Consider the following 57,671-nt stretch of genomic DNA (forward strand, 5'->3'; position numbering starts at 1 on the left):
CTGGGTATCGCGCACTTCGGTGCTTTCCTGCTCGCCTGCCTGGCGCTCAACCTCACGCCGGGGCTGGACACCTTCTACATCCTTGCCCGCAGCGGGCGCGAAGGACGCGCGGTGGGCTTTGCCGCGGCGCTGGGGATCAACGCCGGCTGCGTGGTGCACACGGCGGCGGCCGTGCTGGGCGTGTCGGCGATCCTGATGACTTCCGCGCTGGCTTTCAGCGTGCTGAAGTACCTGGGCGCGGCCTACCTGGTGTGGATCGGCCTGCGCATGCTCCTCGCGCGCACCACCGCGCGCGCACCCACCACGACCCGTGGCCAGGGCATGGGCGCGGCCTTCCGCCAAGGCATGCTGACCAACGTGCTCAACCCCAAGGTCGCGTTGTTCTACCTGGCGTTCCTGCCCCAGTTCGTCGCGCCGCAGGGCGGCCATCCGCAGCTGGCGCTACTGGTGTTGGGCGTGAGCTTCATCGGCACGGGCCTGAGTTGGTCGTTGGTGCTGGCGCTGCTTGGCGGGCGCATCCACCGGCTGTTGCTGGCCCGCCCGCGCCTGGGCGGTTGGATGGACCGCTTCTGTGGCGCGGTGCTGCTTGGCTTCGGCCTGCGGCTGGCGTTCCAGCGGCAGGCCTGACCATCTAGCGACCCGAGTGACCCGGCTCGTCGTGCTCGCGATGGGTCAGCAGGCCGGGCTTGACCATGTCGACGAACGCGCGCGCCTCCGGGCTCAGGAACTTGCCCTTGCGCATCACCACGCCGTAGCTGCGCTGTGGAAAGAAACGCTTCATGTTGCGCACGGCCAGCCGGGTGCGGTCGGCCTCGGTGATGCAAATGCCGGTGACGATCGAAATTCCCAGGCCTGAGGCGACGTATTCCTTGATCACCTCCCAGCCGCCGACCTCGATCGCCACCTGGTAAGGCACCTGGCGCTGCTGGAACACCAGGTCCACCAGCCGGTAGGTGGACAGCCGTTGCGGCGGCAGGATCAACCCGTAGGGCGATAGATCCTCCAGCGCGATATCCGCTTTGTGCGCCAGCGGATGGTCCAGGGGCGTGATCAGGATCGGGTCGAAATGGCGCAACGGCGCCCAGGCGATGTCGTTGGGCACGTCCAGCATCGAGCCGACCGCGAAGTCGGCCTCGTCCGCGCGCAGCAGCGCCAGCCCGTCGCGTCCGGTGACGTTGGCCAGCTGCAGGTGCACCGCCGGGAACGCCTGGCGGTAGCGGCGCACCAGTTCGGGCAGCAGATACTGGATGGTCGAGGCGCCGGCGGCGATGGTCAGCCGGCCCGCCGTAAGGCCCTTCACGCGCGCCTGGAAATCGCGGTCCAGGTTTTCCCAGCCCTCGATCAGCGGGCGAGCCAGTTCGTACAACGCCTCGCCTGCATCGGTGAGGTTGATGCGTCGGCGCCGCCGTTCCAGCAGCGGCACGCCGAGTTCACGCTCCAGGGCCTGCAATTGCAGGGTGACCGTCGGCTGGGAGAGGAACAGCGACTCGGCCGCGCGGGTGAGTGTCCCCAGCTTGACGATGCTGACAAAGGCGCGCAGCTGCTTGTGGCGATTGCCCTTGTAGTAGTAGCGCTCGGCAGCCTCCGCTGCCTTCTGGTCCGTCGCGGCCGCTTTGTGCGCTCTTGTCCGCTGCGCCTGGCCCGTTCGATTCATGGCAACTTCCCTCCAGAACGATCGCGATAGCGAAGTTTTGCCAGCTAGTTTGAATTTTTCAATACTGAAGATTGAAACATTCGCTTTGTCAAAGGCCTGCATGCAGGCCTAGCTTGGATGGACCCCTCCAAGGAGCTGCATCCATGGCCGTCCCGCAGGAACGACTCGACCCCGGCCCGCTGACCGTCCACGGCGAAACCACCGCCTACGCCAGCCTGCTCACTCCCGATGCGCTGGCCTTCCTGGCCGACCTGCATCGCCGCTTCGACGCCCGCCGGCAGGAACTGCTGGGCGCCCGAGACGAGCGGCAGGCCAAGTGGGACGCCGGTGCCCTGCCCGATTTCCGCGCCGACACCCGCGCCATCCGCGAGGGCAACTGGCAGGTCGCGCCGGTCCCCGCCGCGCTGCGCGATCGCCGTGTGGAAATCACCGGTCCGGTCGAGCGCAAGATGATCATCAACGCGCTCAATTCCGGCGCGAAGGTGTTCATGGCGGACTTCGAAGACTCCTCCACGCCGACCCTGGCCAACCAGCTCGACGGCCAGCAGAACCTGATCGACGCGGTGGCCGGCACCATCGCGTACCGCTCGCCCGACGGTCGCGACTACAAGCTCGGCGCCAACCCGGCGGTGCCGGTGGTTCGTCCGCGCGGCTGGCACCTGCCCGAGCGGCACTTCGAGGTGGATGGCGAGCCGATGGCGGGCGCGCTGGTGGACTTCGGCCTGTTCGCCTTCCACAACGCCCGCGCTCTTCAGGCACGCGACCGCGGCCCGTACTTCTACCTCCCCAAGCTCGAGGCGATGGAAGAAGCCGCGCTTTGGGACGAGGTGATGGCGCATGCCGAAAGCCAGCTCGCCCTGCCGCGCGGCTGCATGAAGGCGACGGTGTTGATCGAAACGCTGCCCGCCGCGTTCCAGATGGACGAAATCCTGCACGCGCTGCGCGAGCGCATCGTCGGCCTCAACTGCGGCCGCTGGGACTACATCTTCTCCTACCTCAAGACACTGCGCGGCCATCACGACCGCCTGCTGCCCGAGCGCGGCCAGGTGCAGATGACCGTACCCTTCCTCAAGGCGTATTCCGAACTGTTGATCAAGACCTGCCATCGGCGCGGCGCGTTCGCGATGGGCGGCATGGCCGCGCAGATCCCGATCAAGGGCGACGACGCGGCGAACGAAGCGGCCCTGGAAAAAGTACGCGCGGACAAGCTGCGCGAGGTGCACGCCGGTCACGATGGCACCTGGGTTGCGCACCCGGCGCTGGTACCGGTGGCGCAGGAAATCTTCGACCGCTACATGCCCGAGCCCAACCAGCTGCACGTCCTGCGCGAGGACGTCCAGGTCACCCGCGACCAACTGCTCGCCCCGGCTTGCGGCACGATCACCCGGGCCGGCTTCGACAACAACGTCGAAGTCGCGTTGCGCTACACCGCCGCCTGGCTCGATGGCCTCGGCTGCGTGCCGATTCACCATTTGATGGAGGACGCGGCCACCGCGGAGATCGCCCGTTCGCAGCTTTGGCAATGGCTGCACTACGCGGGCGACGTGATTTCGGACTGCGTGCCGCTGGAGTTCCCCGACGGCGCGCCGATCGACATGGCGCTGTTCGACCAGGCACTCGCCGCGCACGCGCACCGCCTGCGCGAAAGCACGCATCCGGGCGCCCGTCGCGCCGATGACGCCGCCCGCCTGCTCGGCGAGCTGACCCACGCCGACCAGCTCGGCGCCTTCCTCACCCTTCCCGCCTACGCACAACTGGCCTGACCGCCGCCTTTGTGGGAGCGCGCCTGGGAGCGACCGACGTGTCGGTCGCTCCCGGGTCGCTCCTGCAGGAATCCCTCACGGAGCCTGAGACGATGAAAAGCAATCTCCCGACCGCCGAACAGATCACCCTGGACTGGACCAACAACCCCCGCTGGGCCGGCGTGCGCCGCAACTACAGTGCCGAGGACGTCGTACGCCTGCGCGGCACCGTGCCTATCGAGCATTCGCTGGCCCGCCAAGGCGCCGAGAAGCTCTGGCATTCGCTGCACAAGGAAGACTTCGTCAATGCGCTGGGCGCGCTGACCGGCAACCAGGCGATGCAGCAGGTCAAGGCGGGCCTCAAGGCCATCTATCTCTCCGGTTGGCAGGTGGCCGCGGACGCCAACGTCGCCGGCGAGATGTACCCGGACCAGTCGCTCTACCCGGCCAACTCGGTGCCGCAGGTGGTCAAGCGCATCAACAACGCGCTGCTGCGCGCCGACCAACTGCACCACGCCGAGGGCAGCGACGATATCGACTGGCTTGCGCCGATCGTGGCCGACGCGGAAGCCGGCTTCGGCGGTGTGCTCAATGCCTTCGAGCTGATGAAGGCGATGATCGAAGCCGGTGCCGCCGGCGTGCACTTCGAGGACCAGCTCGCCGCCGTCAAGAAATGCGGACACATGGGCGGCAAGGTTCTGGTGCCCACCCGCGAGGCCATCGACAAGCTCACCGCCGCACGCCTGGCCGCCGACGTCTGCGGCGTGCCGACCCTGCTGGTGGCGCGCACCGACGCCGACGCGGCCGACCTGCTCACCTCCGATGTCGATGACAACGACAAGCCGTTCCTCACCGGCGAGCGCACCGTCGAGGGCTTCTTCCGCGTCAGGCCGGGCCTGGACCAGGCGATCAGCCGCGGGTTGGCCTACGCGCCCTACGCGGACCTGGTCTGGTGCGAGACCAGCAAGCCGAACCTGGACGATGCGCGCCGCTTCGCCGAGGCGATCCGTGGCAAGTATCCGGACAAGCTGCTGGCCTACAACTGCTCGCCCAGCTTCAACTGGCGCAAGAACCTGGACGACGCCACCATTGCGACATTCCAGCGCGAACTCGGCGCGATGGGCTACAAGTTCCAGTTTATCACGCTGGCCGGCTTCCACAGCCTCAACTACGGCATGTTCGAGCTCGCGCACGGCTATGCGCGCCGGCAGATGAGCGCGTTCGTGGACCTGCAGGAAAAGGAATTCGCCGCCGCCGAACGTGGCTTCACCGCAGTCAAGCACCAGCGCGAGGTCGGCACCGGCTACTTCGACCAGGTCACCCAGGCGATCCAGCAGGGGCAATCCTCGACCGTGGCGCTGAAAGGGTCGACCGAGGAAGCGCAGTTCCAGCGCGCGTCGGCGGCCTGAGGCAAGGCTGCCCCCATTGCCTTTCGGGCACCTTCCCCCCGCCAACGGGGGAAGGTGTCGACGGGCGGATGGGGGCGACTCGCCTCAGCCCACCGGTTCCGCCGGCGGCGTCAGCGCAATCGCCAGCCAGCCAGCTTTCGGTTCCAGCAGCCGCTTGGCCGACGCCACCCGCAGGTTGCCCTTTTCATCCACACCGAACAGCAACACCGGCGGGGTGCCGTTGCGCTCGGTGAAGTCACTCCAGCCAAAGGCCGGCGTCAGGCGCGTCGACTTGATCCGCCAACCCGTCGCCAGCAATTCACCAAAGCGCGCGTGCGTCATCTCCTCGCCGAACAGCGGCGGTGCCAGGAGGTTGCCTGCGATGGCCGCGCGATCGGTCGCCTCGTGCGGCGCGAGGTTGCGCAGTCGATACACCTTCTCGCGGCCGAACTCGCGCCGGTAGTGCACGCAGGCCAGCGAGTTGCGCTCGCGGTGGGTCGACAGGGCCAGCAGCCGGCCCAGGCCGGTGAGATCGAGGTTGCGCTCGGCATGCGGCGAGGCTGGATTGCCGAAGAAAGTCGTCAGTCCTTCCATACGCGCCCGTCGGATGCCGTCCCATGCATCGTCCGCCAGCACTACACGGAAACCGGCATCGGCCAACGCCTTGCCGACCGCGCGCGCCACCTCGTCGGCGCCGTAGATCAACACACCACGCGGTTCGGGCTCGGCCACGCCCAGCCAGCGCGCCAGCGGCCGCGCGGTCGCGCTCTGCAGCACTACGGTGCCGATGATCAGGATGAACACCAGCGGCACCATCGCATCGGCGCCGGCCACGCCCAGCTCCTGCAGGCGCAGCGCGAAGAGCGCTGAAACCGACGCGGCGACGATGCCACGCGGCGCCACCCAGGCGATCAGCGCGCGCTCGCGCCAGCTGAGCGAACTGCCCACGCTGGCGAAGACCACCGTGAGCGGTCGCACCAGGAATTGCGCAACCAGGAACACCGCGAGGCCTGCCCCAAGCATGCCCTCCGGCAGCGGCCACTGCAGCCGCGCGGCGAGCAGGATGAACAGGCTGGACACCAGCAGCGTGGTGAGGTTTTCCTTGAAATCGAGAATGTCGTCGATGTGGACGTTGCGGATGTTGCCGAGCGAAATGCCCATGATCGTCACGGCCAGCAGGCCCGATTCGTGCGCGATCGCGTTGGACAGGCTGAAAGCCAGCAGCACCGTCGCCAGCACGCCGAAGTTCTGCAGGTACTCGGGTATCAGTTGCCGCCGCAGCAACCAGGCCAGCGCCCAAGCTGCCAACGCGCCGATGCCGACGCCGCACGCGATGGTGCCCAGGAAGACGCCTACCGTATGTCCCTCCTGATGCGAGACGATGGCTTCGTAGATCAGCACCGCGAACAGTGCACCCAGCGGATCGATCACGATGCCTTCCCAGCGCAGCGTGTTTGCGATGCGCGCGTTGGGACGCAATGTGCGCAGCATGGGCGCGATGACCGTGGGCCCGGTCACGCAGGTCAGTGCGCCGAACAGCAGCGCCACGTCCCAACCCAGGCCCGCGATGAGATGCGCCGCCAGCGCCAGCAGCAACAGGGCCGCGATGGCGCCATAACTGACCAGGCCACGCACGGCGCGGCCGATCCCCGGCAGCTCGTGGAAGCGCAGCGTCATGCTGCCTTCGAACAGGATCAGCGCCACCGCCAGCGAGACCAGTGGGAACAGCAGGCCGCCCAGCATCGCGTCCGGCTGGAAGACGCCGGTCGCGGGGCCCAGCACGATGCCGGCCAGCAACAGGAACAGTATCGCCGGCAGCTTCACCCGCCAGGCGAGCCATTGCGCGAGAAAGCCGATGCCGAGCATGCATGCCAGCATCAGCCCGGGCTGTAGCGTCATCCGCCGTCCTTCGCTTCCGGGTCGCTCATTCTGCCTGAGGGCTCCGGATGATTCGAAAGCGTGGGTACAGCCTTTTCCGAAGAGGCACCGCCAGCGCACCGGCGGCCGCATGGCCTTGCACTCATGGGGGCCCACGTGTGGCGGTGTTCTACAAACCGTCACCGCCTTCGTTCAAACGCGTCTGGCGTACGGCGGGGGAAGTGAAGAGGCCAGCCCCGGTATCGGGCGGGGGGAGGGGGAACCGATACCGGGGCGGCAGGCCGGAGGCATTTAAGTACCGGCGAGTGCAGATATTAATCCGCGCAACCTGGAAGTCAATACCCGCCAGTTCAGAAAATCTAGAAACGCCGGTATTGCAGGGCCTCGGCGAGGTGTGAGCGATCGAGCAGAGCGGCGCCGCCGTCGAGGTCGGCGATCGACCGGGCCACGCGCAGGATGCGGTGATAGGCCCGCGCGGACAGCCCCAGTCGCTCCAGCGCCGCCTCGAACCAGCGCCGCTCGGGCGCGCCCAGCGCGCAATCACGCTCCAGCTCACGCGTATTGATCTCGGAATTGGCACGCCCTGCCCGGACCAGCGCCCGCTCGCGGGCCTGGACCACGCGCCCGCGCACGGTGGCCGAGTCTTCGTCGTACACACTGCGCGGAGCCCCCAACTCGGCGAGCGGCACGCGCGGTACTTCCACACACAGGTCGATGCGGTCCAGCAGCGGACCGGAGATACGCCCTCGGTAGCGCTGGATCTGGTCGGGCGTGCAACGGCAACGTTCGCGGGCGTCGCCCGCATAGCCGCAGGGGCACGGATTCATCGCCGCGACCAACTGGAACTGGGCCGGGAAGGTCGACTGCCGCGCGGCGCGCGATACCAGGATCTGGCCGGATTCCAGCGGCTCGCGCAGCACTTCGAGTACGTGCCGGGTGAACTCGGGCAGTTCGTCGAGAAACAGTACCCCGTTGTGCGCCAGCGATATCTCCCCCGGCCGCGGGTGCGAGCCGCCACCGACCAGCGCCACCGCCGAGGCGGTGTGGTGCGGCGCGCGGAATGGCCGCTGGCGCCAGCGCGTCGGGTCCATACGCTGCCCGGCGACCGACAGCACGGCGCAGGTTTCCAGCGCTTCGCTCTCGCTCAACGGCGGCAGGATGCCGGGCAGGCGCGCGGCCAGCATGGTCTTGCCGGTGCCCGGCGGACCCATCAGCAAAAGGTGGTGGCCGCCCGCAGCGGCAATTTCCAGCGCGCGGCGCGCCTGCAACTGGCCGCGCACGTCGACCAGGTCGGGCACGTCCGGATCGGCTGTCTGCCCATGGTCGGCCGGGCCCGGCAGGGCGAGTTCCTGCGCGTCGCGCAACCAGCCACAGACGTCCGCCAGCGTATCGGCCACCAATACGTCGGCCTCCGGCACCAGCGCGGCCTCGGCGGCATTGGCGCGCGGCACCACTACGCGGCGGCCGCGCGCCCGCGCGCGCAGCAGCGCCGGCAACACGCCGGAGACGCCACGCAGATCACCCGATAACGCCAATTCCCCCAGGAACTCGCACTCGTCCAGCTTTTCGCGTGGCACCTGGCCGCCTGCGGCCAGAATGCCCAGCGCAATGGCCAGGTCGAAGCGGCCGCCGTCCTTGGGCAACTCGGCAGGCGCCAGGTTCACGGTGACCTTGCGGTTGGGGTATTCGAACGCCGCGTTCTGGATCGCTACCCGCACGCGGTCGCGCGCCTCGCGCACCGCAGCTTCCGGGAGGCCGACGATATGTGTGCCCGGCAGACCGCCGGACAGGTGCACCTCGACCATCACCTGCGGTGCGGAAACGCCTTCCTGGGCACGAGTGAGGGTGACGGCCAGGCTCACGGCGCGACCAGCGCGGAGCAGGACGCGGTCGTCCCTGACCGCAACGGCTGGAGAAACACGAATGGCGGGCCCGGCAGACTGGAAACGCCGCGGGCGGGCGCTTGCACGGTCGCGCATGACGCGCACCGGCCGGGCCAGCCGTAAGCGATGGAGTCGCCAGAATGCATGGTGAAACGCGACCCCATCGACGTCAGGCGAAAAAATAACCGCCCCCGATCGCTCTCGGGGTGAGGTGACGGATCGGGGGCGGCTCCCGGGAGCTGGCAGCTAGGGTCCGCGGACGGCGTCCGCCTCCAGTTCGGCGACGCGCCTTTCCAGTTCGTCGACCTTGGCGCGGGTGCGCGCCAACAGTTGGCTCTGGACTTCGAACTCCTCGCGGGTGACCAGCTCGAGGCGACGCAATCCTTGCATCAGGACATCGTGGAAGTTGGTTCGCAAATCCTGCTGCGCCTGTGCCAACCCTGGCGGTACCAGCGACACAAGTCGCAGGGCAATTCGGTCGATTTCCTGCCGATCCATCATGGACGGCGCCTCAAGCGGGTCGGAAGGAAGTCTAGGTAACGTGAAAGGGGGTGCACCATCGGCCGGCTCCGCCAGAGAATGTAGGGATTGTCCTACACGGCCCGCTGGGGCGACAGGCCGGAGGCCGGCAGGCACAATGATGGCGATCTTGGGAAAGTTAGCGAGGGGCATCCATGAAGCTGGTCGTGGCGGTCATCAAGCCGTTCAAACTGGACGACGTACGCGAGGCGCTGGCCGAGGCGGGCGTCCAGGGCATCACGGTGACCGAGGTGAAAGGCTTCGGGCGGCAGAAAGGGCACACCGAACTCTACCGGGGCGCCGAATACGTGGTCGATTTCCTGCCCAAGATCAAGTTGGAAGTAGCCGTGGCCGACGATCAGCTGGAACGGGTGATCGAGGCGATCCAGCAATCGGCGCGCACCGGCAAGATCGGCGACGGCAAGATCTTCGTCAGCCCGCTGGAGCAGGTGATCCGCATCCGCACCGGCGAGCTGGATAACGACGCGCTTTAGCCGCTTCACCCGGGCTTGGGCCCCGCGATGGTCGCAGGCGGGTGGGCTGACCCACCTGCATCTGGCGTCAGGCGTGTGTCCGTTCGAACCGCCGATGGTGTACGAGCAGCCCGGCGTAATAGCTGACGTAGTACCCGATCATCAGGCCGACCACCAGCAACGTCAGCGGGCTGTTGCCCAGTTGCGGCGCGGCCGCAGCCATCGGGTCGGCGACACCGTCATGCGGCACCAGCACCAGGAAACGCCAGGCCAGCCGGCCGACCAGCACGGCGGTGATGGTGGCGCCGACCCACGGGTTGGGAAGATAGAGGTCGCGACCATCGGCGCCACGTTCGAAGCGGGTCAGGCGCAGGCCGAGCAGCCCCAGCGCAATGCCGCCAAGCAGGCCGCCCGCCAAGCCTTCAAGCAGACGCGGGTTATGCAGACCGGCAAGCGAAAGCAAGCCGGTTACCGCGAGGAGGATCGCCACGCGGGTGATCATGGCGCCGCGCCGCACCGGTTGGCGGCCAAACTGGCGACGCACGCGCCGCCACACCATGAAGGCGAGCAGTGGTGACATCAGCGCGGGCATGAGAAGGTTCGGCGCCATGGCGAGTTCCCTGGAGTGGCTGGGCGAAGACTAACCGTCCGTACAGCCTGATGCGATCTGGCCTATCCGGCGACACCTGTCGCCCACGAGCGGTCTCCTGAAACGAGCGCCCTACTTCGCCTTGCCCTGGTTCGCCACCGCGGCCATCTTCGCCGCGATCGCCTCCGCGTCGCCCAGGTAATAGCTGCGCAATGGCTTCATCTGATCGTCGAACTCATACACCAGCGGCACGCCGTTGGGCACGTTCATCTCGACGATCGCCTCGTCGGAGATGTCGTCCAGGTACTTGATCAGCGCACGCAGCGAGTTGCCGTGCGCGGCCACCAGCACGCGCTGGCCGGAGGCCACCGCCGGCGCCAGCACGTCGTGCCAGTACGGGAGCACACGAGCGACGGTGTCCTTCAGGCACTCGGTGTCGGGAATCATCGACGGATCGAGCAACGCGTAACGCGGATCGCGCAGCGACGGATTGTCGGCCCGCTCCAGCGGCGGCGGCGGGATGTCGTAGCTGCGGCGCCAGACCTTGACCTGATCCTCGCCGTACTTTGCCGCCGTTTCCGCCTTGTTGAGACCGGTCAGGCCGCCGTAGTGGCGTTCGTTCAAGCGCCAGTCGGTGACCACCGGAATCCACATCAGGTCCATTGCGTCAAGCACGCCCCACAGCGTGCGCACCGCGCGCTTGAGCACCGAGGTGTGCGCCACGTCGAAGGTGTAGCCAGCTTCCACCAGCAGCCGCCCGGCTTCCTTCGCCTCGGCCATGCCCTGCTCGGTCAGGTCGACGTCGGCCCAGCCGCTGAAGCGGTTGTCGAGGTTCCACTGGGACTGGCCGTGGCGGATCAGGACGAGCTTGTGCATGGCGACAACCTGGCGGCGGAAAACGCGAAATGGTGGGGCGCGCTTGCGACGGCGTCAAATCGCCCCCTGCCGAAGGTCACGCTAAACCACTAAGCGCGTTGACGCATCTGATGTCCTATTCCCACGAAGGAGCACCACCATGCGCCACCTGCTCATCGCCCTCGCCCTGGTCCTGCCGCTGGCGGCGGTCGCCTCGGACAACGACGTCGACAAGATCAATGGCGACATCCGCATCGACGCCGGGCAGACAGCCGGTGAACTGAGCACCGTCAACGGCGACATTTCGCTCGCCGACGGCGCCAGCGCGCGCAAGGCCGACACGGTCAACGGCGGCATCACGCTGGGCCAGCGCGCCACCATCGGATCGCTCAACACCGTCAACGGCGGCATCGAGTTGCGCGAGGGCGCCAAGGTCAACGGCGAGATCGAGGCGGTCAACGGGCACATCGAACTGGCCAGGGACGCCGACGTGAGTGGACAGGTGTCAAACGTCAACGGTCGCATCGAGCTGGATGCCGCGCACGTGGGCGGCGGCGTGGAAACCGTGGACGGGGACATCGACATCGGCGCCAATTCGCGCGTCGAGGGCGGCATCCTGGTCGACAAGCCCAACGGCGGCTGGTTCCACCACAACCGCACGCCGCACATCGTGATCGGCCCGCATGCCGTCGTGCAGGGCACGCTGGAGTTCCGCCACGAAGTGGTGCTCGAGGTCAGCGACAGCGCGCAGATCGGCCCGGTGAAGGGCGCCACGCCGGTGAAGTTCAGCGGCGCGCAGCCGTAAGGTTTCTTGTTGGAGCGCACTGCCTGCGCGACCGGGATCCGCGGTCGCGCGCAGTTGCCCTCCTACAGCCAATCACGCGGCTTGAGGTAAGCCTCCAGCTGCGCCTCGGGCGAGTCTGGCTCGGGCGCATAGGCGTACTCGTAACGCACCCGGGGTGGCAGGCTCATCAGGATCGACTCGGTGCGCCCGCCCGACTGAAGGCCGAACAGCGTGCCGCGGTCCCAGACCAGGTTGAACTCGACGTAGCGGCCACGTCGATAGAGCTGGAACTCGCGCTCACGCTCGCCCCAGGGCATCCCGCGACGCCGCTCGGCGATCGGCAGGTAGGCATCCAGGAATCCCTGCGCCACATCGCGGGTGAAGGCGAAACAGCGCTCGAAACCGCCCTCGTTGAGGTCGTCGTAGAACAGCCCGCCCACGCCGCGCGTCTCGTCGCGGTGCTTGAGATAGAAGTAGTCGTCGCACCAGCGCTTGTAGCGCGGGTAGACATCTTCGCCATAAGGCGCGCACAGGTCGCGCGCGACCGTGTGCCAGTGCACCACGTCTTCGTCGAACGGATAGAACGGCGTCAGATCGAAGCCACCGCCGAACCACCAGACCGGTTCGACGCCCGGCTTGCTGGCCTCGAAGTAGCGCACGTTGGCGTGCGTGGTGGGCACGTACGGATTCTTCGGATGCAGCACCAGCGACACTCCGGTGGCGATGAAGCTGCCGCCGGCCAGGTCCGGCCGGTGCGCGGTGGCGCTGGGCGGCAGGGTGTGGCCGAAGACTCGGGAGAAGTTCACGCCCGCCTGCTCGAACAGGGCGCCGTCGCGCAGCACGCGGGTGCGTCCGCCGCCGCCTGCCTCGCGGTCCCAGCGGTCCTCGACGAAGCGTGCACCGCCATCGAGGCGTTCGATCGCGCTGCAGATGCGGTCCTGTGTCTGGCGCAGGAAAGTTTCGGCCTGGTCGGCTTGCTGGCTCATCGTAAAGGATCGCGCGGGGTGACCGCCCAGAGCTTAGCAAGCGGGCCCGCGCCGGCGCTGTGGCGCGTCGACGCGGGCGCTTGAGCGATCAGCCCGCGGTGGCGGAGATCAGCTCGAGGTTGCGGCCGATGTCGCCGGAGAGGTACTGCATCCAGCCCATGTAGTTGGAGTGGATCAGGCGGGTGCCGTCGCGCTTGACCTCGTACTTGAGGTTCGTGCTGTCGACGTATCGGATCTGCACCTGCTTGGTATCGAAGTCGACGCGGATCTTGGCGACCCATTTGTCGCGGCTGAGCTGGGCGCTGGTGCTGCCGGCCTGCTCGTCGGTGACGGTCCAGCCACGCCCGAGCAGCGCGGCCTTGACCGCCTTGCCGACCTGGACGTCGTTCATGCCGGCCGGCACGGCGATCGGCGCCGGATCGATCAGCGGCGACTGGCGGAACGCCATCGTCAGCAGCAGCAGCGGGAGCAGCAGGACCAGCATGAAACGGGAACGAAACATCGGACTTCCCCTGTCTTGAGATAGGCCGCCGAGCGCGGCGCGGCGAGTCTGCCGCGCGCGATGGCGCCGCACAAGACGTTTCAGCTGATCCGCGCGGCCATGCGGCGGTGGCCTGTCAGCCGCGCCCAGCGCACGCCCAGGTCGATCCACATGAGATAGGTCGCCTCCATCAGAAGCAACGCCAGGTAGCGTGGCGTGCGGGGCAAGGCATCCTCGGCGGCGACGGCATGGCCGTCGAAGCCCAGTCGCCGCGCCAGCAACAGGCAGCGCGCGAGGTGGTAACGACTGGTCAGCAGCGCGACCGGCGGCAGCACCTCGGCCCGGTCGCCACCCTGCAGCAGGCCGCGCGCATGGCGCAGGTTCTCAAGCGAATCGACCGATTCCTGCTCCAGTTCGATGGGCACGTCCGCCGGCAAGCCCTGCCCTTGCAGCCACGCATGGCCGGCTTCTGCCTCGCTGCGCGAGCCGCTGCTGCGTCCGCCGAGAAGCAGCACGCGGCTCGCGATCCTTCCGCGCAACAGCGCCAGCGCCCGGGCCAGCCGACCGCGGTAGTCGTGTTCGGGTTCATCGGCGACCAGCTGGCGGCCGAACACCAGCACGACCCAACGTCCGGGCAGCGTCGTGGGCGCCCGCCGCGCGGTACGCCATACATGCACGACGTAACCGATCCATACGATGCCGCCGCTGAGCACGACGGCGAACAGCGTCACCACGGCGGCATGCAGCACGTCGGCATCGCGCAGGTAACGCCAGGGACTGCGTTGGGAGGATGGCGTCGGCACGGCGGATGGGCAGCAGATAAACCACCAGTGTGCGCAGCCGGGCGCATCGCCGCAAATCGCCTGTCGCATCCCTTGCCGAGCGACCCGTGTCCGGCCTGGACCTCGGGCCACGTCGCGGAAGGATGAACCGCGCCCTCGCCGCCGAAAAGCAAGGCTAGGCAAGCCCGCGGCACGCCGCTAGGCTGATTCGATGTTGCAACCCATTGCTCCCCTGGCAGTCAGCGCCTACACCGCCACCTCCGCTCTCGGCCGCGGCCGGGAGGCGCATCGCCGCGCCATCGAGGCCGCCCGCACGGGCCTGCGCCCCAACGATTTCAGCCTTGCTCCGCTGGAATGCTGGGTCGGGCGCGTCGATGGCGTCGAAGACGCGTCGTTACCCGCCCCGCTAGCGGTCTGGGAGTGCCGCAACAACCGGCTGGCATGGCTGGGCCTGAACCAGGACGGCTTCCTCGACGCCGTGCTCGCCGCGCGCGAACGCTACGGTGCCACGCGGGTGGCGCTCCTGATGGGCACGTCCACGGCGAGCATCGGCGCCACCGAGGAGGCCTACCGCCGGCTCGATCCCGACGGCGGGTTCCCGCAAGACATGCTGCGCCCGCCGATCCACGCGCCGCACTCGCTGGCCGGCTTCCTGGCCGAAGCACTGCAGCTCGAAGGGCCGTGCCTGACCATCTCCACCGCCTGCTCCTCCAGCGCGAAGGTTTTCGCCAGCGCCGAGCGCATGATTCGCCTGGGGCTGGTCGATGCCGCGCTGGTCGGCGGTGTCGACACGCTGTGCGAAAGCGTGCTGTTCGGCTTCAACGCGCTGGAGCTGGTTTCGCGCGCGCCGTGCCGCCCGTTCGACCGCGCGCGCAGCGGTATCTCGATCGGCGAGGCCGCCGGTTTCGCGCTGCTCGAACGCGTCGGGGCCGCGCCGGACGCGCCACGCCTGCTCGGTTACGGCGAGGCCAGCGACGCCCACCACATGTCCACGCCGCACCCCGAAGGCCTGGGTGCCGAACTGGCGCTGCGCGACGCGCTGGCGCGCGCGGGGCTCGCGCCGGCGCAGGTCGACTACATCAACCTGCACGGCACGGCGAGCCTGAAGAACGACGAGGTGGAAGCCGCGCTGATCGCCCGCGCCTTCCCACCGACCACGCGCGCCAGCAGCACCAAGGGTTTCACCGGCCACACGCTCGGCGCCGCCGGCATCCTGGAGGCGGTGGTCGCCCTGCTTTCGGTCGAGCATGGCCTGGTGCCCGGCAACTTCGGGGGCGAGGATCCCGACCCGGCCTGCGGTCCGCAGTTCGCCTGGTCCAACGAAGCGCGGCCGATAAACGTGGCGCTCAGCAACTCCTTCGGTTTCGGCGGCAACAATGCCTGCCTTGCTTTCGCCCGCGCGGAGCGCACGGCATGAGCACGCTCACTGTCTATGTCCACGGGGCCGGCCTGTGGTCGCCGCATCTGGCCGACTTCGCCGCCCTGCGGGGCGCGCTGCAGGGCGACACCGCAAGCCCGCCACCGGCCCGCCCGCCGGCCACCCTGCTGCCGGCCGCGGAACGACGCCGCGCGCCGGAAAGCGTGCTGCTGGCGGTCGAGGCGGCCGGTCAGGCCGTGACGATGAGCGGACACGAACCGGCGTCGCTGCCCTGCGTGTTCGCCTCCTCGCATGGCGACCAACCGATCATGGACTACATGTGCACCGTCCTGGCCAGTGCGCCGGCGGAGCTTTCGCCCACGCGTTTCCACAATTCGGTGCACAACGCCCCGGCCGGCTACTGGACCATCGCCACCGGCTGCCACGCGCCTTCCAACGCGGTATGCGCACAGCGCGCCAGCTTCGGCGCCGGGCTGCTCGAGGCGGTGAGTCTGGCGCTGGCGGACGCGCGGCCGGTGCTGCTGGTCTGCAGCGATACCGCCGGCGCCGGGCCGCTGACCGAGGTGACCGCCAGTGCCGCGCCGTTCGGCTGCGCCCTGGTGCTCAGCCCCCAGCCGGGCGCCTCCACGCTGGGCCGACTTGTTCTGCACCTTTGTCCCGGTAGCATCGCCGACGCACCGGACGATCCCCCGGTGCCGGCCGAATGGATCGCCAGCAGCCCGTCGGCCGTGGCGCTGCCGTTGCTGGCGTTGCTCGCGCGAGGCACGGGTCGCTGCCGACTGATGGCGGCCGATTCGCTTGGGATGGATGTCTACCTGGAGGAATGTGCGTGAAACCCAACCCGCCGCGCTGGTGCGTGCTGATCCCCTGCCTCAACGAGGAGGCGGCGATCCAGCAGGTGGTGGAATCGGCGCTGGCGCTGAACGTGCCGGTGATCGTGGTGGACGATGGCTCGGACGACCATACCCCCGACATCGTCGGCGCACTGCCGGTCACGCTGCTGCGCCACGCACAGCGGCGCGGCAAGGGCGAGGCCCTGCGGCACGGCTTCCGCGAGGCGCTGAAACAGGGCTTCGATGCGGTGGTCACGATGGACGGCGACGGCCAGCACCTGGCCAGCGATATCCCACGCATCGTCGCGGCAGCGCAACGCTATCCGGACCACATCGTGATCGGCGCGCGCCTGCTCGAGCGCGAACAGCAACCCAAGGGCCGCCGCCGCGCCAACGCGGTGGCCGACTGGGGCATTTCCTGGGGCTGCGGCCTGCCGGTCGCCGATACGCAGAGCGGCCAGCGCTGGTATCCGCGCGCGGCGCTGGAACTGGTCGACCTGCCGGCGGAAAACTTCGTGTTCGAGGCGGCGATCCTGATCGCCGCCTGCCGCGAGAAGGGCCTGGGCGTGGTCTCGGTGCCGATCGCCTCGCGCTACCACGGGGAGTTCCGGCTGAGCCACTTCAGCCCGGTGCGCGACGTGGTGCGCATCACCACTTATACCTTCGGCCGTGTCGTCCATTACGGTCGCGTCGTCGACAGTTATCGCCGCTCGCACGACACGCCGCCCATCGTCATCGACGATGAGGGCTTGCTCGCGATCGAAACGGGCGAGCCGGCGCGGGCGACCCGCTGAGCGGCCCGACGGAGCGTTGCGGCTCGACGGGGTGCAAGCGGGCCCCATCCGATGCACCATCGACCGATCAGTCGGGGGAGAGCGGCATGGCGGACGCCCACACAACGCATGATGCGGTGATTCTCGGCGGCGGCCTGGCCGGGTTGTGCCTGGCCCTGCAACTGCGCGGCGAGTTCCCCGACCTGGACATCGTGGTGCTCGAACGCCAGCGGCACCCGCTGCCGCTGGCCGCGCACAAGGTCGGCGAGTCGACCGTGGAGATTGCCGCCCACTACTTCGACCAGGTACTGGGCCTGCATGAGCACCTGCAGCAGGCGCAGTTGCGCAAGTTCGGGCTGCGCATGTTCTTCAGCGAAGGCCAGGACCGCCTGGACCAATGCACGGAGCTGGGCGTGAGCCGCGTGCTGCCCACGCCCAGTTACCAGATCGACCGGGGCCTGTTCGAGAACTTCCTTGGCGAGGAAGCGAGGCGGCGCGGGATCGACTTTCGCGATGGCGCGCGCGTGCGCGGTTTCGAACTCGGCCACGACGGCGACCTCCACGGCGTCCGCTACAGCGACGAGGGAGGCGAACACGCGCTCGCTTGCCGCTGGCTGCTCGACGCCTCCGGCCGTGCGGGCTTGCTGCGCCATCGCCTCGATCTGACGCGGGACAACGGCCACCACGTGAACGCCGCCTGGTTCCGGCTGGACGAGCGCCTGGTGCTGGACGAATGGTGCCGCGACAACGCCGCATGGCACGATCGCTGCGAACCGCCGGAACGCTGGCGCTCGACCAATCACCTGTGCGGCGACGGCTACTGGGTGTGGCTGATCCCGCTTTCCAGCGGTGCGCACTCGATCGGCATCGTGGCCGACGAGGCCATCCATCCGCTGGAGTCGTTCCAGGATTTCGCCCGCGCCCGAGCGTGGCTCGCGCGCCACCAGCCGGCGCTCTCGCGGGTGGTCGAGCGCTGCGCGGATACCTTGATGGATTTCCGCTTCCTGCGCGGCTGTTCCTACGGTTGCGCCCAGGTATTCAGCGCCGACCGCTGGGCGCTGACCGGCGAGGCCGGCCTGTTCCTCGACCCCTTCTACTCGCCCGGCGGCGACTTCATCGCGATCGCCAACACCTACATCTGCATGCTGGTCGCACAGGACCGCGCCGGCGGGCCACTGGCGCCGTACGTGCGGCTTTACCAGCGACTGTACTTCTCTTTCTACGAGAGCACCCTGGCGCTCTACCGCGGCCAGTATCCGCTCTTCGGCAATCCCGTGGTGATGCCCGCCAAGGTGGCCTGGGACTACAGCTATTACTGGGGTGTGCTGTGCCAGTTGTTCTTCCAGCAGCGGCTCGGCGACGCGACGCTCTTCGCCGAGCTGGCGCCGCAACTGACCGCCGCACAGCAATTGAACGAACGCATGCAGGCGTTCTTCGGCCGCTGGCACGCCTGCTCGGGCCAGGACAATCCGCCCGGGCTGCTCGACCAGTGCCAGGTTCCCTGGCTGTTGGAGATCAACCGCGGGCTGCGCGACACGCTGGACGATGCCGGCATAAGGTCGCGGCTGAACGCCAACCTGGCGCTACTGCATGAAGTGGCCGGCGCGATCGCCGCGATGGCCGCGCGCGACGGCATGTCCGTCGAGGACCTGCCCGCCTGCACCGGCCCGGTGCCGGCACTGTTCAACCTGGCGCCCGCACAGGTGACCACGGCCGCCTAGCACCCGCGAGGCAAAGCGGGAACCTGCGCTCCGGGCGCGACCGGAATCCGGCCGCGCCACGGATCGATCCCTCAGTCCTTCGGCACCGTGATCGCGTATCCCTTCGGCGGCGTGTTGCCGGCCAGGTTCGTGACGAAATAGTCCCAACGCCGGCGCATGGCGTAGGAGCCCTTCTCCTTGCCGTACCCGTGGTGCACGTTCGGGATCATCAGCAGGTCGAAGTCCTTGTTGGCCTTGATCAGCGCATCGGCGACCAGCAGCGTCTGCGACGGCGGCACATTGTCGTCCAGCGTACCGTGCACCAGCATCAGCTTGCCCTTGAGCTTGTCGGCATGATTCTGGTTGGCCTGGTCGTCGTAGTTCGTGGTGCCATCCTTGTTCTTGACCAGCGGGCCCTGGTACTTCTCGGCCCAGTCGTCCTCGTAGTTGCGGTTGTCGTGGTTGCCGCTCTCGGACCAGCCGACCTTGAAGAAGTCCGGATAGCGGAACATCGCATCCGCCGTGGCGTTACCGCCGCCGGAGTGACCCCAGATGCCGACGCGGTCGAGGTCGATCCAGCCGTAGCGCTTGCCCAGTTCCTTGATGCCGGCGACCTGGTCGGGCAGCGTGTTGTCGCCCATGTTGCCGTACCAGGCGTCATGGAAGGACTTCGAGCGCCACGGCGTGCCCATGCCATCGAGCGCCACCACGATGAAGCCCAGCTCGGCCAGCGCCTGGTTGTCCCCGCGCGCGGAGAGGAAGTTGCGTCCGCGCACCGACCCGGTCTGCGGACCCGGATAGATGTAATCGATGACCGGGTACTTCTTGTGCGGATCGAAGTTGCTCGGCTTGAACAGCATGCCGTACAGGTCAGTCTTCCCGTCGCGCGCCTTCACCGTGATCGGGGTCGGCGGCACCCAGCCGGCCGCCCGCAGGCGGCTGATGTCGGCCTTCGCGACCGTGGCCAGCGTGTGACCGTCGCCGCTGTCGCGCAGCACGGTCACCGGCGGCTCGGTGGGTGTCGAGTAGGTGTCGACAAAGGCGTGGCCGCCGGGCGAGAGGGTGATCTCGTGGTTGGCCGCTTCGGGCGTCAGCAGTACTGGCTTGCCGCCGTCCAGGCTGACCTTGAAGAACTGCTGGTAGTACGGGTTGACGCCCGGCGTGCGGCCGACGCCGCGGAACCACACGGTGCGCGTCTTCGGGTCGACCTTGAGCACCTCGGTGACGTTGCCTTCGCCGGTGGTGATGGCGTGCTTGAGCTTGCCGCTCTGGAGGTCGTACAGATACAGGTTGCCCCAGTCGTTGCGCTCGGAGAACCAGACTGCCTCGTTGCTTTCGGGCAGGTAGAACCAGTTGACCTGGCCGTTGCCGCTTTCGTAGTAGGTCGGCACGTGTTCCTCGAACACCGTGCGCACGTCGCCGGTCTTCGGATCGGCGATACGGAACCATTCGTCCTTGTGGTAGCGCGAGGTGGAGACGAAGGCGAGCGTCTTGCCATCGCTCGCCCACTTCACGTCGTCCCAGCCGCCCTCGGGACCGCAGCTGATGTCGTCGCACAGCGTCGAGCGGTGCTGGTCCGGCGCCATCTTCAGGCGCACGACCTTCTTCGATGGCACGTCGATAACGACGCGCTCGATCATCGTCACGTCCTTGTCGCCGGCCAGCGGGCCCTTCCATTGCTGCAGCTCGGAATGGCCGACCTGCGTCTTGAGAAGGTACATGTCGCCGGTCTTGCGCTCGTCCTGCTGGAAGGTGGCGATCTGCTTCGAATCGGGCGACCACACCAGGATGGCGTTGTCGGTGTGCTTCCAGCCGGCGTTGTCGGTGGCGTAGCCGAAGTTCTTCACGCCATCGGTGGTCAGCTGGGTCTCCTTGGCCGTCGCGACATCGCGCAGCCACAGGTTCCAGTCGCGGATGAAGGCCTCGGTCTTCTTATCCGGGGAGAGCACGCCAGGTTCCTTGCCGGCCTTCCTGGCCACGCACTCGCCCTGCGCGGACTTCAGGTCGCACAGGTAGTGCTTGCCGTCGACCTGGACGTCCAGGCGTCCATCGGCGGCGACGACATACTCGCGGATGCCGAGCTTGTCGGCCTTCATCGGCTTGGCCAATGCCTTGCCCAGCGCGGCGGCGAGCCGGGGCTGGTCGAAGGCATCGGAGGTCTTGCCGGAGGCCACGTCCATGACGCGGTAGTGGTCGCCCTTGGCATCGTGATCGACGTAGCGGAAATGGCCATCGTCCAGCCACGTCACGCCCTGCAGCGCGTGGTCGACCAGCGGTGCCGTGGTGGTGCCGAGAAAGCGCTCCGCGCGTGCGTAGTCGTCCCTGGTCAGCGTGTGGCCCTGCGCCAGTGCGCCGGTGGCCACCAGGGCCAATGCCAGCGCGCCTGCCAGGCGCGAGCTGCCGATCATCGATGCCATCGTGTCTTCCCCTCTTCAGGACTTGCGAATAGATCGATCGTAACGTGCCTAAAGTCATGGCACCCATGCCATTAGTGGGGGGCGTTGACGGGATGGACGGCGCGCCGGCACGCTCGCGCTTCCCCTTCCGGAGCGCGCCATGGCCTTCACCGTGATCGGCAACTACGTTTCGCCCTACGTGCGCAAGGTGCTGGTGTGCATGGAGCTGAAGTGGCTCCCCTACAAAATCGACCCGATCGCGCCATTCATCGGCGACGAGGCCTTCGAACGCATGAGTCCCTTGCGTCGCATCCCGGTGCTGATCGAGGACGGGCGCGTGTTCAACGACTCGACGGTGATCTGCCAGTACCTCGAAGACATCCGTCCCCATGCCGCGCTCTATCCGGCCGACCCGGTCGATCGCGCGCGGGCGCGCTGGCTGGAGGAGTACGCCGATACCGCGCTGGCCGATGCACTGATCTGGCGGCTGTTCTATCAGAAGGCGATCCGCCGCTACGTGTTCGGCGAGGCCACGGACGAGGCGGTGGTGCAGGAGACGCTGGAGCGCCACATTCCGCGCGCGCTGGATTACCTGGAGACGCAGTTGCCGGCCGAGGGCTTCCTGTTCGGCGCCTTGTCGATCGCCGACATCGCGATCGCCTGCATGTTCAGGACGGCGGCGTTCGTGCGCTTCGCGATCGATGCCGCGCGGTGGCCGCGCAGCGCCGCGTTCGTGGAGCGCGTGCTGGCGCTGGAGCCGTTCCGCAAGCTGGCGCAGCTGGAGGACGCGATGCTGCGCCAGCCGCTGGCCGAGCAGCGCTCGGCGCTGGCCGCGGCCGGCGCGCCGTTGACGGCGCACACATTCGGCACCGCGGTTCCGCGGCATGGCCTGCCGCGCATGTGACGCGCCCTCGCAGGGCGGGCATCAACCCACCCTACCGGCCGCGGTCGCCGAACTGCAGCGCCGCCCGCTCCACCAGCCAGTCGACGAACACCCGCAACCGCGCGGGCATCTGCCGTTGCGGCGGATAGAGCACCGTCATCGGCAACGCCGGCGGCCGGATGTCCGGCAACAGCTCGCACATGCGCCCGTCGGCCAGTTCGTTGGCGATGCGGTAACGCGAGAACTGCGCGATCCCCAGTCCCGCGCGGCAGCACGCCAGATACGCATCGGCGCCATTGACCGTGATGCGACCGGGAAGCTGGATCTCGCGCCGGCGCCGCCCCACGACGAACTCCAGCGGCTCGGGCCGGCGCGTGGTGGGCGAGGCCCAGTTCACGGCGTAATGCCCGTCCTGCAGATCCGCCAGCGCCTTCGGCTTGCCATGCCGTCGCACGTAGTCGGCGCTGGCCACGGTGATCTGCGGCAAGGTCGCGATCCGCCGGCCGACCAAGCCGGTGTCGCCCGGATCGCCTACGCGCAGCGCGCAGTCCACGCCTTCGCGCACCAGGTCGACGAAGCGGTCCCCGGTGCCCACGTCCAGCTCGATCTGCGGGAAGCGCGCGAGGAATTCCGGCAGGGCCGGGATCACCAGCAGCCGGGCCAGCGCTGCCGACAGGTCCACGCGCAGCCGCCCGCGCGGCACGATCGCCGCCTCGCGGAAGTTCGCTTCCACCTCGTCCACGTCGGCGAGCAGACGCACGCAATGCTGGTAGTAGGTCTTGCCCTCGCAGGTCACGCGCACGCGGCGGGTGGTCCGCTGCAGCAGCTGCGCACCCAGCCGTGTCTCCAGCGCCTTGATGGTGTGGGTGACGGTGGCGCGCGGCAGCGCCAGGTCGTCCGCCGCGGCGGTGAAGCTGCCCAGCTCGACGATGCGGGCATACAGCCGCATGGCATGCAGCCGATCCATTGTTGTTCCCGATGGAAATGTATTGTCGATTATTGAGCATTTATCACGGTGCCGCCGGCGCGCACGATGCGCACACCTTCCACGGCGTAGGTTCGCCATCCCACCAGGAGCAGTCTTATGGAAATGCGCACGCTCGGCCGCAACGGCCCCCAGGTTTCCGCCCTCGGCCTCGGCTGCATGGGCATGAGCGACTTCTACGGCGCGCACGACGACGCCGAGTCGATCGCCACCATCCAGCACGCGCTCGACCGCGGCGTCACGCTGCTGGACACCGCGGACATGTACGGCCCGCACACCAACGAGGAGCTGGTCGGCCGCGCGATCAAGGGTCGCCGCGAGCAGGCCTTCATCGCCACCAAGTTCGGCATCGTGCGCGACCCGGCCAATCCGTCGGCACGCGGCGTCGACGGCAGCCCGGAATACGTGCGCTCTTCCTGTGAGGGCAGCCTCAAGCGCTTAGGCGTAGAGACGATCGACCTCTACTACCAGCACCGCGTCGACCCCAGCGTCCCGATCGAGGAAACCGTGGGCGCCATGGCCGAGCTGGTGAAGGCGGGCAAGGTTCGCTACCTGGGCCTGTCCGAGGCCTCCGGCCAGACGCTCACGCGTGCCTGCACGGTGCACCCGATCGCCGCGCTGCAGAGCGAGTTCTCGCTGTGGACACGTGATCCGCAGGAGAACGGCATGCTCGCCGCCTGCCGCCGGCTCGGCGTGAGCCTGGTCGCGTACTCGCCACTGGGGCGCGGTTTCCTCACTGGCGCGATCCGTTCGCCGGACGATTTCGAAGCCGACGATTTCCGCCGCCACAACCCCCGCTTCCAGGGCGAGAACTTCGTCCGCAACCTGGCGTTGGTCGACAAGGTGAAGAAGCTGGCGGCCGACAAGGGCTGCTCGCCCGCGCAACTGGCGCTGGCCTGGGTGCTGGCGCAGGGCGAGGACGTGCTGGCCATCCCGGGCACCCGCCACCGCACGCGGCTGGACGAAAACCTGGGTGCGCTGGACGTGCGGCTTTCCACGAGCGAGCGGGCGGCAATCGATGCCGTGTTCCCGCCCAACGCGGCGGCAGGCGACCGCTATGCCGGCCCATCGATGCAGATGATCAACGCCTGAAGGCCACGCCACTTGAAGCGCCCTCTCCCTGGGGAGAGGGTTGGGTTGGGTGGCCGCTTGCGGGGAAGGCCGTTCGTGCGTCCGCTCGGCGGAGGGAGAGGGAGCAAAGCTCTACACTTGCCGCCATGAGCACTCCCGAACATTCCCCTCTGGGCAAAACCACCGTCTATCCCGACCGCTACGACCCTTCCCTGCTGTTCCCGATCCCGCGCGCACAGAAGCGCGTCGAAATCGGCGTGATCGAACCGCTGCCATTCAGCGGCGTGGACATCTGGAACGCCTACGAGCTTTCGTGGCTGGACGTACGCGGCAAGCCGCAGGTGGCGCTGGCCGAATTCCGCGTGCCGGCCGCCTCGCCCAGCATTATCGAGTCGAAGTCCTTCAAGCTGTATCTCAATGGCTTCTCCCAGGAGCGGATCGAAACGGCCGCCCTGCACGACACGCTGGTGCGCGATCTTTCCGCCGCCGCCGGCGCCCCGGTGGAAGTCACGTTGCGCGCGCCATCCGCACAGGATCACGCGATCACCGACCTGCCCGGCACGCTGCTCGACGACCAGCCGCTGGAGATCGACGACTACGGCCCGCCCAACGCCCGCTACCTGAGCGCCGATCACAACGCCGCGCCGGTGGAAGAAACCCTGCTCTCGCACCTGCTGCGTTCGAACTGCCCGGTCACCGGCCAGCCGGACTGGGGCAGCGTGCAGATCGCCTACCGCGGCGCGCCGATCGACCATGCCGGCTTGCTGCGCTACCTGGTGTCCTTTCGCACCCATAACGAATTCCACGAACAGTGCGTGGAGCGCATCTTCGTCGACTTGATGGCGCGCTGCGGGCCCGAGCGATTGACCGTCTACGCGCGCTACACCCGCCGCGGGGGGCTGGACATCAACCCCTTCCGCAGTACCGATCCGGCCGCCATGCCGGGCAACCCCCGCGCGGCGCGCCAGTAGCACGCAGGCGGGCGCCCGGTAATCGGCGCTTCAGATCGGGGGCGCTAGCCTTTTTTGCCTGGCCGTTTTCCGGCCCCTCGATACTTGCCACGGGTACCCGCCATGAAGATCCAGACTCGCTCGCTCGCCCTGCAAGGCATGGCCTTCGCCGGCCTGTTGCTGCTCGCCGCCTGCGGCAAGCACGAGAACGAAACCGCCGCCACGCCGCCGGCCGCCAGCACCGCTCCGGCTCCGGCCGTGGCGCGCACCGCCCCCGCGCCGGCCGCCTCCACGCTGGCGCCAACCGCCACGGGCACGGCTGCCGCACCCGCTACGGCCGGCACCAGCGCGGCCGCCGCGCCGGTTGCCCCGGACGTGTTCAAGGTCGACCAGGTGCAACTGGGCGAGGCGGTCACCGCCAGTTACAAGATCGCCAAGCCGACCACCAGCTTCGATGCTTCGCAGAACACCATCTACGCCAGCGTCGCCACGACCGGCACCACCACCGGCGCCACCCTGAGCGCGCACTTCAGCTACCTGGAGGGCAAGGGCCAGGACGTGACCACCATCAGCCAGACCATCGCCACCGACGGCCCGGCCACTACCACCTTCAAGCTGCGCAATCCGAACGACTGGCCGGCGGGGAAGTACAAGGTGGAAATCGCCATCGACGGCAAGCCGGTGACGAGCGAGACGTTCGAGGTAAAGGCGGCCTGAGGGCACCGGTGCGGTTTATTGCGTTCGCGTCCTCTCTCCCGCGGGGGGGGGGAGGATTGCGGTGAGGGGTCGGGGCTCGCGGGGAGACCCGCCAGAGCCATGCTCCGATCAAGCCACCGCTAGAGCGGTGCCACCCCGGCTCCCTACCCGACGGAGCGGGAGGCGATCCTGCTAGTGCATGTTGTGCCTGGCCCGCTTGAGCGCACGCATCTGATCGTGGCCCGAGCGTACCGAGCGGAACGTCTCGGCGATCAACGCATGCGTGGGCGGCGTGACGCCGTCGTCCTCCAGCGCGTCCTCGAACTTGTGCCTGATGTGGTCCTCGCCGCGCTCGACCTCGTCGATCACCGCGGTTTCGTCGTGCAGGCTCTTGCGCAGGTTGGTGAACATGCGATGCGCCGAGGCCAGCACGCTGCCATCGTCCTCGGGCGTGCCACCCAGCTCCTCCACCTTCTGCTGCAGGCGCGTCGCCACCAGGCGGCGTTCGCTGGCCCGCTCGCGGAAGGTCACGCTGAAGCGCGGGCTCTGCGTTTCCCGGGCGGCCTCGGCATAGCCTTCGGCGCTGTCGATGGTGGTTTCGATCAGGTCATTGAGTACGCGGATGTCGTGGTTCTGCATGGAAACAACTCTCTTGGAGTGGGCGATACGCGGGCGGTCGATGGACGACGGGGACGCCGCAACACCATCGTAAGAACTGGCGGCGACGACCTCGTGAAGTGACACGCCATCGCGCGGCAGCCACACACATGGGCGCATGCTCGGCCCATGCATGGGCATGCTCCTCTCCCGCCGGTGTTCGGCATCGGCCATTCCACGCACACGCTGGAGGCGTTCGTCGCGCTGTTGCAGGCGAACGCGATCGATTGCGTGGTCGACGTAAGGCGCCTCCCGGGCTCGCGGCGCTTCCCGCAATTCGACGGGCCGGCGCTGGCCGCATCGCTGCAGCCGCTCGGCATCGACTACCTCCACCTGGTCCCGCTCGGCGGACGGCGCGGGCGCAGTTTGCCGGCGGGTACCTCGCCCAACGGCTTCTGGCAGAACGCGAGCTTCCGCCGCTATGCCGATTACGCGATGGGCGAGGATTTCCACGTGGGGTTCGCGCAACTGCTGGAGCTGTCCTCGTCCCGGCGCTGCACCCTGATGTGTGCCGAGGTGCTTTGGTGGCGCTGCCATCGGCGGATCATCATCGACTACCTCCTCGCCGCTGGCCGCACCGCCTGCCACATCGACGGCAACGGCCGCGCGGAGCCTGCCAGGATGACGCCGGCAGCCATGCGCAAGGGCGATCACCTGGTCTATCCGCCGGATCCTAGCGCCGACCGTTGAGCCGCCGCGCCACCACCGGATCGAGCGTGGCGAGGAACGTCTCCACCTGCGCGGTGTAGTCGCCGGGCACGCCGAGCTGTTCGTTGATCTCCCGATGCGACAGATCCTCGCCCAGCGCCTGCGCGCGCATGTGCAGGCCATTTGCCTTCGTCGCGAAGTTGCGCGCCTGCGGGCAGGACTCCTGCCGCCGCGTCGAGCACACCACCAGAAAAGGTGCGCCGCGGGTCTTCAGCTGGTGCAGCGGCGAAGCCGCGCGCCAGTACGCCGGATCGTTGCCGAACGCGGCGTCGTAAAGCGGCAGGTGCGGGCCCTGCATGATCGCCACCACGTTGAGCGCGGCGCTGTCCAGCGACACCGTGCCCAGCCACGGCAGCGCGCCACGATCGAAGGCGAGTTCCGGCTCGGCCGCCAGCAACCCGACCAGGTGCGCACCGGCCGAGTGGCCCATCAGGATGAAGCGGTCGCGGTCGGCGCCCCAGCCGGCGGCGCGGCCCTGCGCCACCGCCAGCGCGCGCGCCACGTCCCGCGCCTGCTCGATCGGACGCGTGCCGGGCAACATGCGGTAGTTGGTCGAGATCAGCACGAAACCCCGCGGCACCCAGCGCGCGACCTTGTTCTGCACCACGCTGCGCATGGCCTTGTCGCCGCGCGACCAGCCACCACCGTGGACCATGAAGATCACCGGCGCGCGGGCAGTGCCCTGCGCCGGCAGATAGACGTCCATCCGCTGCGCCGGATCGCCGCCGTAGGGCACGTCGCGCAGCACGCGCACGCCAGGCGGGATGACCGCGGGCGTGGTGTCCACCGCATCCAGACCCGTCGCTGCGCGGCGCTGGGCCAGGCGCTCGCGCAGGCTACCGGCCGCCGCCGGCAGACACAGGGAGGCAAACAACACGGCCAGCAGGCCGGTGCGTAGATAGGTCTTGGCCGGTTTCATCGCATCCGCTCCCTGGGGTTACCTGCACTCGAAGGTCTGGCCCTGCGCATTGGTGCAGGTGCCACTGTGGCTCAGGCCCTCGCCGCGCGTGAAACGGGTCTGGCCTTCATAGGTGTTGCCGTTGGCGCCGCTGATCGTGGCGTCGTGGTCGAGCATGCCGTCGGCGCGGGTAGTGCTGCCCTCGTAGCTGCCGCGCGCGCCGCTGGCCTGGGTCTGGCGGCTGGCCATGCGTTCGCCGTCCGCACTGCGCGTGCGACTGCCGCTCTGGCTGAAGCTGCCGCCCGCGGCGCCCTGACCGCTCACCGCATGGTCGGCTTGCATCGAGCCATCCGGGTTGCGCTGTTCGTTGCGCCCGCCCCGCATCGTTCCCCCGTGGGCGCCCTGCGCCACGACGCCACCCTCGCGGGCGATCGTACCGTCGCCGTCCACCGTGATGCGATGGCCACCGGCGATGCGGCCATTGGGGCCGGCCGCGCCGCTGGCGCGCGCGTGGCCGAGATCGCCTTCGCCACCCCGCACGGTGCCGCCGGCGTGCCAGGCGCGGCGGCCGTCTGGCCCGTTGGCCAGGGTGCCGTGCACGCGCGCGGCGCCGCCATCGCCCGTGCGGTGGGCTGCCGCGCGGTGGTGCACGCTGGCCGGGGATGGCGGGGCAACGAGAAGGCAGGCAAGACCGAGCGGCAGGATCGACAGGCGCATGGCGGACTCCTTGGATGGAAGCGTCCGGGCTGGACGTGGGGCGATCCTCCGCTCTCCGCGCGCCGCAGGTGTGTCGTGTGCCCACGTCGATGTGAGCGGGTGTTGCCCCGGGCCACCGCGGACACATCCGCTTACAAATCGGGCATCCGCCCGCTTGCCGCCCGGGCAGCGCCACGCGATAGTCCGCGCCCATGGACCCGGCTCACATCCTGGTCGTCGACGACGACCTGCGCCTGCGCGACCTGCTGGAGCGCTACCTCGAGCAGCAGGGCCTGCGCGCGTTCGGCGCCGCCAACGCCGCCGGCATGCGGCGTGCGCTGGCCGCCCACCACGTCGACCTGATCGTGCTTGACCTGATGCTGCCCGACGCCGACGGCCTGGAGCTCTGCCGCAGCCTGCGTGCCGAGGGCGTGGACACACCGGTGATCATGCTTACCGCCAAGGGCGACGACGTCGACCGCATCGTCGGCCTGGAGCTGGGCGCGGACGATTACCTGCCCAAACCGTGCAACCCGCGCGAACTGGTCGCGCGCATCCGCGCCGTGCTGCGCCGCCGTCCACGCGAGGCGGTCGGTGCGCCACAGGCCGAACAGGCGCCGGTACCGTTCGGCCGCTTCGTGTTCGATCCGGCCACGCGCCAGCTGCTCGATGGCGAGGCGACGGTGAAGCTCACCAGCGGTGAATTCGCCGTGCTCGCCGCGCTGGTGGCCCATCCATTCCAGACACTCAGCCGCGAGCGCCTGATCGCGCTGGCGCGAGGGCGCGGCCACGAGGCCTTCGACCGCAGCATCGACGTGATGGTCTCGCGCCTGCGCCGCTGCCTGGAGGACGACCCGCGCCAGCCGCGCTGGCTGCAGACGGTGTGGGGCGAGGGCTACGTGTTCGTGCCCGACGGTGGTCGCGCATGAGGCGGGCGCCATCGACCTTCGCGCTGGTGTTGATGCTGGTGGCCGCGGCACTGCTGCTGGCGCTCGCGCTGTCGGGCGCGTTGCAGCGGCGCTTCGGGCGTCAGGTGGTGGGCGACAGCTACGGCCGCCTTGCCGTTGCCACGGCGCTGGCCACCGACGAACTCGCATCGCGCCCCCACGATCCGGCCGCGCGCCAGGTGCTCGGCTCGCTGCACCTGCTCGGCGTGCAGTTGAGCCACGCGCAACCGCCTGCGCCAAGCGTGCGCCGCCTCGCACCCGCGCTGGCCGCGGTGGCACGCACGGTCGGCACCGTGCTGGGCGACCCCACGCGGGTAGTGGCCACGCAGACGCCCGATTCGCAACTCTGGATCCGCAGTACGCACGATCCGGCCCGCTGGATCGTGCTGCGGACGCCGAGCTACCGCCCTCGCCTGCTCGATTCGGCACTGCTGCTCAGCGTGCTCGCCGGATTGATCGCCTTGTCCGCCGCCGGCCTCGCCGCACGCCTGCTGACCCGCCCGCTCGAACGGCTCGCCGTGCAGGCATCGGCGCTGCTCGCTGGCGCACCTACCGGTCCGGGCCTGGAGGGCAGCCCGCGCGAAGTGCGCCGCCTGGCCGACGCCATCGGCGACGCCGGCGAACGCCTGCGCGGGGCCGCCCGCGAGCGCGAACTCATGCTCGCCGGCATCTCGCACGACCTGCGTACGCCACTCGCGCGCCTGCGCGTGGCGCTCGAACTGGGCGACGCCGGCGACCCTGGCCGCCGCGCCGCCATGGTCGCCGACCTGGACGAGCTCGACCGCGCGCTCGAGCAATGCCTGGCGTTCGTGCGCGAAGGACGCGACGAAGCGCTCCAGTCCACCGATCTGCCGACCCTCGCAGGCCAGCTGCTGGCCTTGCGTGTGCAACCGGACGAGTGGCAGTTGGAAGGGCCGGCCGGACTTGTCGCGCCGGTTCGGCCGATCCTGCTGCGGCGCGCCTTGGGCAACCTGATGGACAACGCCGAACGCTACGGCGGACCGCCCTTCGCCGTGTCGCTCGCCCACGAGACCGGGGCCATCGAACTGCGCGTGACGGACCACGGCACCGGCGCCGCGCCCGAACTGTTGCCGCGGCTCGGCCAGCCGTTCCTGCGCGGCGCCGCCTCACGCGGCGGCTGCGGCAGTGGGCTGGGCCTGTCCATCGCGGCCCGCGCCGCCCGCCTGCACGGCGGCGAGCTGCTCCTGGCCAACCGCCCCGGCGGCGGCTTCGTCGCCACCGTGCGCCTGCCCCTTCCGCCCCGCTGAACCAAGCACCGCCAGGCGAACGAGGCCCGGCGAGCCCATCCCCGCCTAGGAATCATTCCGGGGCCCGCCAGGCCCGACTGCGCGTACAATGCGGCCCAGCGGCACCGGCTCGCCGGCGCCCGCCAAGGCAGGGGGAACAACCTATGAATCCTGGGACTGCGCAAGCGCCGCCCAGCTCGCTGCGCATCATCGCGCAGCGTTTGCGCGACGGTCGGCTTGCCCGGCTGGTCGCCAGCTACGGCGAATATCACGTCTCGGTGCGCCGTGCCCTGCTGCTGGCCCTGACCCTCTTGTGGTGCCTTTACTGGCAGTACCTGGCCGGCCCCTCGCATTCGAAGGTCGTGCTGGCGCGCGAGGCCCTGCTGCTGCGCCCGTGGGCGGAGCTTTTCTTCGCACTCAGCCTGGCGTGGATGGGCGCCGTGCGCCTGCGCGTGGTGCGCACCACCGAGCTGGTCGACGGCATTGGCGCGGCGATGAACGTGCTGGGCATCGGCGTGCTGCTCGGACTGGCCTGGAACCTGTGCATCTCCATGATCACGCTGCTGCCGCTGGCGACCATCATGGTCGGCACGCGTTTTGGCCGCCGCATGTTCTTCGTCTTCATGGCCGGTTCGGTGCTGGTGCTCGGCGGGGCCGCGCCGCCGCACTACTGGGTCGACCGGCCGGCCTTCGTGCCGTTCGCGCTGGTCCTGCTGGTCGGCCTGCCGCTGACCGTCTACCGGCTGCTCGGCACGATCTCGGCCATCTCGCAGTCGGCGCTGCACTCGCGCGATGCGCAGAGCCGCTTCATCGCCACGATGAGCCACGAGCTGCGCACGCCGCTCAACACCGTCGTGCACGCCGCCTCGCTGATCGATACCGCCACGCTGGAGGCCTCCGATCGCCAGCTGATGCACGCGCTGCGCGCCAACGCGACCGCGCTGCTGCAGCGGGTCAACGACGTGCTCGACGTGGCGGCGATCGATGCCGGTCGCCTGCACTTCGCCCACGAACCGTTCCTGGTCGCCAATGTGCTCGGCCAGGTGCGCGACGTGGTCGGTCCGCTCGCGCACCAGCGCGGCGTGCGCCTGCGCACCGTGCAGGGCCGCGGCCTGGACGACGCCATGCTGGGCGATTCGGGCCGCATCGCGCAGGTGCTGATCAACCTGGGCACCAACGCCGTCAAGTTCACGCCCGCCGGCGGCGACGTCGCCATCGAACTGCGCCTGGCCGACAACGGCCTGATCCAGCCTCGCCTGCTGTGCACCGTCACCGACACCGGCAACGGCGTGCCGGACGAAATGAAGACGCGGATCTTCGAGCCGTTCTACCAGACCAGCGACGGCCTGGTTCGCCGCCACGACGGCACCGGCCTGGGCCTGCACATCGTGCGCAGCATCTGCCAGCAGCTGGGCGGGCGCGTGGCGGTCGGCGACAACCCCGGCGGCGGCAGCATCTTCACCGCGGCCATGCCGCTGGAGCGCGCCGCGCCCGAGCAGGCGGTCACCGAACCGCTCGATACCGTCAGCGCACTGGACGCCCACCGCGCCCGCGTTCCCGCGATCACCTGCCTGGTGGTCGACGACAACCGTTCCAGCCGCGACACCCTAGGCCACCTGCTGCGCCGCGCCGGCCACCGCGTCATCTTCGCCGGCAGCGGCGCGGAGGGCCTGCAGGCGATGGAAGGTCCGCACCGCCCGCAACTGGTGCTGCTGGACATGCACATGCCCGACCTCTCCGGCCTGGACGTGCTCGCCCGCTACCGCCAGCGCCATCCCCACGACGGCATGGCCATCGTGGTGCTGAGCGCCGACTCCGATCCGGACGCGATCGAACAGGCCCTGGCCCAGGGCGCCAGCGCCTACCTCACCAAACCGGTCTCGATCGAACGCCTGCTGGGGCTGCTGCGCCAGGTCGGCACCAGCACGCCGAACGTCGTGGCCAGCGCACGGCCGCCGGCCGCCGCGGTCGCCGCGCCACTCGACCCGGGCACGCGCCCGGCCGAAAGCTCGCTCGCCCTGATCTGCCGCATCGCCACGCCCGAGCAACGCCGCACCTACCTGCAGAGCTGGCAGAGCGAGTTGCAGAACGACAACGACGAGTTCCTCGTGGCCCTGCGTGCGCACGATCAGGCCGCCACATCCGCCCGCCTGCATCGTTTGCAGAATGCCTTCCTGGTGATGGGGCGGAGCGAAGGCGTTCGCCTCTGTTCACAGCTTCGCGAAACGATCCGCGCGAACGGCGGCGTCGAACCGGCGCTGGGCGCGCTACAGGCCGAGTTGCTCGCGACGGCCGCGATGCTGCGCGAGCTGCTGGCGGAAACCCCGCCGGCCAGAAAAGTCGACAACCCTGCGAACCTGCGCCCCGCATCCCTCTAGGCCATACCCGCCGTTATCGTCTCAGGCTGCCAGGGACGCGACCATCCGTGCGAAAGCGATTCATTCGGGAGACATCCGCGCATCCCGTGTTTCGCCACCGTAAGCCCCTCGTCCGGAGTGGCGCGGCAAAGCAGCTTGCAGAATGCTGGAACGTGCGCTCTCCATGCAACGGAGCGCCGGCCGCGCCCGAACGCGCTGCCGCGGCTGAGGCTTGCGGACCTCGCCTGGCGAGTGGGAGTGACGTTCGTGGTTCGCGCCGCAGCGTTCAGACGGGCCGCACTGGAACGACTCGCCCCCTCTGCATCAACTGCGGGTGCATCACCCGTGGGCGATGCCTGCGGCTCTCAAGTGTCGCGGCGCGTCGCAGACGCGGTTGCGATCCGTCGAAATCGGACAGTGCGTGACGGCAGGAGATGGCGCGCCTGGAGGGATTCGAACCCCCGACCAATGGCTTCGGAAGCCACTACTCTATCCGGCTGAGCTACAGGCGCGTGGTGCTGCGAGGCCGCGCGGGGATCGGTGATCCGCGGCGGACGGGCAGTATAGCGGAGTTGGGTAGGAGGTTCATGCCGCTCGATCGAGCGTCGCGGGCATCCGGCGACTGGGTCAGGATGGGCGGAATCGGGACTGTGCCCGACCCCTCTCCCGCAAGGAGAGGGCTTTTGTTTTCCGGCACGGGTGGGGCTTCGGGCAAGCCTTGGCGCCTCACCCCGGCCCTCTCCCCGGAGGGAGAGGGCGCTACAAGGATTACAGCGGCTTGATGAGGTCGGACAGGGTGTCCGGCTTGCTGGTGTCGCGGATCAGATGCGGGTACTTGAGGCCGCCGTGGTAGTCGATGCGGACGGTCTTGTACGCGTCGAAGTTCTTCACCAGCAGTTCGACCGGCTGGCTCTTGTCCTTCGCCGCGGCGGTGACCGCGTCCTTGACGGCGTCGGCGGAATATTCCTTGCCGTTGACCGCGACGATCGTCATCGCGGGCGAGAGGCCGGCCTTGAACGCGGGGCTGTCCCACAGCACGTCGCCGATGGAGCCGTCCTTGCCGACCGACAGGCCGAGCGAGTAGGTCAGGTCGGCGGCGTGGCGGCGCGACTCCATCGCCTTGACCGCCTTGGAGGGCTTGTCGGTGTAGACCAGCTTCCAGCCGTGCGAGGCGATACCGCCGATCAGCGGCCCATGGCCGTCCAGGCGGGTGCGCAGGTAGCTGGTCCAGTCGTACGGCGCAATGTCGTTGAGCGTCTTGACCACGTCCTCGAAGACGTAGGTGTTGACGCTCCAGTCGCCGTTGTTCATGCCGAAGAAGGCGCGGGCGAAGTCGTCGATCTTCTTCTTGCCGCGGGTGAGCTCGCGCAGCTTGCCGTCGACGTCGAGCCAGATCATGGCGCCGGCCGAGTAGTAATCCTCGGACGCCTGGTAGTTGCGGTACGGCAGCGGGCGGCGCTGGGCGATGGTCGGGTCGTTGGTGGTGTCCTGCACGTTGCGCCAGCTGGCCAGGCCCGGACGGCCCTGGTCGTAGGTGGCGGCGACGAGGGCGAACATGTCCAGCGTCTCGTCCTTGTTCCACAGACCGGCGCGAGCGGCGATGACGTTGCCCCAAAACTGGGTCTGGCCCTCGTATACCCACAGCAACGTGTCGCTCATCGGCACGTTGAAGTTGGGCGTGGTCAGATCCGCGCCGCGGCGGTATTTGCCGTCCCAGGAGTGGTTGAATTCGTGCGAGAACAGGTCGCGCGCGTAGACGTTCTTGTCCCACTCGGTGAAGTAGTCGGCGCCCACGCCGTCCTCGCTGGAGCGGTGGTGCTCCAGGCCGTTGCCGCTCATCTTGTCGCTGAGCGAGACCAGGAAGTCGTAGTGGTCGTAGTGGTGCGCGCCGTAGAGCTTGTACATCTGCTGGACCAGCTCGCGGTGCGGCTTGATCTGCTCGGGCTTCATCTCCAGGTACTTCGGATCGTCGGCGACGAAGTTCATGAACACCGGGGTCTTCGCGCCCGGGTCCAGGTCCACGCGCTTGAAGTACTTGCCCGCGTAGATCGGCGAGTCGACCAGCGCGTTGTACGTCAGCGGCTTGTAGGTGACGGTGTCGCCACTGGTGGAGGCCACTTCCAGCGCGGTACCGGCCTTCCAGCCCGCCGGGTAGGTGACGCTGCCCTGCGCGTTGATCTTGCGGATGTTGTAGCCGGCCGGGTACAGGCTCATCGCATCCCACTGCAGGTTGAGCATTTCCGGCGTCATCACGACGCGGCCCTGGCGCGGGTCCTGCGGCGAGAGGAACTCGAAGTAGGCCTGCACTTCGCTGGCGCCCTGGGGCACGTCGACGTGGAAGGCGTAGACGTTGAGCGGATCGCGCGTCCACGGCAGCACCTTGCCGTTGGCCTTGATCACCAACCCCGCGAATTTATCGATGGGTCCGGTCGGCGAATGATGGCCGGGGATCCACTGCGGGAACAGCAGGGTCAGCGGGCCAGGCTGGGCCGGGATGGTTTCGTTGACCCGGAACACGCGATGCGCGAGGTCGGTGGCGTCCACGGCAATCTTGAGGGTGCCGTTGAACGGCGCGTCACCGATCGGCGGCACGTCGGCGAAGGCGGGCGCGGCGACCAGCGCGAAGCCGGCGAGCAACAGGGCGGATGCGAGGGGTTTGGTTTTCACGGAAGGGGCTCTCCGGTGGTGGCGCTCGAAACTCATCCGTTCGTCCGGGACGTAGCGCGGCGGAATGCGGCCGCGCGCCGGTCCTTCGACTTCGGCCTGCGGGCCTGCGCCCGGGACGAACGGTGAGGGTTGGATGGGTTACTTGCGCGGGGTGGTGATCACGGTCAGCAGGTCCTTGCCGTCGGCGCGGACCAGGTGCGGGTATTTCAGGCCGCCGTGGTAGTCCACCTTGACGGTGGTATAGACGTCCACGTTCTTGACCAGCAGTTCGACCGGCGCCTTGCTGGTCTTCGCTGCCTTGACGGCGTCCTTCAGCGCGTCGGGCGAATAGTCCTTGCCGTTGACCGCGACGATGTCCAGGCCCGGCACGAGGCCGGCCTTGAACGCCGGGCCGTCCCACTGCACGTCGTAGATGTTGCCGCTCTTGGATGCGGACAGGCCCAGCGAATAGGCCAGGTTGACGTTGTGGCGCAGCGACTCGGCCGCCTTGGTCTCGGCGTTGGGCGCGTCGGTGTAGACCAGCTTCCAGCCGCCGCGCTCGATGCCGTGTTCGGGCAACTGGTCGCCGGTGTAGTCCAGGCGTGTGCGCAGGAAGGTTTTCCAGTCGTATGGCTGCACCTGGTTGAGCGTGTCCACCACGTCGTCGAAGGTGTAGGTTTTCGTCACGTAGCTGCCGTTGTCCATGCCGAAGAACGCGCGGGCGAAATCATCCAGCGAGTGCTTGCCGCGGGAGAGCTCGCGGATCTGCGTGTCGACGTCCAGCCACAGGAGCTGGCCTTCCGGGTAGAAATCGGTGCCGCGGCGGTAGTTGCCCCAGCCGCCACCGCCGTAATAGGTCAGCGGTGCGGCATCGGCCGTGTCCTGCAGCGAGCGCCAGGCGCGGCCGGTACGCGCGGACATGGCGGCGGCGATGTCGGCCATCGAGTCGCGGTACTGCTCGGCCGTCCACATGCCCGAACGCGTGGTGAGCACGCCGGACCAGTAATCGGTCAGGCCTTCGTAGACCCACAGCAGGTCGTCTTCCTCGACGGTGTTGAAATCCGGCGCCCACAGCTTGGCCGGGCGGCGGAACTTGCCGCACCACGAATGCACGTACTCGTGCGGCATCAGGCTTGCCATCAGCGCATAGGACTTGTCGTCCGTGAGCATGTCCGCCGGCAGGCGGTCGTCGCTGGACTGGTGGTGCTCCAGGCCGAAGTGGCCGGTGTGGTCGGACAGCGTGAGCAGGAAGTCGTAGTGCTGGTAGTGGTGCGCGCCGAACAGCAGGTCCGCCTGGTCGACGAGCTCGCGGTGCTGCCTGAGCTGTTCGTCGGTGAGCTTGACCTGATCCGCTTCGTCGGCCACCACGTTCAAGTGCACCGGGACGTCGCCCTTGGGGTTCAGGTCCACGCGGTTGAAGTGCTCGCCGGCGATCAGCGGCGAGTCGACGAAATTGTTGAAGCTGACCGGCTTGAACGTGGTGCTCGCGCCGTTGCGCGCCTGCACGTCCATCGCGCTGGCGAACTGCCAGCCCGCGGGCAGCGTCACGGTCGGCTGGATCTGGATCTGCCGCGTGTAATAACCGGCCGGATAGAAGGCGACCTGGTTGAATTCCACGTCGACCAGGTTCGGCGTGGACGAGGCGCTGGCGCCGAACATGCCGCCTTCGCCCGGCGAAAGGAACTGGAACTGCAGTTCCAGCGCGCTGGCGCCCTCGGGTACGGTCATGTGCAGCGCGTACAAGTCGCGCAGGTCGCGGCGCCACGGCACGCGCTTGCCGTTGGCGGTGATGACCAAACCCGCGAGGTTGTCGATCGGGCCGGAGGGCGAGTGCTCCCCGGGAATCCACTGCGGGTAGTACAGCGTGAACGCACCCGGCTTGGCCGGGATCGTTTCCTGGACGCGGAAAATCTTCTTCGGCGCGTCGGTGAGGTCCACCTTCAGCGTGAGCGTGCCTGGATAGGGCACGTCCTTCGCCGGCGCGTGGCCTGCCTGCGCAGCCATCGAGAAGGCCGCACCCAGTGCGGCCACCAGCAACTTCGATCGAACGTCTTTCACTTTCGCTTCCCCTGGCGAGCATCGGCGGCGCGCACGCCGCGCCGTCACCAGCCACGCCACCGTCGAGACACCGCCCCGATAGCCGACATGACAGTCATCCGATGGTAGGACGAAGGTCACGCCCCTCCCCCTGCCAGAGGTCACGCCGGCCGGCTCCACTGTCGCGTGCAGCGGCTGGCCACGCGATCGACGACTCCGCAGGATTGGGGTCGGCCCACTTACCTGGCAGCGGGGTGGTGGGCTGAAGCACCGTCGCGGCGTCTCCGCTATCGCTCCTGCCCTTCGAGGTTGCTGTGCCGCGCGCCGTAGAAGAGGTAGATCGCCAGTCCAAGGACCATCCACGCCACGAAACGCCAAATGGTGATGGCGGGGAGGCCACCGAGGAAGTGCAGCCGGCCGTCGGTGATCCAGGGCCAGCCGACGATCAGGAACAGCGAGAACAGCATGCCGGCCGGGGCGATCAGCCACAGTGCCGGAGTGCGGAAGCTGCGCTCGAGGCCGGGCTTGCGCACGCGCAGGATCAGCACCGACGCGCAGATCACGATGAACGCCGAAAGCGTGCCGATGTTCACCAGCTCGGCCACTTCGCCGATCGGCAGGAAGCCGGCGACCAGCGCGGTAAACACGCCCAAGATCATTGTCGGGCGCGCCGGCGTGCCGTATTTGGGGTGGATCTGCGAAAACCACTTCGGCAGCAGTCCGTCGCGCGACAGCGCGAACCAGATGCGTGCGGCGCCGAGCATGAAGGCGAACATGACGCTGGTGATGCCGGCGATCGCCGCGACCGAAATGATGCCGCGCACCCAATCCAGCCCCAACGCCTTGAACGCCGCATCCACCGGCGCCGGCGAGTTGAGCTGCGCGTAAGGCACCATGCCGGTGAGGACCAGCGAAACCGCCAGGTACAGTGCCATCGATACGGCCAGCGACAGCAGCACGGCGCGCGGCAGGTCGCGCTGCGGGTTCTTTGCCTCTTCGGCCGCGGTGGTCAGGGTGTCGTAACCGAACACCGCGAAGAACACCACGCTGGAGGCGGCCAGCACGCCGCCCCAGCCAAAGTGGCTGCCGGCCGCGTCCGTCACCACCGGCGGGATGAACGGATGCCAATTGGCGGTATCGACGAAGAACGCACCGACGCCGATCACCAGCGCCACGCCGACCACCTTGATAACCACCACCGCGGTGTTGAAGCGTGCGCCCCATTCGGTCTTGACCGTGAGCATCACCGCGATCAGCAGCGAGATGGCCGCGGCAATCACGTTGAAGACGCGACCGTTGTCCGGGTGCAGCGGGTCGTAGGCGCCCTGCGCCCACACCGGCAACTGGACGTGGAAGACCTGCTCGATCAGCGCCTGCACGTAACCGGACCATCCGATCGCCACCACGCCCACGATCAGCGCGTACTCGATCAGCAGGTCCCAGCCGATGATCCAGGCGAACAACTCGCCCAGCACCGCGTAGCCGTAGGTGTACGCACTGCCGGTGACCGGGATCATGCCGGAGAATTCGGCATAGGCGAGCGCGGCGCAACAACTGCCCAGGCCCGCGACGATGAAGGAGAGGATCACCGCCGGGCCGGCGTTGACCGCGGCCTGCTGGCCGGCCAGCACGAACACGCCCACGCCGATGATGGCGCCGATGCCGATCGCGGTGAGCTGCCACAGCCCCAGTACGCGACGGAAATCCTTCGAGCCGCCTGCTTCGGACTGCAGCTGTTCGACTGACTTGTGACGCACCAGCTTGGCTAGAAAGCCCATCGGATATCCCCTCGAAAACAAGCGGGCATCATAGCTTGGGGGTTGCAAGTGGCCGCAAGCCGTGTTCGGCTGTTGGCATCCATCGTCCTGTCTGGAACATCTCTGCCGAGGGTTGGCGGTGTGCGGGCATCGGGTACAGCGACGCTTGGGCAGCTGCGGGAGCGCCGATGGGCGCAATCGTCCGCAGCCCGCCGCGACGGCCTGTCATGACGGTCGGTTTCCGGCCCGCGCGGTTGTGGCCAAGGACGCTCCTGCAAGGGATCGCTCGGTGCCGGGGTCAGTGAATTTGCGCCGAGGAACCTTTCGCGGCCGACGCTGGATGCGTTCCCGCGACGGACGGTGTACGCGCCGGAACGAGCCACGGCAATGCCAGGGCAGCCAGAGCGAAGACCCCCATCATCGCCATCGCGAACCGCGAGTCCAACTGGGCGACGCCGAACCAGCGACCGGTGGCCCAGGGCAGCAGCGCGGTGGCCAGCACGCGCACCGCTTCGATCCAGCGCGCGGCGCGCCGGCCTTCCATCAGTGCGCCCAGCACGGTGAGGCTGCCGACGAGATAGGCCGCATAGGTCAATAGCGTCGACAGGCTCGCGCGGGCGCTGAGATCGAGGAAGTGCGTGGCCATGCCCAGCAGCAATGCGAACTGCAACAGGCAGTAAAAGGTGAGTGCGCGCGGCATTGGCGGATCGAAGCGCTCGCGCCGGATGTCGAACGGGGGCTTGGGGAAGCGCGCAGCCACGTCGACCGGACGCCAGCCCGGCGGTTTGAGCCAGACCAGCGCCTTGTCGCGCCATCGTCGCGCGTGCCACATGTCCTTCGCCGCGGCCCAGTACACCTCGGCGTTCGCCCATAACGGATTGAAGCTGCGCAGCGGGGCGCGGGTGCCATACACCGGCGGGTCGGCGTCGTCTTCTTCGACGAAGGTGCCGAACAGGCGGTCCCAGACGATCAGGATGCCGCCGTAGTTGCGGTCCAGGTAGCGATCATTGACCGCGTGGTGCGCACGGTGGTTGGAGGGCGAACAGAACACGCGGTCGAACCAGCCCAGCCGCCCGACCTGCTCGGTGTGCACCCAGAACTGGTAGAGCAGGTCGATCAGCGCGACCACCACGAACACTTCTGTCGGAATGCCGGCCAGCGCCATCGGCAGGTAGAACAGCCAGCCCAGCAGCACGCCGCTGCCGGTCTGGCGCAGCGCGGTGGAGAGGTTGTAGTGCTCGCTCTGGTGGTGCACCACGTGGGCGGCCCAGAGGATGTTCACCTCGTGGCCGGCACGGTGCAGCCAGTAGTAAAGGAAGTCGTAGGCGAGCAGCGCGACCAGCCACACCGCGATGTTGTCGGCAGGCAGGCTCCAGGGCGCCACGTGCGCGGCGACCCAGGCGTAGATGCCGATCGAGAGCAGCTTGCCGAACACGCCAACCACCTGGGAGATCACGCCCAGGCCGATGCTGCTGATCGCGTCGCCGGTGCGGTAGGCCGCACGACCACGCCAGCGCGCCACCAGCAGTTCCAGGCCGATGAGTGCGAAGAACACTGGCGTGGCCCAGGTGATGATCAATTCCTGCACGTGCATGGCGCTGGCGGCGAACGCCGTCCCCGAATGGCGGTCCAGGCATCCATCCTACCGCGCGCCTGGGGGACCCGGCGGCGGAGCGCGACCGGAGGCGCGCAAAAAAAGGGCCGCAGGTAAACCTGCGGCCCCGGTGCTGCAACGGACTGCGGACAGTCCGGATGTTACTTACGACCTCAGAAGTCGTACGACACGCCGAAGCGGACGTAACGCGGGGTCTGCGAGCTGTACGGACGCTTGTAGCTGGCGCTCACTTCGATCGGATAGACCTGCGTGGTCTTCTGGCTGTCGAACACGTTGTAGACCATCACGTTGAAGGCCAGGTGCTTGTCCGCCCACTCCGGACGGTACTCGGCGCTCAGGCTCAGGTTGTAGGTCCACGGGTTGCGGCTGTCGCCCGGCGAGCTCGGCTGGCCACCACAGAAGTGGTAGTACGGACCGTAGCCAAGACCGGGGTTGGTCTGGTCGGCGCCGTAGTAGCCCAGGCAGGTACGCGGCATGCCCGAGAGGATCGCCAGGTTGCCCGACACCATCACCTCAGGCGTCAGCTGGTAGGAGCCGTACGCCTTGATCTGGTGGCGACGGTCGTTGGCCAGGGCGCCGTTGGCGTAGTCCATGGTCGCGGCGTAATCCCAGTCCACCGTGGCCGACACGTCGTTCTGACCGATGTCGGTACGGACCTGGCCTTCGCTGTTGCCGTAGCTGCGCGAGAACAGGTAGTCGACCTTGCCGTACCACTTGCCGTCGAACGGATGCTCCAGGTACAGGTTCAGGCCGTAGTACTTGCGCTTCATCGTGGTGTTGAAGGCGAAGTCACCACGCCAGGTCATCGGCACCTCGTAGTAGCCGCCGCCGAGCTTCGGCACCAGGAAGTTCGAGGTGGAACCCGGGTTGATCAGGAAGCTGGCCGGGATCTGGCTGGCGTCGTAGGTCGCCGGGTCGATGCCCATCTCGTTCATCTTGGCGATGATCGAAACGTTGTCACCGATGTCGTCGATCGCGTTGCGCAGGTTGCGGAAGGTGCCCTTGGCGCCCCACACCCACGCATCGCCCAGCGCCTTGTCGAAGCCCAGGATGTACTCGTCCTGGTACTCGGACTTCAGGTTGGTCGACGCGGCGGTCTTGGGATCGCGCGGGAAACCGTACTCGCCGTTGTTGGACAGCGGCTCGCCGGCGCCACGGCTGGTGTCGATCGGGGTCAGACCGGTCGGGATGCCGTTGGCGTCGATGCCGGTGTAGGTGTAGTACACGCGGGTGTACAGGGAGGTACCGGCCGAACGCAGCGCGACGGAGGTCGGCAGCGCCAGGTAGTAGCGACCGGCGTTACCGTAGACCTTGAAGCTGGAGTCGCCATTGACGTCCCAGCTGAAGCCCACGCGCGGCGCCCACTGCGGCTTGGTCAGGCGCAGGAACGCGTCGCCGCCGCCACCGTAGTTGGTGAACTGGTCGTTGCGCAGGCCGAGCTTGACCATCCAGCGGTCGTTGACCTGCCAGGTGTCCTCGATGTACTGCGCCTTCTGGTCCACGCGGACCGAAGCGTTGTCGTGGTAGCGGTACTGGGCGACATAGAAGCCGCTCTCACCACCCGGCTGCGAACCAGTGTTGGCCACCCACGGCGAGTTGCGCCAGTCGGCACCCGGCTGCGCGGTACCCGGACCACCGATGATGTAGGTGTCCGCGTCGCCGTCCATGGTGTTGTATTCCCAGGCATAGCCCAGGCCGGCGTCGGGGAACTTGGTGCCCGCGTCGATGTTGGCCTGCTTCTGGTTGTCGATACCGGCGGTGATCGTGTGATCGCCGAGGTGGTAGCTGACGTCCAGGCGCAGGTTGGTGGTGGTCGAGCGGTGACCCGGCAGGTTGATCGTCGACACCGTCTGGTTGTTCGTGATCGGGTTGCCGCCGTTGATCGCCGGGTTCTGGTCCTGCGCACCGAAGATGTACGGGTTGGTCGGATCGTAGTCCGGCGTGTTGCTGTACCAGGTGCCCTTCATCTTGCCGTACATCGCCGAGACGGTCAGGTCGTCGGTGATGTAGCTGGTGAACTTGGCGGAGTACATGTCCGCGCCGTTCTTGGTGTGGGTGTCGTTGCTGTTGAAGTCGCCTTCGGTCAGCGTTTCGTAATCGAAGCTGTTGAAACGGCCTTCATACGAGGACTTGCTCGACGCGCCGGTGACTTCGAGGATGTTGCTGTCGTTGATGTTCCAGTCCAGCTTGCCGTACCACTTCGGGTTGTCGTAGCGGTAGTGGTCGGTGAACGGGGCAACGTTCGAACCGGTGGACTTGCCCTGCTCGCGCTCCGCCTCGACGGCGGCGAACATGAACAGCTTGTCCTTGATCAGCGGACCGCCGACGTAACCGTCGACCGTGGTCACCCAGGTCTTGTTGTCCTGGCGGTACTGGCGCAGGGCACCGTCGGTGCCGTCGGCGTTGACGTAGTGCCAGTTCTTCGGATCGCCCTTGAGCTGGCTCGGGGTCCACTGGACCTGGCCGCCGAAGTGCCATTCGTTGGTGCCGCGCTTGCCGACCTGGCTGATCACGCCGCCGTCGGAACGACCATAGGCCGCACCGTAGCCGCCGCTGAGGATTTCCTGCTGGTCGATCGCGCCATACGGCAGGCTGATGCCGCCGAAGCCGCTGAGCGGATCAGTCGTGTTGAAACCGTTGATGTAATAGGCGTTCTCGGTGACCGAGGAACCGCCGAAGGACACCACCTGGCCGCCCAGCGGGCTCTGGAACAGCGAGCTGCCCTGCACCACGCCCGGGGCCAGCAGCGCGATCGCCTCGGCGCTGCGAGCCAGCGGCAGCTTGGCCAACTGCTCGGCGGTGATGACGGTACGCGAGTCCACGCCGGTCACGTCGATCGTCGGCAGCGCATTGGCGCTGACGGTGATGGCGGACAGGTTCTGGGCGTCAGCCGCGCCCGCCGCAGCGAACGAGACCTGCGTACCGGCACCCACGCGCAGGGTGACGTCCTTGCGGGAATCGACGTTCTGGCCGTTCTGGCGCAGGGTGACGGTGTAGTCGCCCAGCGGCAGCTGGTTGGCCACGAAGTGACCGGAAGCGTCGACCGCGACTTCACGCGAGAAACCGGTGCTGTTCTGGATCAGGACGGTCTCGCCCTGGGCGGCCGGTGCATCACCGAAGATGCTGCCGGTGGTCGCCTGTGCAAAGGCAACGCCGGCGAAGCCCACGCTCAGGGCGACGGCGAGGGCCGTCCGGCGGATGGCCGGGCGATTGGCAACTTGCAAGCTCATGCAAAACTCCCCAAAACCTGTTTTGGAATAGAAGGACTGAGGCCATCGTTATGCCTCGTGGCAACGAGCACGATCGTCCATCCGCGTCCGAAAACGGTTCACAAGGAGTGCCTGTGGGAAGCCAGCAACCGCATAGGGGGATCGGTGCTGGCGAGACAGGCTTTGTGGGGAAGCGGGGCTCGTTTGACCGAACCTTAAGATGCCCACAGCAAAAATTCAACATTTGTTGTAAAGGCGTTACGGCCGCATTGCGGCGCGGCCCAGGGCGGGCTCATCGGTAAAGAACGCATCGATCCCGGCCTCCAGGTGCGCGCGAATCTCCTCGATCGACCCCGCCGCATTGCGTGCTCCCGGGTCTTCACCACGCCACAGCGAACGCGGCAGGAACACGTTTTCCGGACGGAAGGTCCATGCGTGCACGTGAAGCCCCGCCGCATGCGCATCGCGCACCAGCGGCGTGGGCGCGCCGAGGCGGCCCGCGCCGTCCAGCGGCAGGATCGCACGCGCGTTCGGGCCGATCGCATCGGCCCAGGTCGCCACCTCGCGCAGGCCGTCGGGCGTGAGCAGGTCGGCGTAGCGCAGGTGGCCGCCTCCGACCGCGACATCCCACGGTTGCGCCTGCGGCTCGTCGATGAGCTGCAGCAGGCGCACGTTGGGTAGGTCGCCCAGGCAGGGACGCAACGCGCGCAGGTTGGTGAGCTCGAAGGACTGGATCACCACCGGCACGCTGCGCGTGCAGGCATGCGCCTGGAGCGTGTCGAGCAGACGCTGCTCCATCGGCAGGCCGTGGCGCTGGAACCATGTGCCGTGCTTGATCTCCGGGATCAGCCCGACGACCCGCCCGTACCGTGCACCCTCGGCCGCCAGCAGTTCGATGATTTCCTCCAGCGTGGCGATCGGGTATTGCCCGTCGTGGGCGGTGCCGCGAAGGTCGGGCAGACGCTCGCGGGCGCGCAGGGTCTTGAGTTCGGCCAGGGTGAAATCTTCGGTGAACCAGCCCTCGCACGCCACGCCGTCGACGACCTTGCGCGTGCGTCGGGCGGCGAAGCGCGGGTGTGCGGCCACGTCGGTGGTCGCGCCGATCTCGTTCTCGTGACGGGCCACCAGCACGCCGTCGCGCGTCATCACCAGGTCCGGTTCGATCAGGTCGGCGCCGTCGGCGATGGCGCGGGCGTAGGCGGCCAGGGTGTGCTCGGGCAGGAGCGCGCTGGCGCCGCGGTGCGCGATGACCTGGGGGCAAGGAATGAGGGGACGTTCGCTCATGGGGCGATATGCGACCGTAGGGTGGACATCAGCCACCCGCTCCTGCGCCAGGGCGGGCTCCAGCCCACCCTACGCGATCGCTCACAGCTTGAGGTAGAGGCGGCGCCGGTCCATCGCCCACGCGATCGCCCACCACAACGCCACGAAGGCGATCGCCCAGGCGAGCGACGCGATCCACGGGCCGGCCAACGGCACGATCCAGCCGACGAACACGTGCTGGTACAGCGGCTCCTGCCACCCCAACGCGGGCAGCGCGATCTGCATCAGTTCGGAGCCGGCGTAGACGGCGATCGCGTTCATGCCGAAGCGGCGGCCCAGCGCGGGCCAGCCGTGGACGTCGACCAGCCAGTGGCAGGCCGACAGCGCCAGCATGGCCCACCCGCCGGTCCACAACGCGAACGAGGGCGTCCAAAGGTTCTTGTTGAGCGGCATCCACAACGACCAGGCCGCACCGAGCGCGAGTGTCACGACACCAGCAACCAGCAGGCGCCCCGGTTGCCGTGCACGCAGCCAAACGCCGGCGCACAGGCCAAGCAGGCTGCTGGCGATCGCCGGCAGCGTGGCGGGCAGGCCTTCCGGGTCGTGCACCTGCCCGGTGGCGGGGTTGTGATCCCACACGTATTGCCCGAAGACCGCGCCATCGATGCGGTCGACGATGTTGTTCCATTCGTCCAGGGTGCCGCCCGAGAGCAGCAGCACCGTGTAGCCGGCCAGCAGCGCCGCGATGGCGAACCACCAGGCGCGTCGCGGCGTGTAGATGGCGAACGCGGCGGCCGCTGCGAAGCACACGCCGATCCGCTGCAGCACGCCCGGCCAGCGCATTTCGCGTCCCGGCAGCCACCACGCCGCCAGCGCGTTGATCGCCAGGCCCAGCGCGAGGATGCGCAGCGCCCGCCACAGCGCCGCGTTGCGCAGCCGGTCGGGCGCCACGCCCTGCTCCAGACGCGGCAGGATCGCCAGCGCCACGGACACGCCCATCACGAACAAAAAGAACGGGAACACCAGGTCGGTCGGCGTGCAGCCGTGCCAGGCGGCGTGCTCCAACGGCCAGTAGACGTGCCCCCAGTCGCCCGGATCGTTGACCAGCAGCATCGCCGCCACGGTGCAGCCGCGCAGGGCGTCCACCGAGTCCAGCCGGCGGGCGCCCTGGCCCGTTGCCAGCGTCGGCGTCGGCTTGCCCACCATCATCGCCGCGCGCCCATCGTCAGCGCGGGGCGTCCAGCGATAGCCGTCCAAACGCATACAACGGTCCGTCGCCAGTCGCGTTGAAGGCCAGGCAGAGGTCGTGCGTGCCCTGCTGGCGCTCGAAGCACGCATCGAGCGCGAAGCGGCGTGGCGTGGTGCTCGGGTCGGGCAGTGGCAGGGTGGCCAGGATGTCGCCCTCGCAGCTGTCGCGACGGATCACCAGCTCGCCGAACGCGGTAGCCTTCGGCCGACGCACCACCAGCCGGGCCTCATGCGCGAGCGCATAGTTGTTGGGCAGCCGGGCCAGTTCGACGTGCAGCGCCTGCGCGCCATCCAGCGGCGCGGCGGGCCACACCTGGCATGCATTGAACAGATTGATCGTGTAGACCGGCCGTCGCGACGTGGCATCGGGCAGCGGCTGCACGCGCAGGCGGAACGGATTGCCCGGACAGTTGACCAGCGTGTTGCCGTCGCGCGCATACAGGTCCGCCGCGTGGAAACTGCGCACGCGCCGCGCCAGGATGCTGCCATCCGGCGCGAAGGTGGTGGCGCGCACGGTCAGCGGCAGCGTCACCGCCAGCGGCTTTTCGTAGGCCGGTGAACCCGGATTGGGCGCGCTTCCGTCCAGCGTGTAGCGCATGGTGCCGAAGCCGGACTGGTTGCCCAGCGTGAGCGTCGTCCTGCCATGGGCACGCGCGGCCCCTTCGTCGATCGTGATGGACGGCGCGAAGGCACTGTCGGCCCAGGTGATACCCGCGCGGCGGTAGCGCTCCAGTTGCTTTGGCAGCCGTGCGAGGAAGCCTTTCCAGTCGTGGCGCGCCGGCGGCGTCCACAGCACTTCGGATAGGGCATCCAGGCGCGGGAACACCATGTATTCGACATGCCGCATGCCCGGCATGTGCTCGGTCCAGACATTGGCCTGCGCGCCGAGGATGTGCCGCACCTGCGCCGCATCGAGCGCGGCCGGCACCGGTTCGAACGCGTAGATGTCGGCCAGGCTCCTGGGCGGGATGCGCCCGGTGGTCTCGTCGTCGCTGCCGCTCTGGAGCTGGTCGAAGTAGAGGTCCGGCGAGGGCGAGAGCACGACGTCGTGGCCGAGCTTCGCCGCATCGACCGCGCCTTCGGTGCCGCGCCAGGACATCACCATTGCGTCGCCCGGCACGCCGCCCTGCAGGATCTCGTCCCAACCGATCATGCGGCGCCCGTGCCGTTTCAGATAACTCCCCAGGCGGGCCATCATCCAGCTCTGCAGCTCGTCCTCGGTCTTCAGGCCCAGCGCCTTCATGCGCGCCTGCACCGCGAGCGAGGCCTGCCACTGGTCCTTCACCGCCTCGTCGCCACCGAGGTGGATCCAGCGCGAGGGAAACAGCGTCATCACTTCGTCGAGCACGCTCTCCAGGAAATGGAGCGTGGGCTCGTCGACGTTGTACAGCGTGGTGTTGACGCCCCAGTCCGTCGACACCGCGATGCGCTTGCCGGTGACGCCGAACTGCGGATACGAGGCGACCGCCGCGGTGGCGTGCCCGGGCAGGTCCAGCTCCGGCACGATGGTGATGCCGCGCGCGGCGGCGTAGGCGACCAGCGCGCGGATGGTCTCCTGGGTGTAGTAACCGCCGTAGCGCGCCGGCTCACCGTCCTCGCCCGCGGCCGGCGGCGTGCGCCACGCGCCGACGCGCGTGAGCTCGGGCCAGCGCTTGATCTCGATGCGCCAGCCCTGGTCGTCGGTCAGGTGCCAATGCAGCACGTCCAGTTTGTGCAGCGCCATCTGGTCGATCAGTGCGCGGATCTCGTCCGGGGTCTGAATGTGCCGGACCGAGTCGAGCATCAGTCCGCGCCAGGCGAAGCGCGGCGCGTCGGCGATGTGCAGCGCGGGGACTGCACTCTGCCCGGCCTCGTCCAGCAACTGGTAAAGGGTGACGGCGCCGTGCAGCAGCCCCGCGTCGTCCGCGCCGACGATGCGGATGCCATCGACACCGACGTCCAGCGTGTAGCCGCCGATGGCAAGACCGGCATGCACATCGCGCACCAGCGCGATGGCGCCCGCGATGGGCACGCCCTCGGCCAGGGCAAGGCGGGGCCCGTGCGTGCGGGCCAACTGGGACATCAGGAATTCGGCGGCATGGCGCGCACCGTCGTCATGGGCGGGGATGCGCAACGGCGTGACCGATGCCAGCCTGAACTGGCCGTGGGCCAGGCTCAGCTGCGCGGGTCGCGGGATAAGCGAAGGTTCGCCCGCTGCCGCGGAGGCGGAGGAGGCGGCCAGGCCCAGGAGCAGGCCGAGTAGCAAGCGATGCATGCGTGGGCTCCGTGGCAAAAAGCGGACCCGGCAAGCCGCCGGGCCCGGGCGGGGAGTTTGCCAAACTCCAAGTGATCGGGATGCGGGCGGACCGCTCCTGGCGGTCCGCCCTCGCCCACCTTCTCCCGAGGGAGAGGGTTTCCAGCGCGCGTCAGAACTTGAAGCGCAGGTTGAGGTAGTACTGCCGGCCGTTGACGTAGAACGCGTACGGCTGCTTCCCGTAGGCGGCGTTCTGCGTGTAGTACTTGAGCTTGGGGTTGTTGAGGTTCATCGCATCCAGCGAAAGCGACATCCAGTCGGTCAGCTGCACGCCGAACGACGCGGCGAGGTTGCCGATGCCCTGCTGGTAGAACGTGTCGGTGCGGCTCACGCCGGCATAGAACTCCGAGCGGTAGGTGTAGCTGACGCGCGCGTTGAAGCGCTGGTTCTCGAAGTAGCCCGAAACGTTGTAGGTGTTCCTCGAGGTGCCCTGCAGCGGCACGTCGCCGGTGGCGTGGGCGTCGGCGTAGGTGTAGTTGGCCTGCACGCCGAAGTTGTCGCCGATCGGCTGGATGTAGTTGAGCTCGACGCCGCGCACCTTGCCGTCGACGTTGTGCGGCACGCTGATCAGGTAGTCGGCGAAGACGTCCTGGCCCGCCGCGTTGCTGGCCTGCATGTCCTTGAAGGTGCGCACCTCGTTGCCGAAGTTGACGTAATCCTTCAGGTTCATCGCGTACACGCCGGCCGAGACCAGGCCGCGCGGCGAGAAGTACCACTCCAGCGCGGCGTCGAAGTTGCTCGACACCAGCGGCTTGAGCTTCGGGTTGCCGCCGCTGCCGGTGTGGGTCAGGTCGTCGGCGGAGACGTAGCCGGCCAGGGCGGAGTAGTCCGGCCGGGTCATCGTCTGCGAGGCGGCGAAACGCAGCAGCACGTCATCGGTGAGGGCGAACTTCAGGTTCGCGCTGGGCAGGAACTTGTCGTAGCTGGTCTGGTAGGTGTTCCAGTAGTAGTCGCCGAAGGCCGAGCCGGTGATCGGGCCGGTCACGGTGGTGGCTTCGGCATCGGGCGCGGTACTGGTGTAGCCGATGTTTTCCTTGGTCTTGACGTAGCGCACGCCGACGTTGCCGCTGGCGATGCCGGACTGGAAGTTCAGCTGCAGGTACGCGGCCGAGTCCTTCTCCTCGACCTTGTAGACGTCGTTGAAATAGAAGCGCGAGACCGGATCGCGGTTGGCGAAGGCGTCGTCGATCGCCGCCAGCTGGCCCGGCGTCCAGTACCAGATCGGGCCGGGGAAGCTGCCACCGAGCGAGCTGCCGAAGTCACCCGGGTAGTGCTGCACGCCGGTCGGGTACGCCGCCGGATCGGTCCAGTTGGTGGCGAAGTTCGGGCCCTGCGCGATCTCGCTCGGGTTCTGCCGGGTGTGCTTGGCGTAGCGCGCGCCGAACTGCAGCGAGCTGATGGCGCCGTCGTCGAACGCCAGTTCGCCGTCGAACTGCGCCCAGTCCTCCTTGTCCTTCACCTTGATGCCCTGGCCGCCGAAGATCCAGCCCATGTCGGGACGGATGCCCGAGGTCGAGCTGTTGTCGCCGCCGAGGGTCCAGTTGATCGGCTTGTCAAGCCCGCGCATGTCCCAGCTGGCGCCTGCGCCGACCGCGGTTCCCAGTTCCATCACGTCCTGGGTCGGGCTGGAGCCGGTGCCGCGGGTGGTGCCGACCTGGCCCTTGAGCGTGAGGTGGTCGGTGACGCGCCAGTCGGCATCCAGGGTCAGGTACTTCGATTCGGACTGCGCGCCCGGGCGCGAGATCTGGTCGTACACGCCGTACGCGCCGGTGCCGCCGCTGATCGAGCCGCTGGTGACCACGTTGTTGTCGATCGAACCCGGGGTCAGCACGCCACCGTTGGCCAACGCACTGCTGGCCCACATCATGTAGTTGCGGTTGAAGTTGTCGGCCTTGAGCTTGGAATAGAAGCCGTTGAGGTCGAGCGTAACGTTGTCGGTCGGCTTGAACTCGATGTCGATCACGCCACCCTTGCGCTCGCGCTGCTGGGTGAACAACACGGCGCCGATTTCGTTGGGGTAATAGACGGTGTTGCCGCCGATGGTGGTGGGCAGGTAGCCGCCGACCACTTCCTGGCCGTTGCGCTGCAGGCTGCGCTTCTCGTAGAAGGCCTGCACCATCACGCCGGCGGTGCCGCCGTCGTTCTTCCAGTTGAACAGGCCACTGAACTGCGGCTTGGTATCGCCCGGCAGGTCCGAATACACGCCGCCGATCGACGCTTCGGCCGTCATCGGCTTGGCGAACTCCAGCGGCTTGCGCGTGATGATGTCGACCGAACCGGCGCTGCCGCCCTCGACCAGGTGCGCCTCGGAACTCTTGTAGACCACCACCTGGTTGACGATTTCCGACGGCAGCAGGCTGTAGCTGACGCTGCGGCCGACGGTCTGCACCTGGCTCAGCACGAACCAGTCGCCGGTGCCGATGGAATGGCCGTTGACCAGGGTCTGGGTGAGGCTGGGCGCGGTGCCGCGCAGGCTCACGCGGTCGCTCTCGTCGAAGCCGCCTTCGCTGGCGCTGGAGGAGCTGATGTTCACGCCGGGCAGGCGCTGCAGCGTGTCGGCGACGTTCTTGGCCGGCAGCTTGCCAATGTCTTCGGCGGTCACCACTTCGACGTGCGAGTCGAAGGCCTTCTTGGTTTCCAGCGACTCGGTTTCGGCATTGCGGATGCCGGTGACGGTGACGGTGCCCAGCTGCTTGACCTTGTCGCGGTCGGTGCGCTGGGTACTGGCGTTGTCGCCCGTGGGCGTGGCGTCCTGGGCGTGCAGCGCGCCGGCCAGGCAAAGGCTGGCGACGATGCTTGCGGCTAACAGCGTCTTGCGGTGTGACATGGTGCTCCCCTCCAGTCGGATCAGCAGCACGCGCGTCGCGGTGATGCTGGTTGGTTGCAAGGGCTTGCGCCCGTTTGTTATGCGGTCTCGAAGCTCACCCGGGCTCGACGTGGCCGGCCAGTGCCAGGCCAGCCGCGCCGATCACGCCGTGCTGGCCGTGCTCCATCAGTCGCACGGGAACCTGCTGCAGGTACGGGCGCATCACGCCCTTGTTGAAGAAGCGCTCGCGGAAGCGGCTGGCGAGCAGCAACTGGCGGATCTGCGGCAGGATCCCGCCGGCGAGGAACACTCCGCCGCGCGCGCCATAGAGCAGCACCAGGTCGCCGACGAAGCTGCCGAGCAGGCCGCAGAACACCTCCATCGCCTCGACCGCCGCCGCGTCACTTTGCATCAGTGCCGCGTGGGTGATCGCGCTGGGCTCGGAAAGCCCGGCGGGCGTGCCGCGCAGCGTGCTGATCGCGCGGTAGAGGGTGCGCAGGCCCGGGCCGGACAGCGCGTGCTCGAAGGCGACATGCGGCCGCTCGCGCGCAAGCAGGCGCAGGATCTCGATCTCGCGCTCGTTGCCGGGCGCCAGCGCGATCTGCCCCGCCTCGGTGGCGAGCACGGTCGCGTGCGGCTGGCCCGGCAGCAGCACCGCCGAACCCAGCCCGGTGCCCGGCCCCATCACCAGCACCGGCCCGCGCTGCGGCGGCGCGCTGGTCTGGATCACCGGCAGCGTGTCGGCGTCGGTCAGGAACTGGGTCGCCCAGGCGACTGCCTCGAAATCATTGATCACCGCCAGATGGTCCAGCGCCAGGGTTTCGCGGATGTCGCGGATCGACACCGGCCAGGCGAGGTTGTCGTTGACGATGGCGTCGTCCAGCACGTAACCGGCGCTGGCCACTACGCACTGGTCGATCGGCGCAGGGGCGTCCAGGTAGGTGACGAAGTGCTGCAGCACCGCGGTGAGGCTCGGCCATTCGGCGCAGGCATAGCGCTGGTAGCGCAGCACGGTGACCGGGCTGGCGCCGTTGGGCTTGCGACTGAGCAGGCCCACGCGCGCGTGCGTGCCGCCGACGTCGGCGGCGAGCAGCAGGCATTCCTGCGGCACGCGCTGCGGTGCAGTCCTCGAGTTGGCGACCTCGGCCACGACTCCTCCCTTTGCACTTGGCCCGGCGTCGCTGGACGTCGGCGGGGGCGGAGTCTGGACAGCCATGACAACGTTGTCAACGCGTTTCGGCGGCATTTTCGGAAAGCCGGTTTACGCGCCGCAGCATGGATCGCCAAACTCATTGCCGCGGCATATGAAAAACGCGCCATGGGGCCGCTATATCGCTCACTTCGGACGCTTTTCTCCGGCCCGGACCGCGATGCCGCACTGCGTCAGGGACAGGGCGAACCGGCCATTGGTCGGGGTCACGAATGGATGCTCTGGAAAGGCGTGTGACAGACATAAATTGACAACGATGGCCAGCGAGGCCATAAAGCCGGCCGGGGGAGCGCCCGCTGACGGCGCTCGCATCGCCATGCGTTTGCCTGACGGGAGCCGTCCATGTCGTCCACCACGCTTGCGACCGATCAACCCACGCCTTCGACGCTGGGGCCGATGCTGGTGATCGGGCTCTTGTTCTTCATCTTCGGCTTCGTGACCTGGCTCAATGGGCCGTTGATCGCCTTCGTCAAGCTGGCCTTCCAGGTGGAGGACGTCTACGCGTTCCTGGTGCCGTTCGCCTTCTACATTTCCTACTTCGTGTTCTCGCTGCCGGCGTCGATGGTGCTGCGGCGCACCGGCATGAAGAAGGGCATGGCGCTCGGGCTCTTCGTGATGGCGATCGGCGCGATGGCGTTCGGCCAGTTCGCCACCATGCGCATCTTCGCCGGCGCGCTGGTGGGCCTGTTCGTCATCGGCGCGGGCCTGTCGTTGCTGCAGACGGCATCCAATCCCTACATCAGCATCCTGGGGCCGATCGAGAGCGCGGCGCAGCGCATCGCGGTGATGGGGATCTGCAACAAGGTCGCCGGCATCCTGGCGCCGATCCTGATCGGCTCGCTGGTGCTGGCGGGCATCGGCGACATCGACATACAGGTCCACGCGGCAGCCACGCCGCAGGCGCGCGAAGCGCTGCTGGATGCATTTGCCGCGAAGATCCATGCACCCTACCTGGGCATGGCCGCGCTGCTGGCGCTGCTGGCGATCTGGATCGTGCGCTCGTCGCTGCCGGAGATCCGCCCGGCCAGGGCCAACCGCGAGCAAACGGAGGATGCCGGCAGCAGCATCCTGGCCTTCCCGCACCTGTGGCTGGGCGTGCTGTGCCTGTTCGTGTACGTGGGCGTGGAGGTTATGGCAGGCGACGCGATCGGCACGTACGGCGCCGGCTTCCACCTGCCGCTGGACCAGACCAAGTTCTTCACGGCCTTTACTCTGGGTGGGATGCTGCTCGGCTACGTGGCAGGACTGGTGCTGATCCCGCGCGTGATCTCGCAGCAGCGCTATCTCGCCGTATCGGCCGTGCTTGGCGTGCTGTTCAGCGTGTGCGCCTATCTCAGCAGCGGCTATGTCTCGGTGGGTTTCGTGGCGGCGCTGGGGTTCGCCAACGCGATGATGTGGCCGGCGATCTTCCCGCTCGCGATCAATCGCCTGGGTCGCCACACCGAAGCGGGTTCGGCGCTGCTGATCATGGGCATCGCCGGTGGCGCCGTGGTGCCGCAACTCTTCGCGCACCTTAAGACCCATTACGACTTCCAGCTGGTGTTCGCCGCGCTGATGGTGCCCTGCTATCTCTACATCCTGTTCTACGGCCTGCGCGGCCATCGCGTGGGGCTGCGTGACGGCGATGGCGCGCGTCCGCAGTGAAGGCACCGCCACGCCGGCGTGGCGGTGGGCTAGGATGGCGCGCCAGCCCTGCGGAGAACCCGTCGTTGCGTCACGCCACCATCAAGGACGTCGCCAAGCGCGCCGGCGTGTCGCTGAAGACCGTATCGCGGGTGATCAATCGCGAAGCCTCGGTACGCGAGGACACGCGCGAGAAGGTCGAGCGGGCGATCGAGGCGCTGGGCTACCGGCCGAACCTCTCCGCGCGCAGCCTGCGCGCGGCGCATTCCTATGCGATCGGGCTGGTCTACGACAACCCGAACGCGCACTACGTCATCAGCATGCAGAACGGCGTGCTGTCGGCCTGCCGCGAGCGCGGCTTCGGCCTGCAGATCCATCCCTGCGATTCGACCTCGCCGCAACTGGCCGACGAGCTGTGCGCACTGGTGCGCCGCTCCCGCCTGGCCGGCCTGGTGCTGGCGCCGCCGATGTCCGAGCAGCCGCAGCTGATCGCCACGCTGAAGGCGCACGACATCGCCTTCGTGCGCATCCTGGCGGCGCGCACCGATCCGGCCGACGGTTCGCCCTGCGTGTGGGTGGACGACCGCGACGCGGCCTATGCGATCACCGAGCACCTGATCCAGCTTGGCCACACGCGGATCGGATTCCTGTGGGGCGAGCCGCATCATCGTTCCAGCCCGGAGCGTTACCAGGGCTATGCCGACGCGCTGAAGGACTACGGCATCGCGCTCAACAAGAAACTGATCCTGCCTGGGCGCTACGCGTTCGACGACGGCTTCCGCGGGGCGCGCAAGCTGCTGGCGCTGAAGGAGCCGCCGACCGCGATCTTCGGCAGCAACGACGAGATTGCTGCCGGCGTGCTGGCGGCGGCGCGGTCGGCCGGGCTGGACGTGCCGTGGGATCTGTCGATCGCCGGCTTCGAGGACAACCCGTTTTCCAAGCAGGCCTGGCCGGCGCTGACCACCGCGCGGCAGTCGACCGCCGAAATCGGGCGGCATGCGGCGTTGCGCTTGATGGCCGAACTGCAGCAGGGCGAATCGGCGCCGGATACGGAAAACGAAGGCTTCGTGCCCGAGCTGGTCGTGCGCGGGTCGACGGCGCCGCCGCGGAAAGGTTGAAGCCGCCCGTTCCGGGCAGGCATACCGCCCCTCACATCTGCACCTTCGCTTCCCTCTCCCGGCGGGAAAGGGAACGCACATCCGTCCGTCCCCGGAAATTCCATGAAATCACCCCGTGACACCCTGATGTACCAGGAGGCGCAGTCGGCCGCCGAAGTGATCGCGCACCAGCTCGCGGCCAATGCCGGGCTGCTGGCCGAGCTCGGCGAGCGGCTGCGCGCGCAGCCGCCTCGCTGCATCGTCACCTGCGCGCGCGGCAGCTCCGACCACGCCGCCGCCTACACGAAGTACGTGTTCGAGACGCGCCTCGGCGTGGTCACGGCGTCGGCCTCGCCGGCGGTGAGTTCGATCTACGACGCGCCGCTGCAACTGGACGGCGCGCTGTTCCTGGCGATCTCCCAATCGGGCAAGAGCCCGGACCTGCTGCTCAGCGCGCAAGCGGCCAGGGCGGCCGGCGCGCAAGTGGTGGCGCTGGTCAACGACACCGACTCCCGGCTCGCGCTGTTGGCCGACACGGTGGTGCCCTTGCACGCCGGTCCCGAGCGTAGCGTCGCGGCCACCAAGAGCTACCTGGGCACACTCTCGGCAGTGCTGCAGCTGACCGCCTGCTGGAGCGGCGACGAGGCGCTGCACGGTGCGCTCGACCGGCTGCCCGGCGACCTGCGCCAGGGTTGGGAGGCGGACTGGGGCGCGCTCGGCGAGGGCCTGCTCGAGGTACACAACCTGTTCGTGGTCGGCCGCGGCTACGGCTTCGGCGCCGCGCTCGAAGCCGCATTGAAGTTCAAGGAGACCTGCGGCCTGCACGCCGAGGCCTTCAGCGCGGCGGAGGTGAAGCACGGGCCGATGGCGCTGGTCGGCGCCGGCTTCCCCATGCTGGTGTTCGCGCAGGAAGACGGCTCGCTGGAGGGCACCCTCGCCGTCGCCGCCGAGTTCCGCGCGCGGGGCGCGCGGGTCTGGGTGGCCGCGCCCGGCGCGAGCGGCCCCGACGCATTGGCACTGCCGGCCGGCGTGCCGGCAATCACCACGCCGCTGCTCGCCGTGCAGAGTTTCTACCGCGCAGCCAGCGCGCTTTCACTGGCGCGCGGCTACGATCCGGATGTTCCGCCGCACCTGCGCAAAGTCACGGAGACGTTGTGATGCTTCAGTCCCTGCTCGCCCTGGTCCACGGTCGCGTGCTGACCGACGAGGGCCTGCGCGAGGACGTCGTGGTGCTCGTGCGCGAAGGCCACGTGCTCGCGCTGGTCGCGCCCGACGATCCGCGCGTTGCGCAGGCGCAGCGCCACGACCTGGGTGGCGCGCTGCTGCTGCCCGGCTTCATCGACGTGCAGGTCAATGGCGGCGGCGGGCTGCTGTTCAACGACGCGCCCACGGTGGAGACACTGCGCGGCATCGCCCAGGCCCACCGGCGCTTCGGCACCACCGGCCTGCTGCCCACGCTGATCACCGACACCGCCGCCAAGATGCGCGCGGCGCTCGAGGCGATGGACGCGGCGATCGCGCAAGGCGTGCCGGGCATCCTCGGCATCCATCTCGAAGGCCCGTTCCTGGCCCCCGCGCGCAAGGGCATCCACGACGCTTCGCTGTTCCGCACGCCCGACGCCGACGACCTGCTCGCGCTCACCGCGCCACGTCGTGGCGTGGTCATGCTGACACTCGC

The 57,671-nt window shown here is 68.3% G+C and carries 44 protein-coding genes, 1 tRNA gene and 1 pseudogene (2 of these 46 cut by a window edge); 21 read left to right on the plus strand and 25 right to left on the minus strand.

Going from position 1 to position 57,671, the window contains the following annotated elements:
- Positions 1-627: the 3' portion of a LysE family translocator gene (locus ACFWZ4_RS11685; protein ID WP_439704847.1), read on the plus strand. Its footprint begins 9 nt before the window's first position; the window shows 627 of its 636 coding nt (coding positions 10-636); its start codon lies off the left edge, out of view; its stop codon occupies positions 625-627.
- 4 nt (positions 628-631) lie between these two features.
- On the opposite strand, the gene ACFWZ4_RS11690 is transcribed toward ACFWZ4_RS11685, so the two are convergent.
- Positions 632-1,654, minus strand: coding sequence for a LysR family transcriptional regulator (locus tag ACFWZ4_RS11690; protein WP_439704848.1), 1,023 nt, complete (start codon positions 1,652-1,654; stop codon positions 632-634).
- A gap of 143 nt (positions 1,655-1,797) precedes the next feature.
- On the opposite strand from ACFWZ4_RS11690, the gene aceB reads away from it, so the two are divergent.
- A complete protein-coding gene (aceB, locus tag ACFWZ4_RS11695) occupies positions 1,798-3,417 on the plus strand; it encodes a malate synthase A (RefSeq protein WP_439704849.1) in 1,620 nt (539 codons plus the stop codon).
- Between the two features lie 92 nt (positions 3,418-3,509).
- Complete coding sequence (gene aceA / locus ACFWZ4_RS11700) at positions 3,510-4,805, plus strand: isocitrate lyase (RefSeq protein ID WP_439704850.1); 1,296 nt, start codon at positions 3,510-3,512, stop codon at positions 4,803-4,805.
- A gap of 84 nt (positions 4,806-4,889) precedes the next feature.
- Here the strand turns inward: aceA and ACFWZ4_RS11705 are convergent, their stop codons facing one another.
- The 3 genes from ACFWZ4_RS11705 to ACFWZ4_RS11715 all read right to left on the minus strand — a co-directional run bounded on the left by ACFWZ4_RS11705 (position 4,890) and on the right by ACFWZ4_RS11715 (position 9,046).
- A complete protein-coding gene (locus ACFWZ4_RS11705) occupies positions 4,890-6,683 on the minus strand; it encodes a cation:proton antiporter (protein ID WP_439704851.1) in 1,794 nt (597 codons plus the stop codon).
- A 338-nt stretch (positions 6,684-7,021) separates the two neighbouring features.
- Positions 7,022-8,524, minus strand: coding sequence for a YifB family Mg chelatase-like AAA ATPase (locus tag ACFWZ4_RS11710; RefSeq protein WP_439704852.1), 1,503 nt, complete (start codon positions 8,522-8,524; stop codon positions 7,022-7,024).
- A gap of 267 nt (positions 8,525-8,791) precedes the next feature.
- Positions 8,792-9,046, minus strand: a complete 255-nt coding sequence (locus ACFWZ4_RS11715) for an accessory factor UbiK family protein (RefSeq protein ID WP_439704853.1) — start codon at positions 9,044-9,046, stop codon at positions 8,792-8,794.
- 173 nt (positions 9,047-9,219) lie between these two features.
- On the opposite strand from ACFWZ4_RS11715, the gene glnK reads away from it, so the two are divergent.
- Positions 9,220-9,558 carry a P-II family nitrogen regulator gene (glnK, locus tag ACFWZ4_RS11720; RefSeq protein ID WP_231322133.1) on the plus strand — a complete coding sequence of 113 codons (339 nt, stop codon included), beginning with the start codon at positions 9,220-9,222 and terminating at the stop codon, positions 9,556-9,558.
- 67 nt (positions 9,559-9,625) lie between these two features.
- On the opposite strand, the gene ACFWZ4_RS11725 is transcribed toward glnK, so the two are convergent.
- The gene (locus ACFWZ4_RS11725; RefSeq protein WP_439704854.1) at positions 9,626-10,147 is read right to left on the minus strand and encodes a DUF1453 domain-containing protein; all 522 of its coding nucleotides are present in this window, start codon (positions 10,145-10,147) and stop codon (positions 9,626-9,628) included.
- A gap of 111 nt (positions 10,148-10,258) precedes the next feature.
- Positions 10,259-11,002: a 2,3-diphosphoglycerate-dependent phosphoglycerate mutase gene (gpmA, locus tag ACFWZ4_RS11730; protein WP_439704855.1), complete on the minus strand. Its 744-nt coding sequence runs from the start codon at positions 11,000-11,002 to the stop codon at positions 10,259-10,261.
- Positions 11,003-11,141: 139 nt separating this feature from the next.
- On the opposite strand from gpmA, the gene ACFWZ4_RS11735 reads away from it, so the two are divergent.
- Positions 11,142-11,786, plus strand: a complete 645-nt coding sequence (locus ACFWZ4_RS11735) for a hypothetical protein (RefSeq protein WP_439704856.1) — start codon at positions 11,142-11,144, stop codon at positions 11,784-11,786.
- A 62-nt stretch (positions 11,787-11,848) separates the two neighbouring features.
- Here the strand turns inward: ACFWZ4_RS11735 and hemF are convergent, their stop codons facing one another.
- The 3 genes from hemF to ACFWZ4_RS11750 form a co-directional block, all read right to left on the minus strand.
- On the minus strand, positions 11,849-12,751 hold the full coding sequence (gene hemF / locus ACFWZ4_RS11740) for an oxygen-dependent coproporphyrinogen oxidase (protein WP_439704857.1): 903 nt from the start codon (positions 12,749-12,751) through the stop codon (positions 11,849-11,851).
- Between the two features lie 88 nt (positions 12,752-12,839).
- Positions 12,840-13,253, minus strand: a complete 414-nt coding sequence (locus tag ACFWZ4_RS11745) for a hypothetical protein (protein ID WP_439704858.1) — start codon at positions 13,251-13,253, stop codon at positions 12,840-12,842.
- Between the two features lie 80 nt (positions 13,254-13,333).
- The gene (locus tag ACFWZ4_RS11750; protein ID WP_439704859.1) at positions 13,334-14,035 is read right to left on the minus strand and encodes an ElyC/SanA/YdcF family protein; all 702 of its coding nucleotides are present in this window, start codon (positions 14,033-14,035) and stop codon (positions 13,334-13,336) included.
- Between the two features lie 190 nt (positions 14,036-14,225).
- Between ACFWZ4_RS11750 and ACFWZ4_RS11755 the strand changes: the two genes are divergently transcribed.
- The 4 genes from ACFWZ4_RS11755 to ACFWZ4_RS11770 all read left to right on the plus strand — a co-directional run bounded on the left by ACFWZ4_RS11755 (position 14,226) and on the right by ACFWZ4_RS11770 (position 18,719).
- A complete protein-coding gene (locus tag ACFWZ4_RS11755) occupies positions 14,226-15,431 on the plus strand; it encodes a beta-ketoacyl-[acyl-carrier-protein] synthase family protein (RefSeq protein WP_439704860.1) in 1,206 nt (401 codons plus the stop codon).
- Positions 15,428-16,225, plus strand: coding sequence for a beta-ketoacyl synthase chain length factor (locus ACFWZ4_RS11760; protein WP_439704861.1), 798 nt, complete (start codon positions 15,428-15,430; stop codon positions 16,223-16,225). The genes ACFWZ4_RS11755 and ACFWZ4_RS11760 overlap by 4 nt, the downstream gene beginning before the upstream one ends.
- On the plus strand, positions 16,222-17,019 hold the full coding sequence (locus tag ACFWZ4_RS11765; protein WP_439704862.1) for a glycosyltransferase family 2 protein: 798 nt from the start codon (positions 16,222-16,224) through the stop codon (positions 17,017-17,019). Before ACFWZ4_RS11760 ends, ACFWZ4_RS11765 begins: the two co-directional genes overlap by 4 nt.
- An 86-nt stretch (positions 17,020-17,105) precedes the next feature.
- Positions 17,106-18,719, plus strand: a complete 1,614-nt coding sequence (locus tag ACFWZ4_RS11770) for an NAD(P)/FAD-dependent oxidoreductase (RefSeq protein ID WP_439704863.1) — start codon at positions 17,106-17,108, stop codon at positions 18,717-18,719.
- A gap of 71 nt (positions 18,720-18,790) precedes the next feature.
- Here the strand turns inward: ACFWZ4_RS11770 and ACFWZ4_RS11775 are convergent, their stop codons facing one another.
- A complete protein-coding gene (locus tag ACFWZ4_RS11775; protein ID WP_439704864.1) occupies positions 18,791-21,115 on the minus strand; it encodes a DPP IV N-terminal domain-containing protein in 2,325 nt (774 codons plus the stop codon).
- Between the two features lie 139 nt (positions 21,116-21,254).
- On the opposite strand from ACFWZ4_RS11775, the gene ACFWZ4_RS11780 reads away from it, so the two are divergent.
- Positions 21,255-21,998: a glutathione S-transferase family protein gene (locus tag ACFWZ4_RS11780; RefSeq protein ID WP_439704865.1), complete on the plus strand. Its 744-nt coding sequence runs from the start codon at positions 21,255-21,257 to the stop codon at positions 21,996-21,998.
- 31 nt (positions 21,999-22,029) lie between these two features.
- Here the strand turns inward: ACFWZ4_RS11780 and ACFWZ4_RS11785 are convergent, their stop codons facing one another.
- Positions 22,030-22,944: a LysR family transcriptional regulator gene (locus ACFWZ4_RS11785; RefSeq protein WP_439704866.1), complete on the minus strand. Its 915-nt coding sequence runs from the start codon at positions 22,942-22,944 to the stop codon at positions 22,030-22,032.
- Positions 22,945-23,061: 117 nt separating this feature from the next.
- Between ACFWZ4_RS11785 and ACFWZ4_RS11790 the strand changes: the two genes are divergently transcribed.
- The 3 genes from ACFWZ4_RS11790 (at position 23,062) to ACFWZ4_RS11800 (ending at position 25,700) form a co-directional block, all read left to right on the plus strand.
- The gene (locus ACFWZ4_RS11790; RefSeq protein ID WP_439704867.1) at positions 23,062-24,054 is read left to right on the plus strand and encodes an aldo/keto reductase; all 993 of its coding nucleotides are present in this window, start codon (positions 23,062-23,064) and stop codon (positions 24,052-24,054) included.
- A 125-nt stretch (positions 24,055-24,179) separates the two neighbouring features.
- A complete protein-coding gene (gene queF / locus ACFWZ4_RS11795; protein ID WP_439704868.1) occupies positions 24,180-25,004 on the plus strand; it encodes an NADPH-dependent 7-cyano-7-deazaguanine reductase QueF in 825 nt (274 codons plus the stop codon).
- Between the two features lie 102 nt (positions 25,005-25,106).
- Positions 25,107-25,700, plus strand: a complete 594-nt coding sequence (locus ACFWZ4_RS11800; protein WP_439704869.1) for a hypothetical protein — start codon at positions 25,107-25,109, stop codon at positions 25,698-25,700.
- A gap of 171 nt (positions 25,701-25,871) precedes the next feature.
- Here the strand turns inward: ACFWZ4_RS11800 and ACFWZ4_RS11805 are convergent, their stop codons facing one another.
- On the minus strand, positions 25,872-26,318 hold the full coding sequence (locus tag ACFWZ4_RS11805) for a PA2169 family four-helix-bundle protein (protein WP_439704870.1): 447 nt from the start codon (positions 26,316-26,318) through the stop codon (positions 25,872-25,874).
- 147 nt (positions 26,319-26,465) lie between these two features.
- Here ACFWZ4_RS11805 and ACFWZ4_RS11810 point away from each other — a divergent pair, with 147 nt between their 5' ends.
- On the plus strand, positions 26,466-27,026 hold the full coding sequence (locus ACFWZ4_RS11810) for a DUF488 domain-containing protein (protein ID WP_439704871.1): 561 nt from the start codon (positions 26,466-26,468) through the stop codon (positions 27,024-27,026).
- On the opposite strand, the gene ACFWZ4_RS11815 is transcribed toward ACFWZ4_RS11810, so the two are convergent.
- Positions 27,010-27,963, minus strand: coding sequence for an alpha/beta hydrolase (locus ACFWZ4_RS11815; RefSeq protein WP_439704872.1), 954 nt, complete (start codon positions 27,961-27,963; stop codon positions 27,010-27,012). The two genes, ACFWZ4_RS11810 and ACFWZ4_RS11815, sit on opposite strands and share 17 nt — an antisense overlap.
- Before the next feature lie 18 nt (positions 27,964-27,981).
- The gene (locus ACFWZ4_RS11820) at positions 27,982-28,659 is read right to left on the minus strand and encodes a hypothetical protein (RefSeq protein WP_439704873.1); all 678 of its coding nucleotides are present in this window, start codon (positions 28,657-28,659) and stop codon (positions 27,982-27,984) included.
- Positions 28,660-28,850: 191 nt separating this feature from the next.
- On the opposite strand from ACFWZ4_RS11820, the gene ompR reads away from it, so the two are divergent.
- From ompR to ACFWZ4_RS11835, 3 genes are all read left to right on the plus strand, one after another.
- Positions 28,851-29,567, plus strand: coding sequence for an osmolarity response regulator transcription factor OmpR (ompR, locus tag ACFWZ4_RS11825; RefSeq protein WP_439704874.1), 717 nt, complete (start codon positions 28,851-28,853; stop codon positions 29,565-29,567).
- Positions 29,564-30,853, plus strand: a complete 1,290-nt coding sequence (locus ACFWZ4_RS11830; RefSeq protein ID WP_439704875.1) for an ATP-binding protein — start codon at positions 29,564-29,566, stop codon at positions 30,851-30,853. The genes ompR and ACFWZ4_RS11830 overlap by 4 nt, the downstream gene beginning before the upstream one ends.
- A 143-nt stretch (positions 30,854-30,996) precedes the next feature.
- A complete protein-coding gene (locus ACFWZ4_RS11835) occupies positions 30,997-33,210 on the plus strand; it encodes an ATP-binding protein (protein WP_439704876.1) in 2,214 nt (737 codons plus the stop codon).
- Between the two features lie 414 nt (positions 33,211-33,624).
- Here the strand turns inward: ACFWZ4_RS11835 and ACFWZ4_RS11840 are convergent.
- From ACFWZ4_RS11840 to glk, 11 genes and pseudogenes are all read right to left on the minus strand, one after another.
- Positions 33,625-33,701, minus strand: a tRNA-Arg gene (locus ACFWZ4_RS11840).
- Positions 33,702-33,957: 256 nt separating this feature from the next.
- Positions 33,958-35,856, minus strand: coding sequence for a M61 family metallopeptidase (locus ACFWZ4_RS11845; protein WP_439704877.1), 1,899 nt, complete (start codon positions 35,854-35,856; stop codon positions 33,958-33,960).
- A gap of 777 nt (positions 35,857-36,633) precedes the next feature.
- A pseudogene (locus tag ACFWZ4_RS11850) lies at positions 36,634-37,839 on the minus strand (M61 family metallopeptidase); the annotation flags it as partial.
- Positions 37,840-38,159: 320 nt separating this feature from the next.
- Positions 38,160-39,650 carry an amino acid permease gene (locus ACFWZ4_RS11855; protein WP_439704878.1) on the minus strand — a complete coding sequence of 497 codons (1,491 nt, stop codon included), beginning with the start codon at positions 39,648-39,650 and terminating at the stop codon, positions 38,160-38,162.
- Between the two features lie 277 nt (positions 39,651-39,927).
- Entirely contained in the window at positions 39,928-41,223 is a 1,296-nt protein-coding gene (locus ACFWZ4_RS11860; protein WP_439704879.1) for a sterol desaturase family protein, read from the minus strand.
- Between the two features lie 173 nt (positions 41,224-41,396).
- Positions 41,397-44,474: a TonB-dependent receptor plug domain-containing protein gene (locus ACFWZ4_RS11865; RefSeq protein ID WP_439704880.1), complete on the minus strand. Its 3,078-nt coding sequence runs from the start codon at positions 44,472-44,474 to the stop codon at positions 41,397-41,399.
- Between the two features lie 237 nt (positions 44,475-44,711).
- A complete protein-coding gene (locus ACFWZ4_RS11870) occupies positions 44,712-45,737 on the minus strand; it encodes a glycerophosphodiester phosphodiesterase (protein ID WP_439704881.1) in 1,026 nt (341 codons plus the stop codon).
- An 81-nt stretch (positions 45,738-45,818) separates the two neighbouring features.
- Complete coding sequence (locus ACFWZ4_RS11875) at positions 45,819-46,922, minus strand: acyltransferase family protein (protein WP_439704942.1); 1,104 nt, start codon at positions 46,920-46,922, stop codon at positions 45,819-45,821.
- Positions 46,923-46,941: 19 nt separating this feature from the next.
- The gene (locus ACFWZ4_RS11880; RefSeq protein ID WP_439704882.1) at positions 46,942-49,218 is read right to left on the minus strand and encodes a beta-N-acetylhexosaminidase; all 2,277 of its coding nucleotides are present in this window, start codon (positions 49,216-49,218) and stop codon (positions 46,942-46,944) included.
- Positions 49,219-49,369: 151 nt separating this feature from the next.
- On the minus strand, positions 49,370-52,084 hold the full coding sequence (locus tag ACFWZ4_RS11885; protein ID WP_439704883.1) for a TonB-dependent receptor: 2,715 nt from the start codon (positions 52,082-52,084) through the stop codon (positions 49,370-49,372).
- Positions 52,085-52,178: 94 nt separating this feature from the next.
- Positions 52,179-53,213: a glucokinase gene (gene glk, locus ACFWZ4_RS11890; protein WP_439704884.1), complete on the minus strand. Its 1,035-nt coding sequence runs from the start codon at positions 53,211-53,213 to the stop codon at positions 52,179-52,181.
- A 402-nt stretch (positions 53,214-53,615) separates the two neighbouring features.
- On the opposite strand from glk, the gene ACFWZ4_RS11895 reads away from it, so the two are divergent.
- From ACFWZ4_RS11895 to nagA, 4 genes are all read left to right on the plus strand, one after another.
- Positions 53,616-54,917 (plus strand): sugar MFS transporter, encoded by a 1,302-nt coding sequence (locus ACFWZ4_RS11895; protein WP_439704885.1) that lies wholly within the window; start codon positions 53,616-53,618, stop codon positions 54,915-54,917.
- 65 nt (positions 54,918-54,982) lie between these two features.
- Positions 54,983-56,014, plus strand: a complete 1,032-nt coding sequence (locus ACFWZ4_RS11900) for a LacI family DNA-binding transcriptional regulator (protein WP_439704886.1) — start codon at positions 54,983-54,985, stop codon at positions 56,012-56,014.
- A gap of 102 nt (positions 56,015-56,116) precedes the next feature.
- Positions 56,117-57,151 (plus strand): SIS domain-containing protein, encoded by a 1,035-nt coding sequence (locus ACFWZ4_RS11905; RefSeq protein ID WP_439704887.1) that lies wholly within the window; start codon positions 56,117-56,119, stop codon positions 57,149-57,151.
- Positions 57,151-57,671, plus strand: the 5' portion of a protein-coding gene (nagA, locus tag ACFWZ4_RS11910; RefSeq protein ID WP_439704888.1) for an N-acetylglucosamine-6-phosphate deacetylase. Its footprint extends 634 nt past the window's final position; only the first 521 of its 1,155 coding nucleotides appear in the window; the start codon lies at positions 57,151-57,153; its stop codon lies beyond the right edge, outside the window. The genes ACFWZ4_RS11905 and nagA overlap by 1 nt, the downstream gene beginning before the upstream one ends.

This window comes from Frateuria sp. GZRe12, from assembly GCF_051900535.1.
Lineage (GTDB): Bacteria > Pseudomonadota > Gammaproteobacteria > Xanthomonadales > Rhodanobacteraceae > Frateuria_A.

Bases quoted from the DNA above. Each gene is read 5' to 3' on its own strand.
- ACFWZ4_RS11690 (WP_439704848.1), bottom strand. From the start codon at position 1,654: ATGAATCGAACGGGCCAGGCGCAGCGGACAAGAGCGCACAAAGCGGCC.
- aceB (WP_439704849.1), top strand. From the start codon at position 1,798: ATGGCCGTCCCGCAGGAACGACTCGACCCCGGCCCGCTGACCGTCCAC.
- aceA (WP_439704850.1), top strand. From the start codon at position 3,510: ATGAAAAGCAATCTCCCGACCGCCGAACAGATCACCCTGGACTGGACC.
- ACFWZ4_RS11705 (WP_439704851.1), bottom strand. From the start codon at position 6,683: ATGACGCTACAGCCCGGGCTGATGCTGGCATGCATGCTCGGCATCGGC.
- ACFWZ4_RS11715 (WP_439704853.1), bottom strand. From the start codon at position 9,046: ATGATGGATCGGCAGGAAATCGACCGAATTGCCCTGCGACTTGTGTCG.
- glnK (WP_231322133.1), top strand. From the start codon at position 9,220: ATGAAGCTGGTCGTGGCGGTCATCAAGCCGTTCAAACTGGACGACGTA.
- ACFWZ4_RS11725 (WP_439704854.1), bottom strand. From the start codon at position 10,147: ATGGCGCCGAACCTTCTCATGCCCGCGCTGATGTCACCACTGCTCGCC.
- gpmA (WP_439704855.1), bottom strand. From the start codon at position 11,002: ATGCACAAGCTCGTCCTGATCCGCCACGGCCAGTCCCAGTGGAACCTC.
- ACFWZ4_RS11735 (WP_439704856.1), top strand. From the start codon at position 11,142: ATGCGCCACCTGCTCATCGCCCTCGCCCTGGTCCTGCCGCTGGCGGCG.
- hemF (WP_439704857.1), bottom strand. From the start codon at position 12,751: ATGAGCCAGCAAGCCGACCAGGCCGAAACTTTCCTGCGCCAGACACAG.
- ACFWZ4_RS11745 (WP_439704858.1), bottom strand. From the start codon at position 13,253: ATGTTTCGTTCCCGTTTCATGCTGGTCCTGCTGCTCCCGCTGCTGCTG.
- ACFWZ4_RS11755 (WP_439704860.1), top strand. From the start codon at position 14,226: ATGTTGCAACCCATTGCTCCCCTGGCAGTCAGCGCCTACACCGCCACC.
- ACFWZ4_RS11760 (WP_439704861.1), top strand. From the start codon at position 15,428: ATGAGCACGCTCACTGTCTATGTCCACGGGGCCGGCCTGTGGTCGCCG.
- ACFWZ4_RS11770 (WP_439704863.1), top strand. From the start codon at position 17,106: ATGGCGGACGCCCACACAACGCATGATGCGGTGATTCTCGGCGGCGGC.
- ACFWZ4_RS11775 (WP_439704864.1), bottom strand. From the start codon at position 21,115: ATGGCATCGATGATCGGCAGCTCGCGCCTGGCAGGCGCGCTGGCATTG.
- ACFWZ4_RS11780 (WP_439704865.1), top strand. From the start codon at position 21,255: ATGGCCTTCACCGTGATCGGCAACTACGTTTCGCCCTACGTGCGCAAG.
- ACFWZ4_RS11785 (WP_439704866.1), bottom strand. From the start codon at position 22,944: ATGGATCGGCTGCATGCCATGCGGCTGTATGCCCGCATCGTCGAGCTG.
- ACFWZ4_RS11790 (WP_439704867.1), top strand. From the start codon at position 23,062: ATGGAAATGCGCACGCTCGGCCGCAACGGCCCCCAGGTTTCCGCCCTC.
- queF (WP_439704868.1), top strand. From the start codon at position 24,180: ATGAGCACTCCCGAACATTCCCCTCTGGGCAAAACCACCGTCTATCCC.
- ACFWZ4_RS11800 (WP_439704869.1), top strand. From the start codon at position 25,107: ATGAAGATCCAGACTCGCTCGCTCGCCCTGCAAGGCATGGCCTTCGCC.
- ACFWZ4_RS11805 (WP_439704870.1), bottom strand. From the start codon at position 26,318: ATGCAGAACCACGACATCCGCGTACTCAATGACCTGATCGAAACCACC.
- ACFWZ4_RS11810 (WP_439704871.1), top strand. From the start codon at position 26,466: ATGCATGGGCATGCTCCTCTCCCGCCGGTGTTCGGCATCGGCCATTCC.
- ACFWZ4_RS11815 (WP_439704872.1), bottom strand. From the start codon at position 27,963: ATGAAACCGGCCAAGACCTATCTACGCACCGGCCTGCTGGCCGTGTTG.
- ACFWZ4_RS11820 (WP_439704873.1), bottom strand. From the start codon at position 28,659: ATGCGCCTGTCGATCCTGCCGCTCGGTCTTGCCTGCCTTCTCGTTGCC.
- ompR (WP_439704874.1), top strand. From the start codon at position 28,851: ATGGACCCGGCTCACATCCTGGTCGTCGACGACGACCTGCGCCTGCGC.
- ACFWZ4_RS11830 (WP_439704875.1), top strand. From the start codon at position 29,564: ATGAGGCGGGCGCCATCGACCTTCGCGCTGGTGTTGATGCTGGTGGCC.
- ACFWZ4_RS11835 (WP_439704876.1), top strand. From the start codon at position 30,997: ATGAATCCTGGGACTGCGCAAGCGCCGCCCAGCTCGCTGCGCATCATC.
- ACFWZ4_RS11855 (WP_439704878.1), bottom strand. From the start codon at position 39,650: ATGGGCTTTCTAGCCAAGCTGGTGCGTCACAAGTCAGTCGAACAGCTG.
- ACFWZ4_RS11860 (WP_439704879.1), bottom strand. From the start codon at position 41,223: ATGCACGTGCAGGAATTGATCATCACCTGGGCCACGCCAGTGTTCTTC.
- ACFWZ4_RS11865 (WP_439704880.1), bottom strand. From the start codon at position 44,474: ATGAGCTTGCAAGTTGCCAATCGCCCGGCCATCCGCCGGACGGCCCTC.
- ACFWZ4_RS11870 (WP_439704881.1), bottom strand. From the start codon at position 45,737: ATGAGCGAACGTCCCCTCATTCCTTGCCCCCAGGTCATCGCGCACCGC.
- ACFWZ4_RS11875 (WP_439704942.1), bottom strand. From the start codon at position 46,922: ATGGTGGGCAAGCCGACGCCGACGCTGGCAACGGGCCAGGGCGCCCGC.
- ACFWZ4_RS11880 (WP_439704882.1), bottom strand. From the start codon at position 49,218: ATGCATCGCTTGCTACTCGGCCTGCTCCTGGGCCTGGCCGCCTCCTCC.
- ACFWZ4_RS11885 (WP_439704883.1), bottom strand. From the start codon at position 52,084: ATGTCACACCGCAAGACGCTGTTAGCCGCAAGCATCGTCGCCAGCCTT.
- ACFWZ4_RS11895 (WP_439704885.1), top strand. From the start codon at position 53,616: ATGTCGTCCACCACGCTTGCGACCGATCAACCCACGCCTTCGACGCTG.
- ACFWZ4_RS11905 (WP_439704887.1), top strand. From the start codon at position 56,117: ATGAAATCACCCCGTGACACCCTGATGTACCAGGAGGCGCAGTCGGCC.